Here is a 55723-nt window from a genome sequence, read left to right on the forward strand (position 1 = left end):
ATCGCCGAGATGAACCGCCGCCACCCCGGCCTGGACGTGATCTTCATCGAGAGCGGCGGCGATAACCTCGCCGCCACCTTCAGCCCGGATCTCGCGGACCTCACGCTCTACGTCGTCAGCGTCTGCCAGGGCGAGAAGATACCCCGCAAGGGCGGCCCGGCGATCACGCGCTCGGACCTGCTGATCATCAACAAGACCGACCTCGCCCCGCACGTGGGCGCCGACCTCGCCGTCATGGACCGCGACGCCCGCGCCGCGCGCGGCGAGCGCCCCTACGTCTTCACCGACCTGACGCGGCTGAAGGGGCTGGACGACGTGATCGGCTACCTGGTCGAGGCCGGCGGCCTGCCGGAGAAGCTCGCCGCTTAGCGGGGACGACGTGCGCCGTGGCGGATCGCGACGACCTCCACAAGCTCCGGCGTGACACGGTACCTGAGAAGATAGGGCCACACGATGGTCAACTCCCGAAGCCCCTTGGCGATCGGGCGCCCACGCTCGGGCATCTCGGCCAGGCTATCAGCGACCGACGCCAGCCTTGCCGCCAAGCGCGCGGCTGCGAGAGGGCTGAACTCCGACACATAGTCGCGCACGGCGATGAGATTTGCCTGCGCCTCCGCAGACCAGATCAGTCGCCGCACTTCGGGGGCGGCAGCTCGTCGGGCGTGCCCCACGACAAGAGCCATCGCATCACGGCTTCGTGGCTGATCACCCGCCCGGCTTCGAGGTCCGCGATGCCACGGAGCGTCGACGCCTCGACGGCGGCGTCGTCTTCAATGTCGAAGACGCCGGGCTCTTCCTCAAAGCCATCTTCTTGCTCGCTCATTGCCATTTCCTAGCACGCCCGGAACAGAATGTGAACACCAGACGAAGGCCGAGGCCGCGCGCCAGGCCTACCGCACCACCGTCCCCAGCATCCGCAGCCGGCTGACGCCGCCGTCGGGGAAGATGTTGAGGCGCACGAAGCGGATCGGTCCCAGGTCGGCCAGCTCGTCGCGGAACGTGTGGATGTGGTCGGCCTGCAGCTTCACCTCGGGCAGCAGCAGGGGCCACCCCTCGGCCTGTGCCGCGATCTCCTGCGGCGAGCCGTGGGAGCGGCGCGTGGCCTGGATCGAGCAGCGGTCGGGGTAGTTGCCCTTGAAGTGCGCGGTGTCGACGACGACCTCCTCGATGCGGCCGAAGGCGCCCAGCTCCAGCACCGCCCAGTCGTGCCCCGGCTCGCGGCGGCGCCGCGTCTCCCAGCCGTCCCCCATGTCGACGCCGCGGCCCGGCGCGGTCAGGTTCTCCACGCGCCCGAAGTGCTCGTCGTTGGCGATGATCCCGCGCCCGCCCCAGCCCATGGCGAGCAGATCGATCACCTCGCCGTCGGCCACCTTCGACCAGTCGGGGTCGACGCGGCCCCAGACGCGCAGGCGCGCCACGCCGCCGTCGGGGAAGATGTGCAGCCGCACGTGCGTGGCCGGCCGAGCGTGATCGACCGCGACCCACTGCCGGTCGTTTCCGTTGAGCGCCAGCCGCGGCGTCACCTTGACCCATCCCGCGTCCTCGTCCGGCACGGCCTGGTCCGACACGCACACCTCCAGCTCGGCGCCCGGCGGGTAGTTGCCGGTGAAGTGCCGGGTGTCGATCTCGAAGCCCGCGATGATCCCGGGAACGCCCAGCTTCACCACGCACCAGTCGTGGCCCGGCGTGCGCTTGCGGCGGCTCTCCCAGCCGTCCATCCACTTGCCGTTCTCGTCGTACTTGCCGGGGATGAACACCGGCTCCGTCGGCGAGATCAGGCGGGCCTTGTCGGCGAAGAAGTCGTCGGTGGCGTACACCACCTCCGAGCCCAGCCGCGGCTGGGCCAGGTCGACGAAGCTGCGGCGGATGTCTTCGAACATTCAGGCGCTCTCGAAGAGGTCGGCGAGGCGGAAGCGGGCGATGCGATGGATCTGGGCGATGGCGGTGGCGAACTCCGCTTCCGGATCGTTCGCCAGCCGGGCCTCGAACGCCGCCAGGATCTCCGCCCGGCCCGCGCCCTTCACGGCGTAGATGAAGGGAAAGCCGAAGCGGGCGTCGTAGGCGCCGTTGAGGCGCTGGAAGGCCGCGAACTCCTCCGGGCTGCAGGCGTCCAGTCCCGCGCCCGCCTGCTCGCGCACCGACGCCTCGGCCATCCTCGCGCGGCTGGCCAGCTGCGGATGTGCGCGGATCAGGGCCAGCTTGGCTTCGCGCGGCGCGGCGTCCACCACGGCGGCCATGGCGGCCGCCAGGCCCTCGAGGTCGTCCGGCGGGTTCGGCCACACCCCCTCGGCGACCCAGGGCGAGGCCTCGTAGACCGGCCCGAAGCGCGCGACGAACGCCTCGCGCGACAATGCCGACGGCCGCGTCACGGGGCGACCCTCCCGAACGCCGCGCGGAACACCTCGACCACCCGCGCCCGCGCCGCTTCGGCGGCCGCGCGGTCGAACTCGAACCGCACCTCGCCGCCCTTGCCGTTGTGGGCGTAGGGGTCGTGGACGGTCTTGGACGGCATGTCCCGGTCGAAGGCATGCGTCGCGCCCGGATGGACCACCAGCTCGACATGCGTCCGATCGGCGGGATCGAGGCCCGCCAGGAAGCCTTCGCAGACCTCCGGCGTATCGTAGGCGTCGGCCGCGCCCGCGTGGATCAGCACCGGGGCGCCGGTCAGGCCGCGCAGCTCGTGGCCGGGCGCGCGGTTGTAGCTCCACAGCACCGGATAGAAGGCCGCGTGGGCCGCGAAGCCCAGGCCCGGCTCGGCCAGCGCGTCGGCGTAGCGGCGGGTGGCGGAAAGGACGCTGACCACCCCGCCCCACGAGAAGCCCATGATCGCGATCCGCCGCGGGTCCACCTCGGGCTGGCGCGCCAGGAACGACAGCGCCGCGAAGGCGTCCGGCAGGGTCTCGGGCACGGTCTTCGGCCGCCCCGGCGCGCCGCGCACGGTCCCGCGCGCCGACCACATGTCGAGCTCCAGGGTCGCGAACCCCGCCGCCTGCAGCGCCTGGGCGTGGAAGCGCCCGCGCGCGTCGACGCCGTCCGAGCCGTGGCAGATGACCACCGCCGGAACCCGCGCCGGCGGCGTGGCGCCGTCGCCCAGCGGCGCGTCCAGGCGCCCCGCGACGGTCAGCGGCGGGTCGGCGCGGGTCTCGAAGGCGACGTAGCAGGTCCGGAAATCCATGCGCCTATCCTGCGTACGGATGGACCTCGCGCCAATGGCGCGCGATCTCGATCCGGCGGGCGAACCAGACGTCCGGATGGTCCAGCGCGTACCGGAGGAACCGCTCCAGCCCCGCCATCTTGCCCGGCCGCCCGACGATGCGGGCGTGCAGCCCGACGCTCATCATCTTCGGGCGCTCGGCGCCTTCCGCATAGAGCACGTCGAACGCGTCCTTGAGGTACGAGAAGAACTGCTCGCCGGTGTTCAGCCCCGCGCCGGAAAAGCGCATGTCGTTGGCTTCCAGCGTGTACGGCACGATCAGGTGCGGCCGCGGCCCGACCCTCGTCCAGAACGGAAGATCGTCGGAATAGTCGTCGGCGTCGTAGAGGAACCCGCCGTCCTCGGCGACGAGCCTGCGGGTGTTGGGGCTGGTCCGGCCGGTGTACCAGCCCAGCGGCCGCTCGCCCGTCAGCCGCCGGTGGATCTCGATGGCCCGGGCCATGTGCTCGCGCTCGACGGCCTCGTCGACATCCTGGTAGCTGATCCAGCGCCATCCATGGCTGGCGATCTCGTGGCCGGCTTCCAGCATGGCCTCGACGACGGCGGGGTTGCGCTCCATGGCCATGGCGACCCCGAACACGGTGACCGGGACGCCGTATCGCTCGAACAGGCGCAGCAGCCGCCACACTCCGGCCCGGCTGCCGTATTCGTAGATCTGCTCCATGCTCATGTGGCGCGCGCCCGGGACGGGCGCGGGGTTGATCATGTCGGACAGGAAGGTCTCGGCGCCCGCATCGCCATGCAGCACCGAATTCTCGGCCCCCTCCTCGTAGTTCAGCACGAGCTGGACGGCGATCCGCGCTCCGCCGGGCCACTTCGCGTGCGGCGGGTCCTTCCCGTAGCCGATGAGGTCGCGCGGATAGGACGTCTCGGGCATGGATGACCGCTTAGCAGGCTTCACCGGGCGTGCAGCCTCGCAATCCCGCGGCGCAGTTGCAATTCGCCGCCCGTGCGCGGATTCTGGACGGCCGACCACGGAACCCAAATGAGCGGCCTGACCACCCACGTCCTGGACACTATGCACGGGCGGCCCGCCGCCGGAATGTCCCTTCGCCTCCTGCGCGGCGACAGAGTGCTGGCGGACGCGGTGACCAATCTGGACGGCCGGCTCGACGGTCCGCTGCTTGCCGGACCCGACCTGGAGCCGGGCGGCTATCGTCTCGAGTTCCGCGTGGGCGAGTATTTCCGCGATATGGGCGCGCCGCTGTCCGAGCCCTCGTTCCTCGAGACGGTGGTCATCGACTTCAATGTCACCGAGGCCGGCGGGCACTATCATGTCCCGCTGCTGGTGAGCCCCTTCGCCTACTCCACCTACCGGGGCAGCTAGGATGGCGCGGCCGATCCGCTTCCTGCTCGACGGCGCCGTGCACGAGCTCCCGGCCGACACGGACCCCACGCTCACCGTCCTGAATTTGCTGCGCTATCACCTGCGCCGGACCGGCACGAAGGAGGGCTGCGCCGAGGGGGACTGCGGCGCCTGCACCGTGGTCCTGGGCGAGTTGGAGGACGGCCGGGTCCGCTTCCGCGCCGTGAACGCCTGCATCCTCTTCGCCCCGATGCTGGACGGCCGGGCGCTCTTCACCGTGGAAAGCCTCGGGCGCGAGGGCTCGCTGCATCCGGTGCAACAGGCCATGGTCGACGCGCACGCCAGCCAGTGCGGCTTCTGCACGCCCGGGTTCGTGATGAGCCTGTACGCCCTGCAGCGCGAGGGCGCGCCCGCCGACACCCCGTCCCTGAAGGACGCCCTGGCGGGAAACCTCTGCCGCTGCACCGGCTACGGACCGATCCTGGCGGCCGGTCAGGCCATGGGGCGGACGCCCGAGCCGGACATCTCGGACGCCCTCGCCGCGATCCGGCCGGCCGAGAGCCTCGCGCTGGAGCACGGGGCCCGCCGCTTCTTCGCGCCACGCTCGGCGGACGAACTGGCGGCGGTGCTGGAGGCGAACCCGGACGCCACGGTTCTCGCCGGCGGCACGGACGTGGGCCTGTGGGTCACCAAGCAGCGGCGCGTCCTGCCCACCCTGGTTTCGCTGAACGAGTGCGCCGACCTGAAGCGGATCGAGGACTTGGGCGATGCGATCCGGATCGGCGCGGCGGCGCGCTACGCCGAGGCCCACGCCGCGCTGGCGTCGCTTCACCCGGCGTTCGACGGCCTGTTGCGCCGCCTGGGGGGCCTGCAGGTCCGCAACCTCGGGACCGTCTGCGGCAACATCGCCAACGGCTCGCCGATCGGCGACATGCCGCCCGCCCTGATCGCGGCCGGCGCGACGCTCGCCCTGCGCCGGGGGTCGGCGCGGCGCGAACTGCCGCTGGAGGCCTACTTCCTCGACTACGGCCGGCAGGACCGGCGCCCCGGCGAGTTCGTGGAGGCGGTCACGGTCCCGAAGCCGCCGCCGGGCCGGATCGTCCATATCGCCAAGCTTTCCAAGCGCTTCGACCAGGACATTTCCGCGGTATGCCTGGGTCTCTCGGTGGGCCTGCAGTCCGGTCAGGTCACCGACGCGCGGATCGCCTTCGGCGGCATGGCCGCGACGCCGAAGCGCGCGCCACAGGCCGAGGCCGCTCTCGCCGGCCGGGCCTGGACGGCCGCGACGGTCGAGGCCGCCGCCGAGGCCCTCGCGAACGACTTCACGCCCATCACCGACATGCGCGCCTCGGCCGGCTACCGCCTGGAAGCCGCCCGCAACCTGCTGCGGCGCGCGTTCGTCGAGGCGGCCGGCAGTGATCGCCTCCAGGACCTGGAGGCCGTTTCCGCGTGAGGGGCTCTCGCCACAACGGGCCGCCGACGTCGTTCCCTGGAGGCGGCGATGGCTGACTCCGGCGTCGCCCGCCCCAGCCCGGTGCTGCACGCGCCGATCGGCCACGACAGCGCCCCCCGCCATGTCTCCGGCGAGGCGCTCTACATCGACGACATTCCCGAGCCGCCCGGCCTGCTCCACCTGGCCGTCGGGCAGAGCGCGCGGGCCCATGCGCGCGTGACCCGGCTCGACCTGTCGGCCGTCCGCGCCGCGCCCGGGGTCGTGGCGGTGCTGACCCCGGCGGACGTCCCGGGGAAGAACGACATAAGCCCCTTCGCCGGCGACGATCCCCTCTTCGCCGAGGGCGAAGTGAAGTTCGTCGGCCAGGCCCTGTTCTGCGTCGCCGCCGAAACGCTTCCGAAGGCGCGGGCGGCCGCAGCCCTCGCCGTCGTCGACTACGAGGATCTCCCCGCGTGGCTCACGGCCGACGCCGCGGTGGCGGCCGGATCGCTGATCGAGCCCACCCAGACCATGCGCCTGGGCGACGCCGCGGCCGCCCTCGCGGCTTCACCGCACGTCCTTTCGGGTCGTCTGCAGGTGGGCGGGCAGGAGCACTTCTACCTCGAAGGCCAGGTCGCCCTGGTCAGCCCGGGCGAGGGTGCGGACCTGCACGTGTGGACCTCGACCCAGCATCCGACCGAGACCCAGCACATCCTGGCCCGCGTGCTGGGCTGCCCCGATGCGGCGATCACCGTCGAGGTGCGGCGGATGGGCGGCGCCTTCGGCGGCAAGGAGACCCAGTCGGTCCAGTGGGCGGCCATGGCGGCGCTGGCGGCCCGCGTCACCCGTCGTCCCGCGAAGATCCGCCTCGACCGCGACGACGACATGGTCATGACCGGCAAGCGCCACGACTTCGAGATCGACTGGTCGGTGGGCTTCGACGGGCAAGGCCGCCTGCAGGGCGCCCGGTTCGAGTTCGCCTCGCGCTGCGGGTTCTCGGCCGACCTGTCGCACGCGATCAACGACCGGGCGATGTTCCATGCCGACAACGCCTACGCCCTGCCCGCCGCCGAGATCGTCTCGCATCGCGCCCGCACGCACACGGTGTCGAACACCGCCTTCCGCGGCTTCGGCGGCCCGCAGGGGATGATGGCCATCGAACGCGCCCTGGACGCGGTGGCGCTTTCGCTGGGCCAGGACCCGCTGGATGTGCGCCTCGCCAACCTTTATGGCGTGGCCGGCGACCTGACGCCCTACGGCCAGACCGTCACGGACGCCGTGATCGACCCGATCATGCGCGAACTCGCCGAGTCGTGCGGCTACCGCGCACGCCGCGCGGCGGTCAGGGCCTGGAACGCCGGCCATCCGCACCTGAAGCGGGGCCTCGCGCTGACGCCGGTGAAGTTCGGCATCTCGTTCACCACCACCCACCTGAACCAGGCCGGCGCCCTGGTCCACGTCTACACCGACGGCTCGATCCACCTGAACCACGGCGGGACCGAGATGGGCCAGGGGCTGAACATCAAGGTCGCCCAGGTGGTCGCCGACGCCTTCCAGGTCCCTCTCGCGTCGGTGCGCATCACCTCGACGCGGACCGACAAGGTGCCGAACACCTCGGCCACAGCCGCCTCTTCGGGCAGCGACCTCAACGGCATGGCGGCGCTCGACGCCTGCGAGCAGATCAAGGCGCGCCTGTCCGGCTGGGCGCGCTCGAACTTCGGCCACGACCCGGTCTTCACGCCCGACGGCGTTCAGGTCGGCCGCGAACTGCTCTCGTTCCGCGACTTCGTGAACCAGGCCTACGTGGCCCGCATCTCGCTCTCGGCGGCCGGGTACTACCGGACCCCGGACATCCGCTACGACCGCGTCAACCACAAGGGCCGGCCGTTCTACTACTTCGCCTACGGCGCCGCCTGCTCCGAGGTCGCGATCGACACCCTGACAGGCGAGAACCGGGTGACCCGCGTGGACATCCTCCACGACGTGGGCCGGTCCTTGAACCCGGCCATTGACCTCGGCCAGATCGAGGGCGGCTTCGTGCAGGGCATGGGCTGGCTCACGACCGAGGAGCTGGTGTTCGACGGCGCCGGGCGGCTCCGCACCCATGCGCCGTCCACCTACAAGATCCCGACCGCCAGCGACCGGCCCGACGCGTTCAACATCGCCATCTGGTCCGGCGGGGAGAACCGCGAACCGACGATCCATCGCTCGAAGGCCGTGGGCGAGCCGCCGCTGATGCTGGCGATCTCGGTCTTCTCGGCGCTGACCGACGCCGTCGCCAGCGTGGGCGGCCACCGCGTCATGCCCGACCTCGATGCGCCCGCCACGCCCGAGCGCATCCTGGCCGCCGTCGACGATGTCCGGAGGCGCGCCGGTGGCTGAGTGGATCCGCGGCGCGCTCGCCGCCGTCCGGCGCGGCGAGCCGCTCGCCATGGTCACCATCGTCGGCGCGCAGGGCTCGACGCCGCGGGAGACGTTCGCGCGGATGCTGGTCTGGCCCGACCGGTTCACCGGCACGATCGGCGGCGGCTCGCTGGAGCGGCAGGGGCTGGAGCAGGGACGCCGCCTGCTGGCCCAGGACGCCCGCCGTCACGCGCTCCAGGACTATCCCCTGGGCCCGATGCTGGGCCAGTGCTGCGGTGGCCACGTTCGGCTGCTGATCGAGCGGCTGGATGCCGAATGCCTGGGCTGGCTGGAGCCGGCGGCGGCGCGCGCCACGCCGTTTGCCTTGACCGCACGCTTTGCGGACGGCGCGATGCAGCGCACGGTCGAGCCTGCGGCGGTCCCCTCGGACAGTCCGCGCACGCCGATCCCGGAGGTCCGCACCATTTCCGAAGCCATCCGCCCCAGGCTCCCCCGTCTCGTGATCTTCGGCGCAGGGCACGTCGGCCAGGCTGTGGCGCGGGCGTTCGCGCCCCTGCCCTTTCACCTGGATTGGCTGGCCAGCCGCGAGGACCTTCGGCCCGAAGCCGGCGGCACGCAGGCCGTGATCCTGTCCGAGGACGAGCTGGAGGCGGCCGTCGAGGCCGCGCCGCCGGACACGCTGTTCGCCATCTTCACCCACAGCCACGAGCTGGACTACCGGCTCGTCCGCGCGGCGCTGCGCAACGGGCGGTTCCGCTACCTGGGCCTCATCGGCTCGGCCACCAAGCGGGCGCGGTTCGAGAGCCGGCTGCGGGCCGACGGCTTCGGCGACGGCGACCTCGCCCGCCTCACCTCGCCCATCGGCATCCCGACGCTGAAGAGCAAGGCGCCCGAGGTGATCGCCGTCAGCGTCGCGGCCCAGTTGCTGCAACTGGTGGAGGAGCCGGCGCCGTGATGGCCGAGCTCGAGGCCTGGGCAAATCTCGCGATCCGCTGGCTGCACCTGACGGCCGGCATCGCCTGGATCGGATCGTCGTTCTATTTCATGTGGTTGGACAGCCACCTGAAGAAGCCCGACGACGCGCCGGAAGGCATCGCGGGCGAGCTCTGGAGCGTCCACTCCGGGGGCTTCTACCGCCAGATGAAGTTCATGGTGGCGCCGGCCGGCATGCCCGAGGAGCTGCACTGGTTCAAATGGGAGGCCTACACCACCTGGATCTCGGGCTTCCTGCTGCTCGGCCTGATGTTCTACGTGGGGGCGGACCTCAACCTCATCGACCGCACCAAGGCCGACCTCGCGACCTGGCAGGCCGTGAGTCTCGGACTGGCCAGCCTCGTCGTGGGCTGGCTGGCCTACGATGCCCTCTGCCGCTCTCCGATCGGGCAGGACCTTCGTCTTTTCAGTATCTTGTGGTTCCTTCTTCTGACGGCTGCGGCCTACGGCCTGACCCGCGTGTTCGCCGACCGCGGCGGCTTCATGCACGTGGGCGCGATCATCGGCACCGTCATGGCCGCCAACGTCTTCATGGTCATCATTCCGAACCAGCGGAAGGTTGTGGCCCAGGTCCTCGCCGGCGAGACCCCCGATCCGGCGCTGGGCAAGCAGGCCAAGCAGCGCAGCGTCCACAACAACTACATGACCCTGCCGGTGCTGTTCATCATGATCAGCAACCACTATCCGATGATCTACGCCGCGCCGCTGAACTGGCTCTGGCTCGCGGGGCTCGGGATCGCCGGATGGGCCATCCGCCACTTCTTCAACCGCAAGAACGCCGGGCACGTCGAGCCGCAGTGGCTGGCCTACGGCGCGCTCGCCTTCGTCACCGTCGCCGTCCTCAACGCCAGCGCGCGGCCACAGCCGGCGCAGGCCGTGGCCGTTCCCGCGTACGCCGAGGTGCGCGCCATCGTCGACCGCCACTGCATCGCCTGCCACGCCGCGGCGCCCACCCACCGCGGCGTGCCGGTGGCGCCCAACGGCGCCATGTTCGACACCGCCGAGGGCCTGCAGAAGCACGCCCAGCGCATCTACGAGCGCGCGGTCGCCACCACCTCCATGCCGCAGGGCAACGAGACCGGCATGACGGCCGACGAGCGCGCTCGGCTGGGCGCCTGGATCAAGGCGGGCGCCAAGCTGTGAGGGCCGCGCGTGCGTAGCCTCGCCCCGGAGCCGCTGACCGCCGACGCCTTCGCGCCGTTCGGCGACGTGATCGAGGCGACCGATGCGGCCGAGGCGATGCCCATCAACTACGGCTGGACCACGCGCTTCAACGCCCTCGCCGACGTGGCGGTCGGCGACGGCCGCGCAATCATCAGCATCTTCCGCAGCAAGCCCCTGACGCCGCCGGTGCTGAAGGTGTTCGAACGCCACCCGCTGGGCAGCCAGGCCTTCATGCCGCTCTCGGGGCGCCCGTTCCTGGTGGCCGTGGCCCCGTCGGGCGACTTCGATCCGGCGCGCGTGCGCCTGTTCCGCGCGGCGGCGACGCAGGGCGTGAACTACGCCCGCGGGACCTGGCACCACTTCCTGCTGGCCCTCGAGGCCGAGAGCGACTTCCTGGTCGTCGACCGCGAGGGCCCCGGCGACAACCTCGACGAGGTCGAGCTCGCCCCCGCCGACTGGATCGGCGTCGCCCCATGAGCCGCCGGGCGTTCCGCGCCGCGCTTGCGCACATGCTGGACGACCCCTCGCGGACGCCCATCGCCGAGGCCCTGGCGCACCACCCCGACGGCCTGTTGGTGGTGGAGGACGGCCACGTGGCGGCCTTCGGCGCCTTCGACGACCTCGCCCCGACCCTTCCCGCCGACATCCCGCTCACCCACCTGCCGGGCTGCCTGATCACGCCCGGCTTCGTCGACGCTCACGTCCACTATCCGCAGGTCGACGTCATTGCGGCGTGGGGGACCCAGCTGCTCGACTGGCTGGAGACCCATACCTTCCCGGCCGAGCAGGCCTTCGCCGACCGCGCCCACGCCGACGCGGTGGCGCAGGTCTTCCTCGATCAGCTCCTGGCCAGCGGGACCACCTCGGCGCTGGCCTTCTGCACCGTCCACAAGGTGTCGGCCGAGGCGCTGTTCGAAGCGGCGCTGTCGCGCAACATGCGGCTCATCGCGGGCAAGGTGCTGATGGACCGCCATGCGCCGGCGGGCCTCACCGACACCGTCGAAACGGGCCGCGCCGACACCGAGGCCCTGATCCGCGCCTGGCACGGTCGGGGCCGCCTGGGCTACGCCGTCACCCCGCGGTTCGCGGTGACCTCCAGCGACGCCCAGCTCGCCATGGCCGGCGAAGTGGCCGCGGCGCACCCCGACGTGCTCGTGCACACGCACTTGCTGGAGAACACCCAGGAGATCGCGCGGGTGGCCGAGCTGTTCCCGGCGGCCCGCGACTACCTCGACGTCTACGAGCGGTTCGGCCTGGTCGGGCCCCGCTCGGTGTTCGCCCACTGCGTCCATGCCTCGGACGAGGTGTTCGGCCGGCTCGCCAACGCGGGCGCCGCGGTGGCCTTCTGCCCCTCGTCCAACCTGATGCTGGGCAGCGGCCTCTTCCCGCTGCGCCGCGCCTGCGGCTGCGGCGTGACCACGGCCCTCGGCAGCGACGTCGGCGGCGGAGCCTCGTTCTCGTTGCTGCAGATGATGGGCGAGGCCTACAAGGTGGGCCAGCTGCAGGGCGACAACCTGGACCCGCTTCACGCCTTCTACCTGGCGACACTGGCCGGCGCGCGGGCGCTGCACATCGACGACAGGGTCGGCAATCTCGCCCCGGGGAAGGAGGCCGACTTCGTGGTCATCGACCTCGCCGCCACGCCCCTCCTCGCCCGCCGCGCCGCCCGCGCGCGGTCGCTCGCCGAGACGCTGTTCATGCTGTCGATTCTGGCAGACGACCGCGCCATCGCGCGCACCTACCTGATGGGCGAGCTCGCCCACGCCCGCCCGGCCGCCTGAGGGCTTGCCGCCGTCGCCGCGCGGGGCGACGAATGCGGTCGGTCCGGGGGAGTCCTGATGTTTCGCGTGCTTGCGCTGATCGCCGCCCTGCTGGCCCCTGCGGCGGCGCAGGCGGCGGCGATCCCGATCAAGGTGGTGGTCGTCACGGCCTTCGAGCTCGGCGCCGACACGGGCGATGCGGCGGGCGAGCTCCAGCTCTGGATCGAGCGCTATCCCGCGACCGAGGCGATCCGCATCCCCGGCGTCCCGCGGCCCGCCCGGATCACGAAGGACGGCGTCCTGGTGATCAACACGGGCATGTTCGGCCGCGCCCGGACGTCGCTGGCCGCCGTCATCTCGGATCCCCGCTTCGACCTCACCCGCGCCTACTGGCTCATGGCGGGCATCGCCGGCGTCGATCCGCGGACGGGCTCGATCGGCAGCGCCGCCTGGTCCGACTGGGTGGTCGACGCCGATCCGCTCTACGAGATCGACGACCGCGAGATCATCGCCGGCTGGCCCTGGGGCCTGTACGCGCCCAACGCCAGGGACCCCGGCGAGAAGGGCGACGGCGCCGACGCCAGTGGAATGGCCTGGCGGCTCGATCCTGGGCTGACCCGTTGGGCCTACCAGCTCACGCGCAACGTCGAGCTGCCCGACAATCCGAAGCTCGCCGCCGACCGAGCCGGCTATCGCGAGGAGCCCGCGGCCCAGCGGCCGCCGCACGTCTTCGTGGGCGGCAGCCTGGGCACGGTCCGCTTCTGGCATGGCGAACTGCGGACGCGCTGGGCCCGCGACTGGGTGCGGCTGCAGACCGACGGCCAGGGCGTCTTCGCCATGACCGACGGCGAGGACCAGGCGGTGCTCGACACGCTTGGCCTCTACGCCCGCGACGGGCGGGTCGATCCGCGCCGGGTGCTGATCCTGCGCGCCGCCAGCAACTATTCCCGCCCGCCCGCCGGCAAGCCGAACCGCATCGTCTTCGCCGACGGCGGGCTCGAGGCCGGGGTCGAGGCCGCCTACCGCGTCGGGGCGCCGGTGGTGCGCGCGCTCGTGGCCGGCTGGGACCGCTACGCAGACACCCTGCCCGACGGAGCGCGGCCGTGAGCTTTCTCGAGACGACCTTCCGCCTGCGCGAGAACGGCACGACGGTCCGCACCGAGGCCCTGGCGGGGGCCACGACCTTCCTGACGATGGCCTACATCGTGCTGGTGAACCCGGCGATCCTGTCGACCACCGGGATGCCGGCGGCCGGCGTGGCGGCCGCCACCTGCCTGGCGGCGGGGATCGGCTGCCTGCTGATGGGCTTCCTCGCCAACTATCCGATCGCGCTCGCGCCGGGCATGGGGCTGAACGCCTACTTCGCCTTCACGGTCGTGGGGGCCATGGGCGTGCCGTGGCAGACGGCGCTGGGCCTGGTCTTCGTGTCGGGCGTCCTCTTCTTCCTGCTCACGATCGCCGGGGTGCGACAGCTGATCGTCAGCGCCATCCCGCGGGCGCTGTTCTCGGCCATCGCGGCCGGCATCGGCCTCTTCATCGCCTTCATCGGCCTGCGCGGGGCCGGCCTGGTGGTCGCCAACCCCGCGACGCTCGTGACCCTCGGCGACGTGCATTCGCCGACGGTGCTGCTGGCGCTCCTGGGCCTCGCCATCCTGGCCATCCTGATGGCGCTCAAGGTGCGTGGGGCGATCTTCATCGGTGTCGTCGCCACCGCCGCGCTCGGGTGGGCCCTGGGCCTCGCGGAATGGAAGCCGGCTCCCTACTCGGTCGAGGCCATGACCGGCACGGCGCTCCAGCTCGACATCCCAGGCGCGCTCGGGATCGGCGGCGGCACGCTGGGCCTGGCGCTGCTGGAGATCCTGTTCGTCTTCCTCTTCGTCGACCTGTTCGACAACGTCGGCACCCTGGTCGCCGTCTCGAAGAAGGCCGGGCTGGTGCGGCCGGACGGCACGATCCCGCGCCTCAACCGGATCCTGTTCGCCGACGCCGGCGCGACGGTCGTGGGTTCGCTGGCCGGCACCTCGACGGTGGTCAGCTACATCGAGAGCGCCTCGGGAGTCTCCGCGGGCGGCCGCACCGGCCTCACGGCGGTGATCGTGGGCCTGCTGTTCCTCGCCACCCTGTTCGTCGCGCCCTGGGCCGGCGTGATCCCCGCCGCGGCGACGGCGCCGGCCCTGATCCTGGTCGGGAGCATGATGATGGGGGCCCTCACCGAGATCGATTGGGACGATCCCGTGGTCGCGATCCCCGCGTTCCTGACGCTGATCTCGATACCGCTGACCTTCTCCATCGCCAACGGCCTCGCCTTCGGCGTCATCGCCTATGCCGTCCTGAAGCTCGCCACGCGTCGCATCGCCCGCGCCGACTGGCTGCTCTTCGCCCTGGCCGCCCTGTTCGTCGCCCGCTTCGTCTACATGGCGGCGGAGGCCTGATCGGCGGCTGGGATCCCGGCTTCTCCGGGCGAACCCTGGCCGATCGGCCCCCGCGACCTTAGAACCGGGCCTCGAATTCACGCAGCAGGCGTTCGTGCCGCCACTGCTCGCGGGCCTTCTCGCTGCCGGCGACGAAGGCCGCGCAGGCGCCCTTCGGCTCGGCGGCGCCCAGCTGCCCCGCGCAGGCCGCCACCGGCCGCCGATAGCCGTTGGGATCCAGCCACAGGCCCTCCCCCGGCAGGAAGCTGAAGGCGATGGCGTTGCGGGCCGCCGTCTTCAGGTCCGCGTAGGTCGCGCCATTGCGCACCGCGGCGACGTAGTCGCCCGAGAGCTCGGTGCGGGTGATGCCGGAGTCGTCGGTCGAGAGCGCCACCGGGACGCCCTTCTTCCGCAGCCACGCATAGGGATGGTCCGCAGGGTCGACCTCGAGGATCACCTGGTTCGACAGGATCTGCACTTCCACCAGAACGCCCCGGCGGGCCATCTCCGCGGCGGTGGCGTCGGCGTCCGTCTCCTGCGGCAGCGCCACGCCGTGGCCGATGCGGCGGGCTCCCGCCACGAACACCGCGTCGCGCACCCGATGGCTCTGCGACTTGGGCGTGACCAGCTTCAGGGTGACCTCGCCGGCGTGCAGCGCCACGGGCGTCCGGCGGCCCTGGTCCGTCAGCTCGGCCACGATCCGCATGTGGGTGTCGTAGTAGCGGGTGGCGTCGAAGCTGTCCTCGGGCGCCACCAGTTGCAGGCCGACGAACCGGTTGTCGGCGGCGATCGTGGCGACGCCCAGCTGGAGCTGCGCCATGGTCTGCACGGGCGGACCTTCGCGCATCGCCTGGAACAGGAAGCGGACCGTCACCTGGCAGCCCGGCCTCGCCTGGGGGGTGTCGCACTTCATGACCTCGCGGGCGCGGTTCAGCACCCGGTCGGCGTCGGCGCGGGCGGCGGGAACCAGGCTTTCAAGGCCGGCCGCCGACAGCGCCGCCTTCGTCGCCGCGGGATCGCCCTTCCAGCCCACGCGGGCGCCCACCGCGCGCGAGGCGACGAACTGCGGCGTGAACATCAGCTCGGCGTAGAAGGTGTTCTGGCGCGCCAGCCCCTCCAGGGTCTCGGCCAGGCCGTCGCCCGCGCGCAGCGGACTCATGCCCCGACGGCCAAAGGCGGTGAAGAACTGGTCGTGGCCTGAACGCCCCCGGAACCCCGGGGCGCGCGTGGTGAGGCTGTCGATCAGCGCCGAGCGCAAGGCCTCGTTGCCCTGGTAGTCCGCCGCGGGACGCAGGTTCTCGCCGGCGCAGGTCGGACGGATCGCTAGTTCGACGGCGTCGACGCACAGGCCGTCCTCGACGGCCCACGCCAGCAGGTCCTCGGCCGGGATGCCGCCGCCCAGGTGGTTGTGCAGCTCGCCGCCCTTGGGGAAGGACCGGAGAAAGGCCGAGAGCTCGGCGGCCCCCATGTTCGAGAGGTCGGGCGGCGCGGCGGTCGCGGGAGCGGCGACGGCGAGGGCCAAGGCCAGGCTGGCAAGGAATCGTCCCATGGCGGAAGCCCGCCGCACGCCGGCCGCGCGGTCAAGCTCCCGCTGGCGCGGCGCGGCGGATTGCGGTCCTCTGGGCCCATGACGACCGCCGCCGAGATGATCCAGCGCCTGGACCTCAAGCCGCACCCGGAAGGCGGCTGGTATCGCGAGACCTGGCGCGCCGAGGCCTGCGCCGACGCCGACGGCCGGGTGGCGGCCACGGCGATCCTGTTCCTGCTGGCGCCGGGCGAGCGGTCGCACTGGCACCGCGTGGACGCCGAGGAGCTGTGGATCCACCAGGGCGGCGCGCCGATCCGGCTCTCCACGGCCAGGGACGCCTCGGTCGCCACGGTGGCCCTGGGCACGGGGCCCGGCGAGGTCCCCCAGCATCTCGTCCGCAAGGACGAGTGGCAGTCGGCCGCGGCGACGGACGGCTGGGGCCTCGTCGCCTGCATCGTCTCGCCGGGGTTCCGCTTCGAGGGTTTCGACCTCGCGCCGCCGGGATGGAGTCCGGGCTGAGGTCAGCCGCCGGCCAACCGGCCCTCGAACACGAACTCGGCGAAGTCCTTGCGGCCGCTGGGGACCTCGCGCGCCCGGTAGGCCTCGTCGAGGATCGCGGGGTCGCCCAGGCGGCCGATCGCGATCGCGGCATGCACCTCGTAGTCCTCCGGGCTGACGCCCAGGACCGCGTAGGACCGCGCCACGTCGAACCCGGCCATGCCGTGGGTGACCCAGCCCATCCTGGCGGCCTGCAGCGCGAGGTTGGACCAGGCCGCGCCCGTGTCGAACGCGTGGGTGCGCACGGGCGCCGGCGGCTGCCCCGGCGTCCTGCGGAAGCGGTCGGAGAGCACGTAGACCAGCGCCGACGCCCGCTGGGCCCAGGACTGGTTGAACGGGACCAGGAGCCCGAAGAGGTCGTCCCAGGCCGGCGTGTCCCGGTGGGCGTAGACGAACCGCCAGGGCTGGCCGTTGAACGCCGAGGGCGCCCAGCGCGCCGCCTCGAACAGGCTCATCAGGGCCTCGTGCGGCATGGGTTCGCCGGTGAGCGCCCGGGGCGACCAGCGCTGGAGGAAGATCGGGTCGACGTCGTGTTCGGCCGTGCGGCCGTTGGCGGTGACGGTCACGGACCTAGCGCTTTCCGATGTGGGCGATGGTGGCGATCTCGACCAGGAAGTCGGGTCGGACAAGTCCGCACTGGATGCAGAACCGGGCCGGCTTCTCGCCCGGGAAATACTCCGCATAGACCTTGTTCATGGCGGCGTAGTCGGCCCAGTCCTTGAGGAAGATGTGGTTCATCGTCACGTCGTCCATCGTGCCGCCGGCGGTCTCGATCACCGACTTGATGGTCTCGAGGACCTGCCGCGTCTGGCCGGCCGCGTCGCCGACGTGGGCCACGTTGTTGTCCTTGTCGAAGGCCAGCGTCCCCGAGACGTAGACCACGCCGTCGGCCAGCGTGCCCGGCGAGAACGGCGCGATGGGGGTCTGGGTCCCCGGCGGGGTGATCACGGTCTTGGGCATCAGCGCTCCTGGTTGGCTGGCGGGGCCTGGGCGACGGCGCCGCAGAAATCGGCCGTGCGGGTGACCCACCCGAAAAACTTCTCGACGTTGTAGACCGTCGCTTCCTGCAGGAAGGCGGGGCCGGCCTGGTGGGTGGCGTCCTCGATCAGCACGCCGAAGTATTCGCGGTGGAAGCCGTCGCGCAGGGTGCTCTCGACGCAGACGTTCGTGGCGATGCCGCAGAAGGCGAGGTTGCGGATTCCGCGCGCCCGCAGCGTCGAGTCGAGCGCGGTGTTGTAGAAGGCCGAGTAGCGCGGCTTCTGGATCACGATGTCGCCCCGCTCGGGCTTCAGCCGGTCGACCAGCGCGAAATCCCAGCCGCCCTTGGCCAGCAGCTTGCCCTCGAGATAGGGCCGCTCGCGCATGGTCTTGAGCGCGTTCGACTTCCACCAGTTCGGCGAGCCCTCGCCGCCGGCCTCGACATAGGCGGGATCCCAGCCGTTTTGGAAGAACACCACCTGCACGCCCGCCCGCCTCGCGGTCTCGACCAGCACCGCGATCTTCTCGATCACCGCGGCGGCGCCCTCGATGTCGAAGCCGGCGAGGTCGAGGTAGCCCCTCGGGCTGGCGTAGGCGTTCTGCATGTCGACCACCAGCAGGGCCGTCGCCCGTGGATCGATCGGCAGGTTCTCGGGCCGCGCCGGCAGCGTCACCGCCCCGGCGAGCGGCAGGGTCGGCCTAGGCGGCGACATGGGCGCGGCTCTTCATCAGGGGCTGGATGCGGGTCCCGAAGGCTTCGACGCCCGCCACGAAGTCGTCGAAGGTCAGGAGCACGCCCGCGGTGCCGGGCACGGCGGCCACCTCGTCCAGCATGGCGGCGACGCGCGCGTAGCTGCCCACCAGCGTGCCCATGTTGAGGTTCACCGCCGACTCCGGCGCGGCGAGCTGGGTGGTGTTGGTGTTGCTGGTCCCCCCCTGGGCGTTGGGAGCGGCCTGGTTCGTCAGCCATTGCAGCGCGTCCTGGTCGGCGCCCTCGCGATAGAGCCGCCACTTGGCTAGCGCCGCCTCGTCGGTCTCGTCGGCGATGATCATGAAGAGGATGTAGGCGGCGACGTCGCGGCCGGTTTTCGCCTTGGCTGCGGCGAGGCGGTCGTTCACGCCGGCGAAGGCCGTGGGCGTGTTCGCGCCCTTGCCCAGGGCGAACGAGTAGTCGGCGTACTTCGCCGTGAACGCCAGGCCCTCGTCGGACGAGCCCGCGCAGATGATCTTCACCCCCGGGGTCGGCCTGGGACTCACCCGGCAGTCGTTCATGGTGAAGTAGTCGCCCTTGAAGTCCGAGACGCCGGTCTCCATCAGCCCCTTCAGCACCGTCGCGTACTCGGCCAGGTACTTGTAGCGGTCGGCGTAGTGGCTCTCGCCCGGCCACAGGCCCATCTGGTCGTACTCGGCCTTCTGCCAGCCCGTGACCAGGTTGATCCCGAAGCGCCCCGGCGCGATCGAGTCGATGGTCGAGGCCATGCGGGCGACGATCGCCGGCGGGATCGTCAGGGTGGCGGCGGTGGCGAACAGCTTGATCCGCGAGGTGACGGCGGCCAGGCCGGCCATCAGGGTGAAGCTCTCGAGGTTGTGCTCCCAGAACTCGCTCTTCCCGCCGAACCCGCGCAGCTTGATCATCGACAGCGCGAAGTCGAAGCCATGGCGCTCGGCGCTCTGGACGATGGTCTTGTTCAGCTCGAACGTCGGCATGTACTGCGGCGACGTGGTCGAGATCAGCCAGCCGTTGTTGCCGATCGGAATGAAGACGCCGACTTCCATGACCTCGCTGCCCCCGCGGAACGGCTCGGCAGTTGGCCTCCCGCCCCTGCGAAACGCAAGCGGCGTCAGGGATCGTGCGGGTTCGGATCCCAGTCTGGCTGCCGATAGGGCTTGAGGCCGCGGTCCAGCAGGCACTGCCAGACCTCATCGGCGGTTTCGGCGAAGCTGAACAGCTCCAGGTCCGACGCCGCGACCATGCCCTGGGCGACCAGGGCGTCGAAGTTGATGATCGAGCGCCAGTAGCTCTCGTCGAACAGGACGATGGGGATCGGCGGGCTCTTGTCGGTCTGGCGCAGGGTCAGGATCTCGAAAAGCTCGTCCAGCGTCCCGAACCCGCCCGGGAAGACCACCAGCGCGTTGGCGCGCATGGCCAGGTGGAGCTTGCGGACTGCGAAGTAGTGGAACCGGAAGGTCAGCTCGGGGGTGGAGTAGCTGTTGGGGAACTGTTCGTGCGGCAGGGTGATGTTGAGGCCGATGGACGGCGCGCCGGCGTCGGCCGCGCCCCGGTTGGCCGCCTCCATGATGCCCGGCCCGCCGCCGGTGCAGATCACGTTGTGCCGCTCCTGCGTCTCGGACAGATAGGCCCCGCCCTCCTTCGAGGCGATCTCGCCGAACCGCCGGGCTTCGCCGTACCAGCGACGGTGGGCGTCCGACCCGTTCTCGCCGACGCGCGCCGAGCCGAACACGACGATGGTCGAGCGCACGCCCCAGGCGCGGAGCGCCTCGTCGCACTTGGCGAACTCGAGCATGAGGCGAACGCCGCGCATGGAGTGCTGCAGGATGAAGTCGGAATCCAGCGAGGCCAAGCGGTAGGTCGGCGAGGCCATCTGGGCGCTGGACGGGTGGTCGCTCTCGGTCATGGCGACGTTGTAGGCCGATTGCGGCGACGCCGTCAGCGACCGCGCCCGAATTTCGCTTGAGATCCGCCTCCCCGCCGGGAGGGGCGGCGCCGAGCCGGAGGCCCTACGCGCGGAACGCCGATGCGATGACCTGCGCCATCGCCGTCGCCACCGGCGGGACCAGCGCGGGCGAGACGCAGCGGAGGTCGTCCACCCGCGTGTGGTGATAGCGGTGACTGCCGAAGATGCCCGCCACCTGGCCGTAGCCGCCCTTCAGGATGCTCGCGAGTTCGCCCGCCGCCAGCGCCGGATCGGCGGTATAGACGGACTCCAGGCCGGGAAGCCCGGCGAACGCGGCCCGGGCGGCGGGCACGAGCGGGGCGCTGGCCAGCAGGAACCTCTGGGGGTCGGCGCTGGGCAGGGGCGAGAGCGTGGCCCCGCGTTCATGCCAGTCCCGCGCCGCGACGTTGGCGCCCAGGTGGACCCAGAGCGCCGTCTCGGCCGGCTTCGGGGCCAGCGCATGGATGTAGGCCTCGCCGCCGGTGTACTCGTATTCATGGCCGCTGGTGGCCACCAGCGCCACGTTGACCGGAAGCTTCGCCGACGAAGCCCAGCGCGCCAGCAGCAGCCACGCCGCCAGCCCCGTGCCCCGCTCGCCCGCGCAATGGAACCAGCCCGAGCGCGGGGTCGAGATCACGAGCCACCTGCCGGCGCCCCGGTCCAGGCGCGCGGTCACGTTGTAGGTCGGCCGCCGGAAGGACCGGCCGGCCATGGCGAGCGTCGCAGGCCCCGACAGGGCCGAGAGCTTCGCGGCGTCTCCGGGGCTGATCACGAAGACCGGCCGGTCGAACATCCGCCGGTCGGGGCTGTTGAGCGCGCAGGCTTCCCGCGTGGGGCCGTCGGTGATGATCCCCACGGCGGACGCGCCGTCGGCGATGGCCGCCGCCACGAGCTTCTCGACCGGGCCGAGGATCGTCGACCACCGCGCATAGGGCAGCGAAACCAGCGCGACGCCCGGGCCGCGATCGCGTCCGGCCACGTAGAGCGGGCCGGACAGGCCGGCGGCCGACGTGGGCGTGACGATCGCCTGCGGGATCACCGAGACCGTAGCGCCGCCGCGCGATAGGGTAGCGTCGCCCTCGTAGGCGGGGGCGTCGAACGGCTGCCGCGCCGTGGCGTAGCCATGGGCCTTCAGCTCGCTCTCGAGCCACGCGCCGCTGGCGGTGTCGCCCGGCCCGCCCGACGCCTTCACGCCGAATCCGTCGAACCGCTCCAGGATGCGCCGGGCCTCGCCCTCGTCGCCCATCGGGGTCGCCGCGGCGGCCTTCGAGGCGGCCAGGAGGGTGGCGCTGACGCCCAGCACGGCGCGGCGGGACGCTTTCATCGGCTGCTCCATGGCGGCAGGCTAGCGCAGGCCCTCGACCGGCGCGATGGGGGTCGCAGGCCCGCAGCGCGCGGCCTTCACGTATCCGGTCCCGGCCCCGGCGATCCGCTTCGGCAGGTCGCAGGTCTCCTTCAGCGCCGCGGCGTCGCCGCGCAGGTAGGCCTTCCAGAAGCGCACCGTCTCGGCCTTCACGATCTCCATCTGCGGCGGATCGATGGGCTTGAGCCGTCCGAGCTGCACGCGCCGGCCGCCGAACAGCGCATGGTCCGCCCCGTCCAGGATGACGAGGAACTGGTCCGCGCCCTGGATCGCCTGGAAAGGCGTAGTGCGCTCGAACGGCGTCTTCTCCTGATCGAACGGCGTGGCGTCCTCGGTGCCCGTGAAATGGAGCATCGGCGTCTTGACCCGCGCCAGCGCCGCCCTCGGATCGTCCCCCCGCGGCTTGTTGGGGCTGTAGGCGATGGCCGCCTTGATCCGCGGCTCCATGTAGCTGGTGTCGTTCGGCAGGAGCGGGATCCGCTGTCCGACCGCCGTCAGCGTCGAAAGGGCTCCGAACGAATGCCCCGACATGCCGATGCGGCTCATGTCCGCCTTGCCGCCCAGCCGATCCCTGGCGATCTGGTCGATGGCGAACGGCACGTCGCCGTAGCGCGCCCGCGCCGCTTCGGGGGTCATGCCGGCCCGGCCGGCCGCCACGAGGCCGGCCTCGTCCCCCGGACGCACGCCGCCCATCAGGAGCCCGCTGTCGGACCCCGCGTGCTGCAGGGCGACCACGATGAACCCGGCGTCGGCCACCGCCTGCAGGATGTAGGTGGACGCCTCGCGGCTGCCGCCCAGGCCGTGGCTGTGGATCACCACCGGGAACGGCCCCGCGCCGCGCGGCATGTAGAGCTTGTACGGCACCACGCGTCCGCCGCGCGCGGCGTCGGTCCACTCGCCGAGGCGCACCTCCACCCCCGCGGGGGAAGCGACCGCCCCGGCGGGTTGCGCCAGGGCGGCCGAGGAGATCGCCGCGGGGAGGAGAGCGGCGATGACCGCGAGGAGCAGGGAGGCCTTCATCGGCTCACCACTCGTAGCGAAGCTGCACGCCCCAGGTCCGGGGCAGGTTGTAGCGCCGCACGTCGCCCGTCGCCGACGGGGCGTGGAAGACCAGGTAGTTCTCCTGCCCGGCGTTGTTGACGAAGGCCGCGAGATCGTACTGCCGCCACGTGACGCCGGTCCGCACGTTGAACAGCACGTAGTCGTGCAGCAACGTGGTCTGGTTGGCTTCCTGCACGCCGCCCTGACGGGCGTTGCCGTTGACGTTGATGTAGCCGCTCACGTCGTCGACGATCTCGCGGCGGTAGTTGACGGTGAAGGTCTGCGTCCACTTGGGCTGCTGCGGCTGCTTGAAGCCGTCGTAGATGCCGCCCCGCACGTGGCCGCCCTGGCGCGAACCGCCCACGGTCACCCGCAGCGCGCCGCCGGCGAGCTGGGCGCGCATCGTGGCCTCGACCTCGATGCCCCAGAGCGTCGCGGGCCCCGCGTTGAAGGCGAACGACGTCGCCTGGACCGGGCAGGCCGGGTTGTTCGCGCGGCACCCGTTGTCGCCCTGGATGACGAGGTTCTTGAAGCGGTTCGTGTAGCCGGCGGCCGTGACGTAGATGTTGGGCGCCAGGTTGCCCTTGAAGCCCACCTCGTAGCCGGTGACCGTCTCGTTGTCGAAGGACGGCGGCGGGGCGATCGGCTGGCGCGGATCCCCGAGGTTGCCGTTGAAGCCGCCCGCCCGGTAGGCCGAGCCGATCTTGGCGTAGAACAGCATCAGCGACGTCGGCTTGTACGAGATGGTCGCCGTGTACGAGACGTTGTTGTCGTTGCTGGACGCCGTGGGGTTCAGCGCCGCGGTCGTCACGGGCGTGTTGGTGACGAACAGGAACTGCCGGGACAGGAAGTCCTTGTTGTCGTTGGTGAAGCGCAGGTCGCCCGACAGGTTGATCTGGTCGGTCAGGTCATATCCCAGCGAACCGTAGACGGCGTAGGACGAGAACCTGAGCTTGCCCCGCGTGATCGTGCCGAAGTTGGGGCTGGCCGGGGTGGGCGACTTGCCCAGGATGTTCGAGGTGGTGTCGTTGAGCAGGTACCACTCGCCGCCGACCAGCCAGTCGAACCCGTTCGTCTCGCCCAGGATGTGGGCCCCGTAGTAGCTGATGCGGGCGTGGTCGATCTGGTCGCCGCCCTGGTTGTAGTCGGCGTTGCGGATGGCGGTGAGGCCGGCGGGCGACACCCGCCCAGGAATGGCGGACAGCGCGTCGTAGAATTCCCGCGAGAAGGCGTCCCGGTCGTACTGGTTCTGCCCGTGGCGGTCGCGCAGGTTGACGATCGTCGACAGCGTCGCCCAGCCGAGGTCGGTGGACGTCGTGAATTCCAGGTTGCTCAGGCGCTGCTTGCCCTGGGACGGGTGGTTCCAGGGCGTGTCGTACTTGTCGCTGAAGTTGCCGAGCGGGAAGTTGGCGTTCGGGAAGGTGACGACCTGGTAGACCAGGCCCGGCACCCGCTCGTTGGCCCGTTCCAGCATCAGGTTGGCCGTGAACGGGCCGTTCTTGAAGCTCAACTGGCCGCGGAAGAACTCGCGCTCGGTGGCGTCGGCGTACTCGTCGATGACGTAGAGGTGGTAGAAGCCCTTGGGCTTCTTGCCGTAGGCGACGCTCAGGCGCGTCGAGAAGTACTCGTTGATCGGGATGTTCACGGCGCCTTCGATCTCGCGGCGCTCGTGCATTCCGACGGTGCCCAGAAGGTAGCCGCCGTATTCGTACTCCGGCCGCGCGGTGACGACGTTGATCGAACCGCCCGAGGCGTTCCGGCCGCCCAGGCCGCCCTGCACGCCGCGCAGCACCTCGACCCGCTGGATGTCGAACAGGTCGATGCCGCTGAAGGTGCGGCCCGCGACGTTGCCGCCGCCGATGTAGGCTCCGTTGCGGAACAGGCCGACCCCGGCCTCGGCGTTGGTGGCCCGGGACGTCCCCGACCCCCGGATCGACACGTCCGACGTCAGGGCGTTGGAGGTGTTGGCGAAGTTCACCCCCGGCGAGTTGCTCAGCAGGGCCTGGGCGTTGGCGAGGCCGCCCTGGTCGCGGATGTCCTCGAAGCTCAGGGCGGTGGCCGCGACGGGGACGTCGCGCAGACGCTCCTCGCGCTTGCGGGCCGTGACCACGAGTTCCTCGACGGCGATGCCCTCGCCCCCGCCGGAGGTCGTCTGAGCCATGGCCGGGGCGGCGATCGCGCAGCACAGGGCCACGAGCGACGCGCGGCTGGACAGGACATGTCGGTTCATCATTTCCCCCTGGATCCGGGCCCTCTTGAAAGAAGGGCCCTGGCTAGCCTTCAAATCCTATTCTTTCGATAGGAATAAAGTCTTTCCGCTCGCAGTTTTTCTGGCTGGCGGCGCACGACAAGCGCGCCGTCACCATCGAGTTACACCACAGGACGCTACCGATGCGCCGCGGGCTTTTCCAATGCCTGCAGGGCTTGGGGCCATAGCGCCCTGTCCGACTTGACGGCGCGCGCGCCGGGCGTCGGAATGGCGGTCATGACAGCCATCGACCGCAGGCGCTGGATTTTCGGCGCCGGGGCCGCGCTCCTGGCGTCCTCGGCCGGGGCGGCGGAGGCGCGCGCGATGTACGACTACCTGTTCCTCGACTTCGAGAGCGAGCCCGGCGAGCCGCCGGCCAGGGCCTACGTCGAACAGGTCCGGGCCCGCCTGCCCGCGATACAGGCGGCCGGGGGCGAGGTGCTGGGCCTGTTCACGCCGCAGCTCGGCTGGGTCGCCCGCCAGGCCGCCCTGCTGGTGCGCTGGACGCCGGAAGCCCGGACCCGCGACGCCGAGATCCGGGCCCTGATGCGCGGCAAGGCCCTGCGGCAGGCGCAGCGCGGCAAGCTCGAGGCGACCCTGCGGCCCGCGCCCGAGGATCGCCCGAAAGGCCGCGGGATCTACGTCCACCGCTGGTTCGTGGTGAAGACCGCCGACGTTCCCGAGTTCCTGGAGCTGTCGGGCCAGGGCTGGACCGACTTCGAGAAGCGCTTCGACACCACCATCTTCGGCCTGTTCAGCGCCGAGCGGACGAGCCGCGACATCGCCGGCGGGGTCCAGCGGCTGCTGCTGATCACGCGCTACGGCGACCACGGCGTGTGGGAGGCTTCGCGGGATCCCTCGACTGAGGCCATGGCGGCGTTCCGGCGACGCCAGCTGCTGACCCGCGACACCTGGGCCGCCAGCACGCTACTGTCGCCGATCGCGACCTGAGCCCACGGGGAACCCATGCGCCCGATCCACCTCGCCGCGGCCGCGGCGCTGCTTGCCGCGCCCGCCTGGGCCCAGACCGTGACGACCCTGGTGCCCCCGTCGCACTTCCACGGGGTCCACGGCATCCGCTTCGCCCCGAACGGCGAACTCTATGCGGGCAGCGTCGCGGGCCAGACGCTCTACGCCGTGAACGTCGAGACCGGCGCCGTGCGCACCGTGGAGGGCCCGCCCAAGGGGATGAGCGACGACATCGCCTTCGGCCCGGGCGGCCAGGTGGTGTGGACCGCGATCCAGGACGGCGTGGTCTACACGCGCCGGGGCGACGGCCCGGTCGAGGTGTTGGCGAAGGACATGCCGGGCGCGAACTCGGTCGCCTTCAGCCGCGACGGCAAGCGGCTGTTCCTGGGCCAGGTCTTCGCGGGCGACGGCGTCTGGGAACTGGACCCGGCCGGCAAGCGGCCGCCGCGCCGGATCACCGGGCCCGTGGGCGGCTTCAACAGCTTCTCGCCCGGCCCGGACGGCGGCCTCTACGGCCCGCTGTGGTTCAAGGGCCAGATCGCGCGGATCGATCCCGACACCGGCGCCGTCAAGGTGGTCGCCGAGGGCTTCCAGACGCCGGCCGCGGCCAAGTTCGACTCGAAGGGCAATCTCTGGGTCATCGACACCAAGATCGGGGTCCTCTACCGCGTTGACGTCCGGACCGGGACAAAGAGCAAGGCCGCGCAACTCGGCACGGCCCTGGACAACATCGCGATCTCGCCGGACGACCGCGTGTTCGTGTCCAACATGGCCGACAACGGCATCCAGGAAGTCGACGTGGCCACCGGCGCGACGCGGCAGGTGGTGAAGGGCCGGCTGGCGTTTCCGGCCGACCTGGACGTCAGCTCCGCGGACGGCAAGGACACGCTCTTCGTGGCCGACGTCTTCGCCTACCGGCGCGTGGACGGCGCGACCGGCGCCGTGACCGACCTCGCCCGCGTCCACGCCGATCCGGCCGAGTACCCCACCGGCGTCGCCGTCGCGGGCGACCGCGTGATCCTGGTCAGCGCCGTCGCCGGGACGGTCGAGGTCTACGACCGCACCAGCGGCCGCCGCCTCTCCCACGCCGCCGGCCTGCAGGCGCCCTCGGACGCGGTCGGGCTGGCCGACGGGGGCATCCTCGTGGTCGAGCCGGACGGCGACGCGATCGAGATCAGGGGCGAGGCGCGGCGGACGGTGGCGACCGGCCTCAAGGCGCCGACCAGCCTGGCGCGCGCGGCCGACGGGGCGATCTATGTGGTCGAGGCGGGCGCCGACCGGCTGTCGCGCCTGGACCTGGCGACCGGCGCCGCCACGCCCGTGGCGAGCGGCTTCCGCCGGCCCAAGGCTGTGGCCGTCGGCCCTGGCGGCAAGCCGGTCGTCCTCGACCTCGGCGAGCGGGCTGTGGTGGAGGTGGACCCCCGGACGGGCGGCCGGACCGTGGTGGCGAAGGACCTGCCGCTCGGCCTGCTCGACGGCCCCGTTCCGCTGGGCGCGGGCGTGGCAGTGGGCGCCGGCGGCGACATCTACGTCGCCTCCGACGTCGAGAACGCGATCTACCGCATCCGCCGATGAGCCGGCGCCGCCCCCGGCGTCGTCAGGGGGCGTAGCTGGAGCGTCCCTGGATGCCCCAGCGGCCGTCCTGCTTCGTGACGATGTAGATGGAGTCGAACGCCGACAGCACCGTGCCGTCCTTGCGGTAGCGCGTGAAGCGGGTGTTGATGTGCACCTTGTCGGCGCCGGCGTGGATCACGTCCCGCCGCGCCCAGGCCGAGCGGCCCCACTCCGACAGGGAGCCGCTCGAGAACATCTCGGGCTTGTGGTAGCCGGGGTTGATGATCGTCACCTGGCCCGACGCGAAGCGCACGTGCGGGAAGTTGAAGGTGGCCTCGTAGGCGGGAATGTCGCGGGCGTTGAAGGCCGTCATGAAGGCGTCGAGGCAGGCCTGCGCCGCCGCGATCTCCGCGGCGAACTTGGCGTGCTCAGGCTTCACCGGCGGCGCGGCCACCGACTGACCCGCCGCCGGACCGGCGGCTAGGGCGGCGGCGCCCGCGGCGAGCATGGCGTCTCTACGGTTGACCATCATACGCTTCCTCATGACAAACCCCCTTCGGTGTCGAAGGGCCACTCCTGTTCGGGCGAATCCAGGTTGAGCAGCTCGGCGGCGTTGTGCCGCCACGCGCGGATCATCTGCCCGTGCCAGCGCAGGAACTGCTCGTCCTTGGCCGGGTCCCCGTGCTCGACCCAGTAGGCCAGGCAGTCGTTGCAGAACGAGATCATCGGCTCGAGCGAGAGGTCCAGCAGCTCAGGGCGCTGGCTGCGCGGCGGCGGCCGGCCGGGATACCAGAGCAGGCCGCGCAGGCGTCCCCCGACCCTGTGCCGGAGCGCCTCGTAGAACGTGCGGTACTCGGCGTGCTGGTCGCCGTGCCGCACCAGCAGGATGAAGCCGTCCTCGAACGACCGCGCCGCCGCCAGCGACCGGCGCATGCCGCCGCCGTAGCCGGTCCAGGGCCTGGCGTCCTGGGCGTTCAGCCGCCGCAGGGTCTCGCCGAAGATCGCCGCGATGAGCGCGTCCTTCGACGGGAAGCGGCGGTAGAGCACCACCTTGGTGACCCCGGCGGCGCCGGCCACCTGGTCCATGGTCGCGCGCCCGAGCCCGTGCCGGCGGAAGACCGCGGCGGCCACGCGCATGAACTGCTCACGGCGCTCCGCCTCGCGGGCCTCGCGGCTGGCGGGCGGCAGGGAAAGCTCGTCGTTGGCGGCGGCGTAGGGCTTCGGCATCCAGGACACATCTCGCATAGCCGCGGCGGCGCCGCCACGCCGCCGGGAAGCGCCGGCGGCCATTCGGATCTTCGACGTCAGGGGTAGATCCGGACGAGCTCGCCCTCGATGCGGCGCACGCCCTGGCGCATGCTGGTCCATTGCGCGGGCACGTTGGCCTTGTCCCAGGCCTCCAACTTCGCCTGCAGCTGCGCCACGACGTCGGGCCGCGACGCGGCCAGGTTCTTCCGCTCGCCGGGATCGTCCTTAAGATTGTAGAGCATGACGAACCGGCCCAGCGGCGACAGCTTCGCCTCGACCCCGTCGGGCGTCACCCGCGAGGAGGTCGTGTCCTGCTCGCCGGGATCGGCCCGGTTGACCATCCACATCTTCCAGTCGCCGTCGCGGATCGCGAAGTTGAGGCCGGACCGCCAGTAGAGGGTCTTGTTGGGCGTGTCGGTGCGCTTGCCCGTGACGAACGGCGTCAGGTCGACCCCGTCCGACCCCTTCGGCAGCGTCGCGCCGGCCAGCGCGGCGGCGGTGGGCGCGATGTCGAGGCTGGAGACCACGCGGGGGTCCACCTGCCCGGGCTTGATGCGGCCGGGCCAGGCCATGATGAACGGCACGCGCACGCCGCCCTCGAGGTGGGTGCCCTTGTAGCCGTTCAGCGGCGCGTTGGTGCAGGCGTCGCCGATGTAGCCGGCGCACCCGTTGTCCGAGAGCAGGACGATCAGGGTGTTCTTCTCGATCCCCTCGGCCTTCAGCTTCGCGCGGATGGCGCCGACGCTGTCGTCCAGCGAGGCCACCATGGCGGCGTAGACCCGCTGGCCCTTGTTCTGGATGTGCCGGTAGCGGTCCACGTACTTGGCGGGCGCCTGGAGCGGCGTGTGCGGCGTGGTGTGCGCGAGGTACAGGAAGAACGGGCGGTCCTTGTTGTCGCCGATGAACCGCACGGCCTCGGCGGTGAAGGCGTCGGTGAGATAGTCCTTCACCTCGACCGGCTCGCGGCCGCGATAGATGGGCGACCGGGCGCGGAGCCGCACCATCTGCGCCGCCTCGCCGCCGGCGCCCAGCCCGGCGCCGCCTTCCGCGGTGGCGTAGGTCGCCTCGGCGCCCGGGGGCGTGTGGTACTCGTCGCCCGGCTGCGAGGTGACGATGAAGGCGTTCGCCCCGGCGGTGGTGCCGAAGTACTCGTCGAAGCCCCGGGCCACCGGATGGTAGGCGCCGGACTCGCCCAGGTGCCACTTGCCCACCATGGCGGTGCGGTAGCCGGCCTTCTGCAGGACCTGGCCCACGAAGGTCTCGTCGAGCGAGACGCCGCCCGTGCGGTCGCGGCCCACGGGGTTGAACTCGTAGCCGAAGCGGGTCTGGTAGCGGCCCGTGAGCAGCGCCGCGCGCGACGGGGCGCACACGGGGTGGCTGACGTAGCCCTGGGTGAAGCGCACGCCGTCCGCGGCCATGGCGTCGATGTTCGGGGTCCGGATGAGCCGGCTGCCGTACGCGCTGGTGTCGCCGTACCCCAGGTCGTCGGCGAGGATGACGATGACGTTCGGCCTTCGAGCGGTCGCCTCGGCGCCGGCCGAGCTCTGCGGCGCCGCGCCCGCGGCGATTGCGGCGGCGGCCGCCAGGAACGTGCGCTTCATGACCAGTCTCCTCCGGTGGATTCAGGCTAGCCGCAAGCCCGCCGTCCCGCTGCCAAAGTCGCGGTCGTGATGCTATAGCCGGCAGGCATGGAGTTGCGTCACCTCGAACAGATTCTGGAGATCTGCCGCGCCGGCGGCTTCTCGGGCGCCGCGCGCAAGCTGCAGATCTCGCAGCCGACCTTGTCGAAGAGCATCGCCCGCCTCGAGGCGCAGCTCTCGCTGAAGCTCTTCGAGCGCACGAACGGCGCGGCGCGGCCCACCGCGTACGGCGCGTTCGTGGCCCAGCGGGCCGAGGCGCTGCTGCAGGGCGTGGCCGCGCTGTCCCGCGACCTCGAACAGCTCGCACGAGGCGAGGAGGGCCGTATCCGCATCGCGGTGGGCCCCGCCTCGCGCCTGAAGCCGCTTCCGGAACTGCTGCGCCGCGTCGCCGTGCGGTTCCCCAAGCTGCACGTGGAGACCGTCCAGGAGACCGGCCCCGGCGTCATGACGGCCCTGCAGGACGGCCGGGTCGACATGGCCTTCGGCTATTCCGAACATGCGGCCCGGTACGGCGACCTGATCCGGAAGAAGATGTTCGAGGACCGGATCCTCCTCGTCGCGCGGCCCGGGCACCCGGCGCTGGGCCTGACCCAGGCCGGCCCGCGGGACCTGCTACGCTACCCCGTCGCGCTGGCCAATGTCTTGCCCGGCATCGAGCGCTGGGCCGGAGACGTGAGCCGGGAGGAGGCGGAGAACCTGCGGGCCTTCGTCAGCGACGACTACGGCCTCATCATCCAGCGCGCGCTCGACACCGACACCATCGCGATGGGCGCGGGGTTCCTCTTCGACCGCCAGCTCGCGGACGGCTCGCTGCGGGTCGTGTCGTGCACCCTGGACCTGACCTACGCCTGCTGGATGCTGACCACCGCCGAGCGCTGGCGCTCGCCGCTCATCAAGGCGATGGCCGAACTCTCCCGCGCCGCCGTGGCCGAGAAGGCGACCGACGCCGCCGCCTGAGCGCCGGCTTGCGCTGGCCTTCCGGCGCCCGCGCCTGATATAGTGACACGATGCGTGTCATATTCGGGAGGTTCGCCATGCTTCGTCTCCTCGCGGCGGTCGCACTGCTGCTCGCGCCGGCTGCGGCCCACGCCCAGGCGTTCGACGGACTGAAGGTCATCTTCTGCGGCACGTCGGGCCCCCTCCCCGTCGCCGGCCGCGCGAAGCCCTGCACGGCCATCCAGGCCGGCGGCTCGCTCTACATCGTCGACATCGGCCCCGAGGCGACCGAGAACCTGATGACGTGGCGGCTGCCGCTCGCGAGCGTGAAGGCCGTCTTCATCACGCACCTGCACTCGGACCACATCGGCGACCTGGGCGAGCTCAACATGCAGAGCTGGGTCGGCGGCCGGGCCCAGCCGCTTGAGGTGGTGGGCCCCCGCGGGGTCGAGAAGCTCGCCGCCGGCTTCAATCTCGCCTACGAGCCCGACCACGAGTTCCGCCGCGCGCACCACAAGCGCGAGGGGATCCGCTTCCCCATTTCCGCCGGCCTGCTGAAGGCGCGCCCCGTGGCCATCGCCAAGCCGGACGGAACCGCCGTCGCCTGGAAGGACGGCGACCTCACCGTGACCGCGATCCGCGTCGCGCACGAGCCGGTCGAGCCCGCGTTCGCCTACCGCTTCGACTACAAGGGCCGCTCGGTGGTCATCAGCGGCGACACCCGCAAGTGGCCGCCGCTGGCGGTCGCGGCGAAGGGCGCCGACGTGCTCGTCCACGAGGCGCAGAACAACGCCATGACGCGCCAGATGTCCCAGGCGCTGGCGGGCATGGGCAACGCGCGGATGAGCTCGGTCATGGCCGACACCGTGACCTACCACACCGAGCCCCGGGAGGCCGCCGAGCTGGCCCGCCAGGCGGGCGTGAAGGCCCTGGTCCTGAGCCACCTGACCCAGGCCGGGCTGCCGATGTTCAACCCGGAAACCTTCGGCCGGGGCATCGACGCCGACGGCAAGCTGGACTGGCGGCTGGCGAAGGACGGCATGACGATCGAGCTGCCGGCCGGGAGCGCAGAGGTCCGTTTCGGCGCCTACTGACGCCGATTGCGGCGGCTTCGACATTGCGCAGCCCCGTTCGGCGTGGAAGCTGGCGCAGACAGTCGTCGAGGGTCGAGCATGGGCGTCGCGGGTCGGATCGGGGTTCTCTGCTCGGCGGCGCTGCTGGCCGGCTGTGCGGCGGACGGCCGGGGACCGCCCCGCGGCTTCGACGACGAGGAGGGCGGGCCGCCGCGCGCGCAGCTGTTCGTCAGCCCGTCGGGGCAGCCCTTCCGGAGCGCGCCGGGCCAGCCCTACCCCTCCGCGGCCTGGTTCGCCGCCGCCGACGCGGACCGTGACGGCCGCCTGACGCGCGCGGAGTTCCGGGCCGACGCGGACGCCTGGTTCAAGGCCCTCGACGCCGACGGCGACGGCCAGCTCAGCATGCCGGAGGCGACGCGCTGGGAAGAGGATCTCGTGCCCGAGGTCTCGCGCGTGGGACCTGGCGGCGCCGGCCGCGGCATGGCGGTCGGCCGGAACGAGCTGAACACCCGCATCCAGGGCGCCGCCGCCTACAGCCTCATCAGCGAGCCGCACCCGGTCCGGGGCGCCGACACCGACCTCGACTACCGCGTGACGCGGACGGAGTGGCGCGTGGCCGCCGACCGCCGGTTCGGACTTCTGGACCCGGACGGCGACGGCGCGGTCCTCGCCGCGGACATGCGCGCCACGCCGGCCCAGGCGATGGCGATGCCGCGGCGGCCTTCCCTTCTGCGGCGGGAGGCCGTGGGACCGAGACGCTGAGGCCTCAGGCCGTCGCGTCCAGTTCGCGCAGGACCTCGTCCGTGTGCTCGCCGAGCGTGGGGGCCGGCCACCGCACCGCGGGCCGGACGCCGTCGTAGGCGAAGGGCGCCGCCGGGATGAGGTGGGCCCCGACGTAGCGGCGCTCGGACTCCAGCCAGAAGCCGCCCGCCGTCAGTTGCGGGTCGTAGCAGAGCTGGTCCGCGCGCTGCACCGGCGCGGCCGGGACGCCCGCCGCCTGCAGCGCCGCCGCCGCGTCCTCCGGCGTCCGCGAACAGGCCCAGGCGGCGAGGGCCGCCTCGATCCCGTCCTCGTCCGCCCGCGAGAGGTCGGGCCGACCGAGGCGCGCGCGCAGGCCGTCCAGGGCGGCCGCCGTGTCCGCCGCGACGGCGAGCCAGCTGTCGGACCCGGCCCCCGCGACCACGAACGCGGCCGCCCGCGCCCGGCGGCTCCCCGTTCGCGGAAGAGGTCCGGACACGAAGTGCTGGGCGATGATGGCGTCGGCGGCAAACTGGAAGAGGCTGGCCACCTGGGCGAGGTCGATCTCGGCGCCCCCCGTCCGCTCGCGGCCGAACAGGCAGGCCATGACGGCGTTCGCGGCGGTCAGCCCGGCGAGCGGGTCGCCGAACGCCACGTGCTGCAGCGACGGCGGCCACTCGGGCCGGCCGTTGGCGAACGGCAGGCCCGACGCCTGCTCGACGGTCGATCCGTAGGCCCGAATCCCGGAGAGCGGCCCGCCGTTGCCGAAGGCCGGCATCGAGACGGTGATCAGGCCGGGGTTGAGAGCCCGCCGCACATCGGGGCCCAGGCCGAGGCGGTCCATGATGCCGGCGGCGAAGTTCTCCACGACCACGTCGGCCCCCGCGACGAGGGCCCTGGCCCGCGCCAGCCCTTCGGGGGACGCAAGGTCGAGCGCGACGCCGCGCTTGTTGCGGTTCATGCAGATGAAGTTGAACTTCGTCTCGTGCGGCGGCGGATCGCCCTGCTCCACCTCCCAGCCGCGCCACCAGTCCGGGTGCCCGGCGGACTCGATCTTGACGACGTCGGCGCCCAGGTCGGCCAGGGTGCGGGCGCAGAGCGGGCCGGCCCAGCCCATGGAGAAGTCCACGACCTTGAGGCCGCGCAGCGGCGCACGGGCGTCGCCCGCGGGGACCGGCGCGCAGGGTCCGCCGAAGGTCGCGCGATAGGGCCGGGTCGGCGCGGCGATCCCGCTGGAGTCGAACGGCCCGAAGGCCCCGCGCTCGCGCCAGTGCGGCGTGTCCGGGAGCTCGGCCAGGTCGGGCATGGGCGTGATCGGCACCCGCGCGCGCCCGCCCAGCGCCACCCACTCGTCCGTGGTCCGGTCCAGGAACGGCGGCGCGCAGAGGCCGTCCACCTCGTCGGCCAGCATCAGGCGTCCCACGGCGGTGGCGAAGCGCGGCTCGTGGCCGAGTTCCGGCCGGCCGATGATCTCGCAGAGGCCGCGCCACTGGGCCGGGGTTAGCGCGCTGACGCCCGCCCAGCCGTCGGCGGTCCGGTAGCTGGAGCAGGGGAAGGTCGGCACGAGGCGGTTCACGCCCAGCCGGACCGAGGTCCCGCCCTCCATCAGGGCCGAAACGGCGCCCGTTTCCACCAGGCACGCGTAGGCCTCGAGGATGTTCAGATCGATCCGCCGCGGACGGCGACGGGCCATGAGCGCGCCCAGCGCGGCGTTGAAGCCGGCCAGGCCCGCGGCGATCTGCGGTCCATGGCCCTGGGCCAAGGTCGGCGGCCCCTCGGGAGGCCCCAGCGAATAGGCGAGCCCGCTGAGCGCCTGGACGATCTCGTCGGTCCCGCGCCAGTCGGCATAGGGTCCATCGGCGTGGAACCAGCGGACAGCGAGGAGCACGGGCTGGCCCGGAAGCCGGGCGGCCAGCGCCTCGCCTTCGGCGACGCCCTGGGCGTCCTGGCCCGCGATCACGAGGTCGACAGCGGCGCCGGGCGGTTCCGACCGCTTGCCGGCGTCGAGCCAGCGGCCGTACGCCTCGCCCGCCGCGCCGCCGTAGCCGATGGCCGCGTCGTCGCCCCCGGGCGCCCGGACGACCGCGGCGCCCATCTGCGCAAACAGGCGGCCGCAGAACCTCACGGCCACGCCACGCGAGGCCTCGACCACGTTAAGCGGGCTCAGGAGACGGTCCATCGCCCCAGGATCACCCGGCGCGGCGGGCCACGTCCAGCGGGCTAAGCTGGCTCCCGCGTCGCCGGGCCGGACCTCCGCAGGGAAGGCGGTGGAGGGGGGGCGGCTCGGCCTGGCGGATTCCACAGGCGACCGAGTTTCACGTCCTCCCCCGCAGGGGGAGGGGGACCGCCGAAGGCGGTGGAGGGGGCCGATCCACGGCGCCAAGCGACCCCTCCACCCTGCTTTGCAGGGTTCCCCTCCCCTTGCAGGGGAGGACCAGCACTGCCGTCGCCCCGCAGGACGAGCCATCTTCACGCCCCACCCGCAGGGGCCCCGTCTCAGGTCGCCCAGGCGCGGCCGATCTCGGACAGGGGGACGCAGCCGCGGTAATCGCCCGGCACCGGGTCGTAGCGGAGCGCGCGCGTGGCCCCCGGCTCGGAGGTGAAGTAGCCGGCGGTGACCAGCTCCTTCAGCTCGGCGAAGAAGTGCGGCCGGCGCGTCCGGGACTCGGCGTCGAGCGACGACAGCATCCCGGTCTGCAGCGGCGCCGCGAGTGCGGCGAAGGGCGCGCCGTGGGCGGACCTTGCGTCCGCATCGAGCTGGTCGAGGCCAGCCTTCAGCCGCTGCGCCTGATCGGGCGCGCACCAGGTCGCGATGGCGCGATCGACATACTGCGGCACGCCGGCCTCGACCGCGCCCGGCGTGTCGGTGGCCGGGATGATCCGCTCGGCCGCGGCGGTGAGCACGCGGGCCTGGGCCGCGGTGAGCGCGCGCGGCGTCCAGGCCGGAGGGGCCGACGCCGGGGTCTGCGCCACGGCCAGGGCGTTCCAGCCGCTGGCGGCGGCCAGGCCGAGGAAGGCGTCGCGGCGGGTGAGCCTGAGCATCAGAGGTCCCCCTTCTTGCCGGCGTCGACCGCATAGGCCGCCGCGCGCGCGGTGAGCGCCATGTAGGTCAGCGACGGGTTCACGCAGCTGGACGAGGTCATCGCCGCGCCGTCGGTCACGAACACGTTGCGGCACTCCCAGAGCTGGTTTCGGTCATTGAGGACCGAGGTCTTGGGGTCGCGGCCCATCCGGGCGGTTCCCATCTCGTGGATGCCCAGGCCCGGCCCGTAGTCGCCGTCGTAGGACCGCACGTTGCGGAAGCCGGCGGCCTCGAGCATCTCGGCGCCCGCCGCGGCCATGTCCTTGCGCATCTTCCGCTCGTTGTCGCGGATGGAGACGTCGAAGGTGAGCGTCGGCAGGCCGTGCTTGTCCTTCACCTCGTGGTTCAGCGTCATGCGGTTGTCGGCGTAGGGCAGGATCTCGCCGAACCCGCCGATGCGAACCATCCACGGCCCCGGCTGCGTCAGCGCCGCCTTCCGCTCGGCGCCGACCCCCGGCACGTCGCGATCCCAACCCGGGCGGCCGGCCCCGCCCTGGTATCCGAACCCACGCAGGTAGTCGCGGCGCGAGGCGGCGTCGCCGAGGTTCCGGAAGCGGGGGATGTAGATGCCGTTCGGACGCCGGCCCGAGTAGTACATCTCCTCGTAGCCCGGCGCTTCGGCCATCGCGCCGACGCCCAGGTGGTGGTCCATTATGTTGCGGCCCACCTGGTCCGAGCCGTTGCCCAGGCCGTTCGGGTGCCGGCGGCTCCGGGAGTTCAAAAGGATCCAGGCGGAGTTGAGGGCGGAGGCGTTGAGGAAGACGATCCGCGCGTAGAACTCGGTGGTCTCCCCCGTCTGCGCATCGAGGACACGCACGCCCGAGGCCTTGTTCAGCTTCTCGTCGAAGATGACTTCGGTGACGATCGAGTTCGGCCGGATCTTCAGCCGCCCCGTGCGCTCGGCGGCCACGAGGGTCGCGGCGTTGGAGCTGAAATAGGCGCCGAAGGGGCAGCCCCGGATGCAGAGGTTCCGGAACTGGCACTTCCCGCGGCCGAGCGCGAGCTGCTCCTCGGTGGGCGCGGTCAGGTTGGCGGTGCGGCCGATGGTGATGCGGCGGTCGGGGAAGCGCGCCTCGGACTTCGCCTTGAAGGCCTTCTCGACGCAGTTCATCTCCATCGGGGGCTGGAAGACCCCGTCCGGCAGGTGCGGCAGCCCCTCGGCCTGGCCCGAGACGCCCACGAACCGCTCCACATAGTCGTACCAGGGCGCGAGGTCGGCGTAGCGGAGGGGCCAGTCGACGCCGACGCCCTCCTTGGCGTTGGCCTCGAAGTCGAGGTCGGACCAGCGATAGCTTTGTCGCGCCCACAGTAGGGAGCGGCCGCCCACGTGATAGCCGCGGATCCAGTCGAAGCGCTGGGTCTCGCTGTAGGGGTGCTCGTCGTCGCGGACGAAGAAGTGCTGCGTGTACTCGGTCAGCGCATAGCCCGTCCGCTGCTGGGCCTTGTAGCGCGTCGCCATCTCGGCCGCGGGGAGGCGCCCGCGCGGATACTTCGTTTCCCACGGGTGGGTCTGGGCGGTCGGATACCCCTCGATGTGCGGGACGGGCCCGCCGCGCTCGAGGACCAGGGTGTTCAGGCCGCGCTCCGTCAGCTCCTTGGCCGCCCAGCCGCCCGAGATGCCGCTGCCCACCACGATGGCGTCGTAGGTGTGCTCGGCCCGGGCCTTGGTGTTGAGGTTCGCCATCGCTTACAGCCCCAGGATCTGGCGGTTCCTCGCCGCGTCGACGCCCGAGGCGGCGAAGTCGTCGAAGGCGCGCTCGGTGACGCGGATGATGTGATCGCGGATGAAGGGGGCGCCCTCGCGGGCGCCGTCCTCGGGATGCTTGATCGCGCACTCCCACTCCAGCACGGCCCAGCCGGGATAGTCGTAGGCGGCCAGCTTCGAGAAGATCGCGCCGAAGTCGACCTGCCCGTCGCCCAGCGAGCGGAATCGGCCCGGCCGGTCGACCCAGCCCTGGTAGCCGCCGTAGACGCCCGATCGCCCGGTGGGCCGGAACTCGGCGTCCTTCACGTGGAAGGCCCGGATGCGCTCGTGGTAGCGGTCGATGTAGTCGAGGTAGTCCAGCTGCTGCAGGACGAAGTGGCTGGGGTCGTAGAGCAGGCAGGCGCGCGGATGGCCGCCCACCTCGTCCAGGAACCGCTCGTAGGTCGCCCCGTCGTGCAGGTCCTCGCCGGGGTGGATCTCGTAGCAGACGTCGACGCCGGCCTCGTCGAAGGCGTCCAGGATGGGCCGCCAGCGGCGCCCGAGCTCGGCGAAGGCCTCTTCCACCAGGCCGGCCGGCCGCTGCGGCCAGGGATAGAGGTAGGGCCAGGCCAGGGCGCCCGAGAAGGTGGCGTGCGCGTCCAGGCCCAGCCGCCGGCTGGCCTTCGCCGCCGCCTTGAGCTGGCTCACCGCCCACGCCTGCCGGGCCTGTGGCCTGCCCCGGACCTCCGGAGCGGCCAACCCGTCGAACAGGGCGTCGTAGGCGGGATGCACGGCCACGAGCTGGCCCTGCAGATGGGTCGACAGCTCGGTGATCCGGAGCCCGTGCTCGGCCAGCACGCCCGCGATGTCGTCGCAGTAGGCCTGGCTCTCGGCGCCCTTCTCCACGTCGAAGAACGCGCCCGGCCCCGTGGGCATCTGCAAGCCGACGTAGCCCAGCGACGCGGCCCAGGCCGCGATGGTGTCCAGCCGGTCGAAGGGCGGCTCGGGCCCCACGAACTGGGCGAGGAAGATCCCTGGCCCCTTCAACGTACGCACGCGCCGTCTCCCGAAAGCTCGACCCAGCCCGCCCCGCTGGCGCGGACGGCGGTCTCGACGAAGGCCATGCCCCGCACGCCTTCTTCTATGCCCGGCGTCGGCGCCGCGTCGGCGCGGCCGGCGACAATGGCCTCGGCGAAGTCGCGGTAGAGGTTGGCGAACGCCTCGATGAAACCCTCGGGATGCCCCGCGGGCAGCCGGGCCGCGGCCTGGGCCGCGCCGCCCAGGTATCCGGAGCCGGCGTGCAGCACCTGGCTGGGCCGGTCCAGCCAGTCGAGCGTCAGCTCCGCGGCCCGCTCGTGGCTCCACGAGACGCCGCCCCTCTCGCCGTAGACGCTGATGCGCAGCCCGTTGCGGGCGCCGGCCGAGATCTGGCTCGAGATCAGCACGCCGCGCGCCCCGCCCTGGAAGCGCAGCAGGACGTTGGCGTCGTCGTCCAGCGCCCGGCCCGGCACGACCGTGGCCACGTCCGCGCACAGCCGGTCCACCCGGCGGCCGCTGACGAACTCCGCGAGGTTGAACGCGTGCGTTCCGATGTCGCCCAGGCACCCGCCGACGCCCGCCCGCCCCGGGTCGCCGCGCCAGGCCGCCTGCTTGTTGTCGACCGGAGCCGACAGCCAGCCCTGTGAGTACTCCACCACCACCTTGCGGACCGCTCCGAGGTCGCCGCGGGCCACGATGTCGCGCGCCTCGCGCACCATGGGATAGCCGGTGTAGGTGTGGGTCAGGCCGTAGAGGCGGCCCGAGCGGGCCACGGCGTCGGCGAGGGTCCGCGCCTCGGCCAGGTCGCGCGTGGCGGGCTTGTCGCTCATCACGTGGAAGCCGGCGCCCAGCGCCGCCGCCGAGACCTCCAGGTGCAGGTCGTTGGGCGTGACCACGCAGACCATCTCGGCGCCGTCGGGCCGCGCGCGCTCGGCCGCCAGCATCTCGCGCCAGTCGCCATAGCCGCGCACGCCCCAGGCCGCCGCCGCCGCCGCCGATCGCCCGGCGTCGCGGCTGAAGGCGCCGGCCACCAGCTCGATCCTCGCGTCCAGCTCGGCCGCCATGCGGTGGACGGGGCCGATGAACGACCCCGGCCCGCCGCCCACCATGGCCATGCGGACGCGCCGGCTCACGCGACGAGGCCGGCCAGGAAGTCGTGACCGGCGCGGGCGGAGTCGATGCGGGGTCCGGGGAACGGCGGCTCCTGCTCGAGGAAGAAGTGCCGCACGCCCGCGGCGTGCGCCGCCGGCAGCAGCCGCTTCCACTCGATCCGGCCGGCGCCGATGTCGGAGGGGTCCATGGCGAGCGTGAAGTTGGGCTGCGTGGACGCCTTCAGGTCCTTCACGTGCATCAGCGTGAACCGGCCCTTGTGGCGCGTCAGCAGGTCCGCCGGGTCCTGGCCGCTCGCGGCGATCCAGCCCACGTCGGCCTCGAAGGTGACGAGCTTCGGATCGGTCTCGGCCAGCAGGATTTCCATGCCGCTCACGCCGCCCAGCGGCGCGAACTCCATGTTGTGGTTGTGATAGCCCACGCGGATGCCGGACCGGGCCAGCGCCGCGCCCTTCTCGTTGAGGAACTGGGCGTTGGCCCGCCAGTCGTCGGCGGTCATCTGGCTGAAGACGCGGCGGAGGTAACCGACGAAATCCTCGCCGGCGGCGGGGACCAGCCCGAGCCGCTCGGGGATGCGCGGAATCGGCATCACCGCATGGGTGGCCCCGACGACGTTCAGCGCCTCGGCGACCTTGCCCACGTCGCCGTCGAACGACGCGCCGGGCGCGCCGCGCGGCTGGATGTGGGCGCTGGTGGCCTTCAGGCCCGCCTTGTCGAGCGCCGCGCGCAGGTCCTGCGGCGAGCGGCCATAGAAGCCGGCGAGTTCGACGGTGCGGAAGCCGATGCCCGCCACGGCGGCGAGCGTGCCCTCCAGGTCGCGGGCCGCCTCGGGGCCGAGGGTGTAGAGCTGGATGCCGATCGGCAGTCCATGGCGGCGGAAGAACGGCCGCGCCTGGGCCTGGGCGGCGCCGCTCACGCCCGCGCCCAGCCCGACGGCGGCGGCAAGCAGCGCCCGGCGATGAAGTGGTCGCATGTAGGTCCCCTTGTGGTCATGGCGGCGACGGCACGCCGCCCTCGGGCATCATCGGCGCCTTCTCCTCGGCGTGCTCGACGACGGCGGGCCCGCGGTCAGGCGGCCGGAAGAAGAGGGCGAGCAGGAGCACGGCGACGAGCGCCATGCCGGTGGGCGCGAGGAACAGCGTGCGGTAGTCCACCGCCTGGGTCGCCGGGTCGGTCAGCCGGGCGATCAGCGCCGGGAAGAGGAAGCTGGCCACGACGTTGCCGACCCCCAGGATCAGCAGGTTGAACAGTCCCTGGCCGCTGGACCTGACGTCCTTCGGGAAGGCGTGGTCGACGAAGATGTACACGCTGGCGAAGAAGAACGCGTAGCAGACGCCGTGCAGCAGCTGCACGGCGACGATCACGGGCATGCTGTCGGCGAAGAAGGCGAACACCGCGAAGCGCGCGGCGTGGCCCAGGATCCCGACGATCATGGTGACCTTCCAGCCCAGGCGGACCAGCACCGCGCCGAGCACGACCATGGTGAGGATCTCGGCCAGCTGGCCCAGGCTGAGCACCACCATCGACAGGTTGCCGGCGATGCCCACGCGGTTGGTCAGGAAGGCGTCGGCCATCACGAAGTAGCCGTTGTGGATGACGCTGTCGATGAAGGTGACCAGGAACAGGACCGCGATGAAGGGGACCTTCAGCAGGCCGATCGCCTCGCGCCAGGCCAGCGGATCGGCGGCCTCGCCGCCGCGCTTCGGCGGGGTGTGCGGCAGCGTCAGCGAATAGAGCGCCAGCGCGAACGAAACCGCCGCGGCCACGAAGAAGATCGAGCGCACCTCGGCCGCCGTCGCATGCGCCGACAGGAGGAAGACGAAGGGCCAGGAGACCAGCATCCAGCCGACGGTCCCGCCCATGCGCACCGTGCCGAACTGCCGGGCCGGATCCTTGAGGTTGGCGAAGGCGATGGAGTTCGAGACCGAGAGCGTCGGCACGTAGAGCAGGCTGTAGAGCAGGTAGGCCCCGAAGAACGGCCAGAACGCATCCGAGAAGGCCACGCCCAGCAGGGCGACGCCGGAGAGCGCATGGCTCGCGGCCAGGAACCTCTCAGCGGCGAAGTTGCGGTCGGCGAACTGGTTCGAGAAGAAGATCCCGGCCAGCGAGGCGACGCCCCAGGCGCTGCCCACCAGGGCCTGCTGCCACGGCGCGAACCCCAGCATGCCCATGTAGGGGAACAGCTTCGGCGCCCAGGCCCCCCAGACGGCGAGCTGGAGCACCATCATCACGAACAGGCGCACCTGGATCGACATGCCCGGGCCCTCCCCGCCCCGTGCGCGCCTTGATCTGGTTATTGGACGGCGCGACTCCATCTAGCCACGGTCCACGCGGCCCGTCACGCCTCGCGGGGGCTCAGGCGCCCCGCAATGCCCTGTCTCCAAGAACCGCTGTCATCCCGGTTTCCGCGCAGCGGAAGACCGGGACCCATAGACTCCGTGGGTCCGGATGAGGCGCAGCGGCGCCGCCCGCGGGCCGCCACGGCCATCGGGCGCGTATGGGTCCCGGTCTTCGCCTGAGGCGAAACCGGGATGACAGCGTGGGGGCGTGCGCGTCCCGTCCGGCTTCCCTGCGGGGGGAACCCGTCGCCTCCGTCAGCGCGGGAGGGTGGAGGTTCCCATCAGGTGCAGGTCCACGGCGCGGGCGCACTGGCGGCCCTCGCGGATCGCCCAGACGACCAGGGACTGGCCGCGACGCGCGTCGCCGCAGGCGAAGATCCGGCCGTCCGAGGTGCGGTAGTCGGCGACGCTGGCCTTGAGGTTGCCGCGCGGATCCAGGTCGACGCCGCTCTGTTCCACCACGCCCGCCTTGCGGGGTCCGACGAAGCCCATGGCCAGCAGCACCAGGTCGGCCTTGAGCTCGAAGGTCGAGCCCTCGATCTCGCGCATCCGGCCGTCGACCCACTCGACGCGGGCGCACTCCAGCGCCGTCACCTTGCCGTCCTTGCCGATGGCGCGCTTGGTCACCACCGCGAAGTCCCGCTCGACGCCCTCGGCCTGCGAGGACGAGGTGCGCATCTTCAGCGGCCAGTCGGGCCAGGTCAGGGCCTTGTTCTCGTGCTCGGGCGGGGCCGGCATGATCTCGAGCTGGGTGACCGAGGCCGCGCCCTGACGGTTCGACGTGCCGATGCAGTCCGAGCCGGTGTCGCCGCCGCCGATGACCACGACGTGCTTGCCCTTCGCCGAGAGGGTTCCGGTCGGAGCCGCCACGGCCTCGTCGTCGCCGGCGTTGCGCTTGTTCTGCTGGGTCAGGAACTCCATGGCGTAGTGCACGCCGTCGAGCTCCCGGCCCGGGACCTCCAGGTTGCGGGGATCCTCGGCCCCGCAGGCCATCACCAGGACGTCGTAGTCGTCCAGCAGGCGCTGCACCGACACCATCGAGCCCACCTCGAAGTTGGTGCGGAAGATCACGCCCTCGGCCTCCATCTGCCGGATGCGCCGGTCGATGAGGTGCTTCTCCATCTTGAAGTCGGGGATGCCGTAGCGCAGCAGGCCGCCGACGCGGTCGTTCTTCTCGAACACGGTCGTGGCGTGGCCGGCGCGGGCCAGCTGCTGGGCGCAGGCCAGTCCGGCGGGGCCGGAGCCGACGATCGCCACGCGCTTGCCGGTGCCGCGCGGGCTGGGCCGCGGCGCGATCCAGCCTTCCTCCCAGCCGCGATCGATGATCTGGCATTCGATCGTCTTGATGGTGACCGGGGTGTCCGGGATGTTCAGCGTGCAGCTGGCCTCGCACGGCGCGGGGCAGATGCGGCCCGTGAACTCCGGGAAGTTGTTCGTGGACTGGAGGTTCTCCAGCGCCTCGCGCCACTGGTCCCGGTAGACCAGCTCGTTGAAGTCCGGGATCTGGTTGTTGACCGGGCAGCCCTGGTGACAGAACGGGATGCCGCAGCTCATGCAGCGCGACGCCTGCGCCTGCAGCTCGGGCTGCGGCAGGGGCGCGACGAACTCCCGCCAGTGCTTCAGGCGCTCGGCGACCGGCGCATAGCCGCGGTCGTGACGCTCGATCTCGAGAAAGCCGGTCGGCTTGCCCATGGTTGTCCCCTGAACCCTGAAGCTTACTCGGCCGCGACGGCCGCCGCGGCGGCGCGTTCGCGGGCCAGATCGGTGAGCGCGCGGCGGTAGTCGCGCGGCATCACCTTCACGAACGACGGCAGCACCTGATCCCAGTTCTCCAGGATCTCGGCCGCCCGGCGGCTGCCGGTGTGCAGGTGGTGCCGCTCGATGAGGATGCGCAGGCGCTCGGCGTCGAACGACAGCATGTCGCCCATGCCGCTGTTCTCGGCCGAGACCGAGCGCTGGCTCGGGCGGCCGGCCTCGTCGGCGCCGACCGGAGCCGCCTCGACCGGGCCCAGGTCGACCATCGCCTTGTTGCACAGCGGCTCGAAGCGCTTGCGCGGGTCGTAGACGTACGCGACGCCCCCGCTCATCCCGGCCGCGAAGTTGCGGCCGGTGTCGCCCAGCACCACCACGACGCCGCCGGTCATGTACTCGCAGCCGTGGTCGCCCACGCCTTCGACCACCGCCACGGCGCCCGAGTTGCGCACGGCGAACCGTTCGCCCGCCACGCCCTCGAAGTAGGCCTCGCCGGCGATGGCGCCGTAGAGCACCGTGTTGCCGACGATGATGTTGCGGGTCGGGTCACGCCGCGCTTCCGGCGGCTGACGCACCACCACGCGGCCGCCCGACAGGCCCTTGCCGACATAGTCGTTGGCGTCGCCGATCAGCGTCAGGCTCACGCCGCGCGCCAGGAAGGCCCCGAAGCTCTGCCCGGCGGTGCCGCGCAGGGTGAGCGCGATGGTGTCCTCGGGCAGGCCCGCGTGGCCGTAGCGCTTGGCCACCTCGCCCGACAGCATCGCGCCGGCGGTGCGGTTGACGTTGCGGATGCGGTACTCGGCCCGCACCGGTTCGCCCTTCTCGAGCGCCGGACGCGCGTCGGCGATGAACTGGTGGTCCAGCGCCTTGTCCAGGCCGTGGTCCTGGCGGTCCTGGTTCCACAGGCCCTTCGCGCCCTCGGCCGGGGCGGCGTAGAGGATCCGGGAGAGGTCCACGCCCCGCGCCTTCCAGTGGTCGAGCGCGTCCTTCATGTCGATGCGGTCCACGCGCCCGATCATCTCGTTCAGCGTGCGGAAGCCCATCTGCGCCATGATCTGGCGCAGCTCCTCGGCCACGAAGAAGAAGTAGTTGATCACGTGCTCGGGCTGGCCGGTGAAGCGCGCGCGCAGCACCGGGTCCTGGGTCGCCACCCCGACGGGGCAGGTGTTCAGGTGGCACTTGCGCATCATGATGCAGCCGGCCGCGATCAGCGGCGCCGTGGCGAAGCCGAACTCGTCGGCCCCCAAGAGCGCGCCGACCGCCACGTCGCGGCCCGTACGCAGGCCGCCGTCCACCTGCACCGCGATGCGCGTGCGCAGGCCGTTCAGCAGCAGCGTCTGCTGGGTCTCGGCCAGGCCGATCTCCCACGGCGAGCCGGCGTGCGTCAGCGAGGTCAGCGGCGAGGCGCCGGTTCCCCCCTCGAAGCCCGAGATGGTCACGTGGTCGGCCCGCGCCTTGGCGACGCCGGCGGCCACGGTGCCCACGCCGACCTCGGAGACCAGCTTCACCGAGATGCGGGCGACCGGGTTGACGTTCTTCAGGTCGTGGATGAGCTGGGCCAGATCCTCGATCGAGTAGATGTCGTGGTGCGGCGGCGGGCTGATGAGGCCCACGCCCGGCGTCGAGTGGCGGACGCGGGCGATGTTCTTGTCCACCTTGTGGCCGGGCAGCTGGCCGCCTTCCCCGGGCTTGGCGCCCTGGGCCATCTTGATCTGGATGTCGTCGGCGTTGACCAAGTACTCGGTGGTGACGCCGAACCGGCCCGACGCCACCTGCTTGATGGCCGAGCGCATGGAGTCGCCGTTGGGGAGCGGCTTGAAGCGGTCGGGCTCCTCGCCCCCCTCCCCGGTGTTCGAGCGGCCGCCGATGCGGTTCATCGCGATGGCGAGCGTCGTGTGCGCCTCGCGGCTGATCGAGCCGAAGGACATGGCGCCGGTCGAGAACCGCTTCACGATCTCGGCCGCCGGCTCCACCTCCTCGAGCGGGACCGGCTGGTCCGCGGGCTTCAGCCGCATCAGCCCGCGCAGGGTGAGCAGGCGCTCGGACTGCTCGTTGATCGCGTTGGCGAACTTCTCGTACTCGGCGGGCAGGTTGCCGCGCACCGCATGCTGCAGGCCCGAGATGGATTCGGGCGTCCAGGCGTGCGCCTCGCCCCGCAGGCGCCAGGCGTACTGGCCGCCCACGTCGAGCATGGACCGGTAGATCGGGTTGTCGCCGTACGCGTCGCGGTGGCGGCGGACCGTCTCCTCGGCGATCTCGGCGAGGCCCACGCCCTCGATCGTCGTGGCCGTGCCGGTGAAGTACTTGTCGATCAGCTCGGACGACAGGCCCACGGCGTCGAAGATCTGCGCGCCGCAGTAGGACTGGTAGGTGGAGATGCCCATCTTGGACATCACCTTCATGATGCCCTTGCCCACGGCCTTGATGTAGTTCTTGCGGACCTCGTACGCCGACAGCGACAGGCCGTTCTTGACCCGCAGCTGCTCCAGCGTCTGGAACGCCAGGTAGGGGTTCACCGCCTCGGCGCCGTAGCCGGCCAGCACGCAGAAATGGTGCACCTCGCGAGCCTCGCCCGTCTCGATGACGAGGCCCGTCTGCATGCGCAGGCCCTGGCGGATCAGGTGGTGGTGCACGGCCGCGGTGGCGAGCGCCGCCGGGATCGGGATGCGCTCCACCGAAACCTCCCGATCCGACAGGATCAGGATGTTCATGTCGGCCAGGACGGCGTCCGTCGCCTCGCGGCAGATCCGCTGGATCGCGGCCTCGAGCCCGGCCGCGCCCTCGGCCATGGGCCAGGTGATGTCGATCGTGGCTGTGCGGAAGGCGCCGTCGAGCAGCTCGTTGACCGCGCGGATCTTCGCCAGGTCCTCGTCGGTGAGGATGGGCTGGGCCACCTCCAGGCGCTTGTGCGTGCCGGCCTGGCGGCCCAGCAGGTTCGGGCGCGGACCGATCATCGACACCAGGCTCATGACCAGTTCCTCGCGGATCGGGTCGATGGGCGGGTTCGTGACCTGCGCGAAGTTCTGCTTGAAGTACTCGTAGAGCAGCTTCGAGCGGTCCGAGAGCACGGCGATGGGCGTGTCGTGGCCCATGGAGCCGATCGGATCGTCCCCGTCCTTGCCCATCGGCTCGAGGAAGAACTGAAGGTCTTCCTGGGTGTAGCCGAACGCCTGCTGGCGATCGAGCAGCACCTGCGGGTCGTTCGCGGGCGCCTCGCCCCGGACCTCGTCGAGCTTCAGCTCCTCCAGCTTGAACTGGGTCTCGGCCAGCCATTCCTCGTAGGGCTCGGCCTCGGCGAGGGTCTTCTTGATCTCCTCGTCCTCGATGATGCGCCCCTGCTCCATGTCGATGAGCAGCATCTTGCCGGGCTGGAGCCGCCACTTCCTGACGATGCGCTCCTCAGGAACGTCGAGCACGCCGACTTCCGAGGCCATGATCACATGGTCCTGGTCGGTGATCACGAAGCGGGCCGGGCGCAGGCCGTTGCGGTCGAGGGTCGCGCCGATCTGGCGGCCGTCGGTGAAGGCCACCGCCGCCGGACCGTCCCACGGCTCCATCAGGGCCGCGTGGTACTCGTAGAAGGCGCGCCGCTTGGCGTCCATGAGCGGGTTCCCGGCCCAGGCTTCCGGGATCAGCATCATCATGGCGTGGACCAGCGGGATGCCGCCGGCGACCAGCAGTTCCAGCGCGTTGTCCAGGCAAGCGGTGTCCGACTGCCCGTGCGGGATCAGCGGCCACATCTTGTTGAGGTCGGGCCCCAGCAGGTCGCTTTCCAGCGTGCGCCGGCGCGCGTTCATCCAGTTCACGTTGCCGCGGACGGTGTTGATCTCGCCGTTGTGGGCGATGAACCGGTAGGGGTGGGCCAGCTTCCACGACGGGAAGGTGTTGGTGGAGAACCGCTGGTGCACGAGCGCGAGCGCGCTCTCGCAGCGCTCGTCCTGCAGGTCCTTGTAGAAGCTGCCGACCTGGCCCGCGAGCAGGAGGCCCTTGTAGACCACCGTGCGGGTCGAGAACGACGGCATGTAGACCTGCGTCAGGTCCGGCAGGCCGCGCTTCTCGGCCAGTTCGGCCAGGGGGTTCTGGAACTGCTTGCGGACCGCCAGGATCTTCCGCTCGTGGGCGTCCTGGTCCTTCACGTTGGGGCCGCGGCCGATGAAGGCCTGGCGGATCACCGGCATCGACGCGAGCACGGCCTTGCCGAGGCCCGTGGTGTCCACCGGCACGTCGCGCCAGCCGATCAGGGGCTGCTTCTCGACGCGCAGGAAGTGCTCGAACTGCTCCATGGCGGCCGCGCGGGTCAGCGCGTCCTGCGGCAGGAAGCACATGGCCACGGCGTATTCGCCGGCCGGCGGCAGGTCGACGCCCTCGGCCTTCGCCCAGTCGCGATAGAGGCGGTCCGGGATCTGGATCAGGCAGCCGGCGCCGTCGCCCACGAGCGGGTCCGCGCCCACCGCGCCGCGATGGTCGATGTTCAGCAGAATCTGCAGGCCGGACTGGATGACCTCGTGCGACTTGCGGCCTTTGATATTCGCGACGAAGCCCACGCCGCACGCATCGTGCTCGTTCCGGGGATCGTACAGGCCCTGTCGCTCAGGCAGTCGCATCGTCTCTCTCGTCCAAGCACAAACCAACGCGGCCGACCTGAGGGGCGGCCGTACGTGCTTTCAGCGCGCCTTTAAGCGGCAAAACCCACCCGTGTCGATGCCCCTCGCATCGCGGTGGGGGCATAAGCTTCCAGCCTGAGCGGAATTGGCGCACGTCCTGCGAGACGCGACGCCCCCTCGCGCGCGCGTCAAATCAGCGTGAAGGCCGGCCCGCGGACCGCCCCGGCGTCACTTCGCCACAAGGTCCTGCTTCAGCCAGCGGCAGGTGAGCAGGAAGAACGCGCCGCTCAGCGCGTAGAGGCTCGCCGTCACCAGCAGCGACTGCTGCAGGCTCTGCGGGTGGGCCTGGGCGCATACGGCCTCGAGCCTGGCGGGCAGGCCGGCGCGGGCCGCCCCCTCGCAGGCGCTGCGGGCCAGGTCCGCCGCGCCCAGCGCCGCCGCCTGCGACTTGAAGAGCACGTCGCTGAGCCAGCCGATGAACAGCGGGCCCAGGCCGTAGCCCAGGAGGTTCAGCATGAACATCAGCACGGCGGTCGACAGCGCGCGGGTCTGGGCCGACACCACGCCCTGGCCGATGGTGTACTGGGCGGCGAGGTAGCCGTACTTGGCGCCGCCGCCGATCACGAGCCCGGCGAGGCAGAGCCACAGGTCCTGGGTGGTGAACGCCAGCACGTAGAACGGCACCGAGATCGCCATGCCCGCAGCCGGCAGCCAGGCGATGGCGCTGACGCTTCGCGGCCCGATCTTCTCCGCGAGCCAGCCGGTGCCCAGCGTGCCCAGCGACGAGGCGATGGCCACCGGCACATTGATCATCAGCGCCGCCTCGCCGGCCGTGAGGCCGAAGGTGCGGTTGATGAACAGCGACTGGAACGACGAGATCCCGTAGCCGCAGAAGGCGGCGATGGTGGCCGCCGTGGTCATCGACCAGAACGACTTCTTCGAGGCGATCTCGCGCAGGCCGTCCATGAAGCGCACGACCTCGCGCCGCGGCGTGCCGGGCGGATCGGTGTAGCCGCGCGGCGGTTCGCGCACCGTGAGCTTGAAGACCAGCGCCACCAGCAGGCCCGGCACGCCCAGGATGAAGAAGGCCCAGCGCCAGCCCAGCGCATCCGTGATCGGGCCGCCGATGACGTTGGCCAGCATGGTGCCGAGCGTGACGCCCATGGCGTAGTAGCCCAGGGCGGTGGAGCGCGTGCGCGGCGGGTAGTAGTCGGCGATGAGGGAATTGGCCTGCGGCGTGCAGCCCGCCTCGCCGATGCCCACGCCGACGCGGCAGGTCAGCAGCACCCAGAAGGCGCCGATGGTGATGGAGCCGATGGTGATCTCGGCGGCCAGCCCGCACATCGCGGTCATGAGCGACCAGAGGGCGATGCAGATCGTCATGATCCACACGCGGTGGCGCGTCTCGGCCAGCTGGGCCAGCGGGACGCCGACGATCGTGTAGAGCAGGGCGAAGCCGAAGCCGGTGAGCAGCCCGAAGCCCGTGTCGGAGATCCCCAGCTCGGGCTTCATCTGCGGCGCCACGACCGACAGCAGCGTGCGGTCCATGAAGTTCAGGATGAAGATGAAGAGCAGCGCCGTGAGCACATAGGTGCGGTACGGGCGCGTCCCGTAGCCGTGGATATGCCCCTGGCCGGCGTCGGCGGCGGCGGTCATGGCGTTCAGCCGGCCGACGGCTGGGCGATGCGGTCGCGCAGGCGCACCATGCCGGCGATCCAGCGGTCGTAGTCGCCGGTCTTGCGCTGCATGTAGGTGGCCACCTGCGGGTGCGGCAGGATCAGGAACGTCTCGGCCGCCAGGCCATCGACGACGCAGTCGGCCACGTCCGCCGGGGCCATGACGCCGTCCACCGCCTGCGAGCCCCTGGCGCCGCGGATCATCGGCGTGTCCACCGCCTGCGGGCAGAGGATCGAGACGCGGATGTTCTGGCTGCGGTGGGTGATCGCCAGCGATTCGGCGAAACCGACCGCCGCGTGCTTGGTGGTGGCGTAGACGGGGCTGCCCGGCTGGCTCAGGAGGCCCGCGGCCGACACGGTGTGCAGGAAGTAGCCGCCGCCGCGCGCGATCATCCCCGGCAGGGCCGCGCGCGCCGCATAGACGTGCGCCATGACGTTGACGTTCCAGCCGAGCATCCAGGTGTCGTTCGACGCGGACGTCGCGTTGTTGAAGTCGGGGTCGCGGACGGACACGCCGGCGTTGGAGCACACCAGGTCGATCCGGCCGAAGCGCTCCTCGGCCAGGGCGACCATCCGCTGGACGTCGGCTTCGACCGCCACGTCGACCCGGATCGAGACTCCCCCGACCGACCGCGCGACGGCCTCGGCCGCATCGCCGTCCAGGTCCGCGATCACGAGCCCGGCGGCGCCCGCACGCCGGAAGCGCTCGGCCATCGCCTTGCCGATGCCGCTGCCCCCGCCCGTGATCACCACGACCTTGTCCTGCAGGTCCATCAGCTCTCCCCCATCCGACGCTTTTGATCCGCCTTGGTAACAAAAGTGGGCCGAACGCCCCGCGCCGTCAACGCCGGACGCAGCAATTTGATACCGATCCGGAACATTTGCAGTTGAAGCCGCCAAGGCGCGCGCTTAGCGTCTAGCGGAGACCGCAATGAACGGCCGGACGGGGGGAGGCATGTCGGAAGCGAACGCCGATGCGCGCAAGGACGCCACGGCGGCGACCCGCGCCGCCCACGAGGCCGTGGCCCGGACCCTGCCGGCCGACGACGGCGCCTTCGAACTGGCCCGGCGCGGCTTCATCCGCTCGATCCCCGACGCCGACGTTCCAGGCGCCTGGAGCCAGCGGCCGTTCGCCTTCCTCGACGCCGAGCGCCCCGACACCATCAACCCCAGCCTCTGGCGGCAGGCGCGCCTGAACGCGCTGCACGGCCTCTTCGAGGTCACCCCGGGCGTCTACCAGGTGCGCGGCTTCGACATCTCGAACATCACCTTCGTCGAAGGCCGCGAGGGCTGGATCGTCATCGACCCGCTGACCTCGGCCCAGCCCGCCGCCGCGGCGCTGCAGCTGCTGCGCGACACCAAGGGCGACCGCCCGGTGACGGCGGTGATCTACACGCACAGCCACGTCGACCACTACGGCGGGGTCATGGGCGTGCTCTCGCCCGACGATATCGCCCGCGGCGTGCCGATCGTGGCGCCCGAGGGCTTCCTGCAGGCCGCCGTCGCCGAGAACGTGCTGGCGGGCAACGTCATGAGCCGCCGGGCGACCTACATGTACGGCGGCCTCCTGCCCAAGGACCCCAGGGGGCATGTGGACTCGGGCCTCGGCAAGGGAACCTCCACCGGCAAGGTGGCGCTGGTGGCGCCCAACGTCTCGGTCACCCACACGGGGCAGGTGCTGACGCTGGACGGCGTCGAGATCGTCTTCCAGGTGACGCCCGACACCGAGGCGCCGGCGGAGATGAACTTCCACTTCCCGCAGTTCGGCGCGCTCTGCATGGCCGAGAACTGCACCTGCCACCTGCACAACCTCTACACGCCCCGCGGGGCGCAGGTGCGCGACGCCAAGGCCTGGAGCTTCTACATCGACGAGGCGCTGGAGATGTTCGCCGGCGCGTCGGACGTGATGTTCGCGAGCCACCACTGGCCGCGTTGGGGAGAGGACCCGATCCGCGCGTTCCTGGCCAAGCAGCGCGACCTCTACAAGTATATCCACGACCAGACGCTGCGCATGGCGAACCACGGGATGAACGGCCCCGAGATCGCCGAGGTGCTGAGGCTGCCCCCGACGCTGGAGGCCGAGTGGCACACCCGCAGCTACTACGGAACGCTCAGCCACAACGCCAAGGCCGTGTACCAGAAGTACCTCGGCTGGTTCGACGGCAACCCGGCCAACCTGAACAAGCACCCGCCCGAGGCCGCCGGCCGGCGCTACGTGGACGCGATGGGCGGCCCGGAGCGCGTGCTCGCCGAGGGGCGCCGCGCCTTCGAGGCGGGGGACTACCGCTGGACCGCCGAGATCGTGGGACACCTGGTCTTCGCCGACCCCGCGCATGAGGCCGCGCGCGCCCTGCAGGCCGATGCGCTGGAGCAGATGGGGTACCAGGCCGAGTCCGGGCCGTGGCGGGACTTCTACCTCACCGGCGCCCAGGAGCTTCGGAAGCCGCGACCGAAGTCGGACACGCCGCGCCAGGCCTCGGCCGGCCAGCTGCGGACCCTGCCCGCGGACAACCTGCTGGACGCCCTGTCGGTGCGGCTGAACGGGCTCGCGGCCGGGGCGGAGACGATCGGCCTCACGGTCGCGTTCACGGATACCGGCGAACGGTTCGCCGTGCGCGTCGAGAACGCCGTGCTGCACCACCGTGCGGGCGAAGGCGGCCCGGCAGCCGAGCTTTCGCGAGGCGACCTCGTGGACCTGGTCACCGGCGCGAAGACCGTCGCGGAGGCCGGCGTCGCCGGCGACGGCGCCGCTGAGCTCGCCCGCCTCGTTTCCCTGCTCGACCGGTTCGACCTCTGGTTCGAGATCACCGCGCCCTAGGAGCCTGCCCCGTGTCCCAGCCGACTTTCGAGACCCTGCTCTACGACGTGGAAGACGGGATCGCGACGATCACCCTGAACCGGCCCGACCGGCTGAACGCCTTCACGCCGAAGATGATGCTGGACATGATCGCCGCCTTCGACGCCACCGACGCCGACGACTCGGTGAAGGCGGTGATCGTCACCGGCGCCGGGCGCGGGTTCTGCGCCGGAGCCGACCTGGGGGCCGGCGGCGGCACCTTCGACCAGGGCGCGCGGGAGGCCGAGCGACGCGCGGCCGGCGACACCGGCGACGTGACCCGCGACGGCGGCGGCCGCGTCTCGCTGCGCATCTTCCAGAGCCTGAAGCCGGTCATCGCGGCGGTGAACGGCGCGGCGGTCGGCGTGGGCGTCACCATGCAGCTGCCGATGGACATGCGGCTGGCCTCGACCGACGCGAAGTTCGGCTTCGTCTTCGCCCGGCGCGGCATCGCGATGGAGGCCTGCTCCTCCTGGTTCCTGCCGCGCCTCGTGGGCGCGCCGACCGCGCTGGAGTGGTGCTACTCGGGGCGGGTGTTCACCGCCGAGGAGGCGCACGCCAAGGGACTGGTGCAGGGCCTGCACGCGCCCGAAGACCTCCTCCCGGCCGCCCGCGCCCTCGCTAGAAGCTTCACCGAGAACGCGGCGCCCATGTCCATGGCCGTCACCCGACAGCTCATCTGGCGGGGGCTCGTGGCCGACCATCCGATGGAGGCTCACCGCGCCGACAGCCGGTCGATGCGGATGCGGGGCGCCTCCGACGATGCGCGCGAGGGGATCGCGGCCTTCCTGGAGAAGCGGGCGCCGGCTTTCCCCGACAAGGTCTCGAACGGCCTGCCGGACCTGTGGCCCGAATGGCAGGAGCCCGAGTACCGCTAGCGGCTAAGGCCCGGCCCATGCCTCGGGTCGACAGCGCCATAGCCCTCCAGCTTCTGGCGCCCAGAACCGGAACCGGGATATCGATTTCGTGGGGAGACGATTGCCGATGACGACGCACAAGAGGCGGGAACTCGCCCGATACGTGATCCCGGCCGCCGCGGTCGGGCTGCTCGTGGGCGGCGGCGCCATCGCCGCCCAGGCCCTGCGCGGTGAAGCCGCCCCGTCGGCGACCCGGGCGGCGAAGCCCGCTGCGGCCACCGCGGCGGGGTCTCCGGCCGTGCGCCTGCCCGGCCACAACCCGGACCGCAACGCCTATTTCGGCGACCTGCACGTCCACACCCAGATCTCGAACGACGCCTACATCTTCAACGTCCGCAGGACGCCCGACGACGCCTACCGCTTCGCCCGCGGCGAGACGATCGGCCATGCGTCCGGCTATCTGGTCCGCCTGGCCGGCGGCCCGCTGGACTTCGTCGGCGTCACCGACCACGCCGAGTTCATGTCGGCGATCCGCGAGGCGGGGAATCCCCAGAGCCCGCTCTCCAAGCTGCCGTTCAGCCAGGGCCTGATGAGCCCCGATCCCGCGCAGATCCAGAAGGCCTTCGACAGCTTCAACCAGGCGCGGCGCGACGGCACCCTGCCCAAGGAGTTCGCGGATCCGTCGATCATCTCGCGGGCCTGGCGCGAGACGCAGGATGCGGCCGCGCGGCACTATCAGCCCGGGCGCTTCACCACCTTCATCGGGTACGAGTACACCTCGGCGCCGCAGCGGCGGAACCTGCACCGCAACGTCATCTTCAAGAGCTCGAACGTCCCCGCGGCGCCCTACTCCGCCAGCGACTCGAACGATCCGGAGAACCTCTGGAAGGCCATGGACGGCTGGCGCGCCCGGGGCGTCGAGGCCCTGGCCATCCCGCACAACTCGAACGGCTCGGACGGCCTGATGTTCGACAGCGTGCGGCTGAACGGCCAGCCCGTCGACAAGGCCTACGCCGAGCTGCGCACGCGCAACGAGCCGCTGGTCGAGATCACCCAGATCAAAGGGACCTCCGACACCCATCCCTCGCTGTCGCCCAACGACGAGTGGGCGAACTTCGAGATCATGGAGAAGTACATCGGCTCCAACATCGCCGTGACGAAGTTCGCCGGCGGCTATGTGCGCCGTGCGCTGCAGGACGGGATCATCTTCCGCGAGAAGATCGGCGCGAACCCGTTCAAGTTCGGCTTCATCGGCTCGTCCGACACCCACAACGCCGCCCCCGGCAGCGTCGAGGAGCCCAACTACTTCTCCAAGACGGGACGCCGTGACGGCATGCCGGAACTGCGCGGCTCGGTCCCGCCGGGCGGCGCGAGGGACTGGTCGGCGCTCACGGGCGAGGCGGCGGCCAACCCGCCGGTGTTCCAGACGTGGGGCGCCTCGGGCCTGGCGGGTGTCTGGGCGGAGGAGAACAGCCGCGACGCCATCTATGCGGCGCTGCGGCGCAAGGAGACGTTCGCCACCTCGGGTCCGCGGATCAAGGTGCGGTTCTTC

At 71.6% G+C, this 55723-nt stretch carries 48 protein-coding genes (1 of these 48 only partly in view); 19 read left to right on the forward strand and 29 right to left on the reverse strand.

The features are described 5' to 3' along the window. A protein-coding gene (gene ureG / locus AC2D8W_RS04405; RefSeq protein ID WP_293481485.1) for an urease accessory protein UreG crosses the window boundary here: on the forward strand, positions 1-369 show its 3' portion. It extends 267 nt beyond the left edge of the window; only the last 369 of its 636 coding nucleotides appear in the window; its start codon lies off the left edge, out of view; its stop codon occupies positions 367-369. On the opposite strand, the gene AC2D8W_RS04410 is transcribed toward ureG, so the two are convergent. From AC2D8W_RS04410 to puuE, 6 genes are all read right to left on the reverse strand, one after another. Then, complete coding sequence (locus AC2D8W_RS04410) at positions 366-683, reverse strand: type II toxin-antitoxin system RelE/ParE family toxin (protein ID WP_484670489.1); 318 nt, start codon at positions 681-683, stop codon at positions 366-368. The genes ureG and AC2D8W_RS04410 overlap by 4 nt on opposite strands. Beyond that, positions 626-823, reverse strand: coding sequence for a CopG family transcriptional regulator (locus tag AC2D8W_RS04415; protein WP_484670490.1), 198 nt, complete (start codon positions 821-823; stop codon positions 626-628). Before AC2D8W_RS04415 ends, AC2D8W_RS04410 begins: the two co-directional genes overlap by 58 nt. Positions 824-890: 67 nt before the next feature. Then, positions 891-1880: an allantoicase gene (alc, locus tag AC2D8W_RS04420; protein WP_484670491.1), complete on the reverse strand. Its 990-nt coding sequence runs from the start codon at positions 1878-1880 to the stop codon at positions 891-893. Further along, positions 1881-2369 carry a 2-oxo-4-hydroxy-4-carboxy-5-ureidoimidazoline decarboxylase gene (gene uraD / locus AC2D8W_RS04425; protein ID WP_484670492.1) on the reverse strand — a complete coding sequence of 163 codons (489 nt, stop codon included), beginning with the start codon at positions 2367-2369 and terminating at the stop codon, positions 1881-1883. Beyond that, on the reverse strand, positions 2366-3175 hold the full coding sequence (locus AC2D8W_RS04430) for a dienelactone hydrolase family protein (protein ID WP_484670493.1): 810 nt from the start codon (positions 3173-3175) through the stop codon (positions 2366-2368). Before AC2D8W_RS04430 ends, uraD begins: the two co-directional genes overlap by 4 nt. A gap of 4 nt (positions 3176-3179) precedes the next feature. Beyond that, positions 3180-4091, reverse strand: coding sequence for an allantoinase PuuE (gene puuE, locus AC2D8W_RS04435; protein WP_484670494.1), 912 nt, complete (start codon positions 4089-4091; stop codon positions 3180-3182). 108 nt (positions 4092-4199) lie between these two features. Here puuE and uraH point away from each other — a divergent pair, with 108 nt between their 5' ends. From uraH to AC2D8W_RS04480, 9 genes are read left to right on the forward strand one after another with little or no spacing between them, the layout of a single operon-like run. Continuing rightward, positions 4200-4541 (forward strand): hydroxyisourate hydrolase, encoded by a 342-nt coding sequence (uraH, locus tag AC2D8W_RS04440; protein WP_484670495.1) that lies wholly within the window; start codon positions 4200-4202, stop codon positions 4539-4541. A 1-nt stretch (position 4542) separates the two neighbouring features. Next, complete coding sequence (gene xdhA / locus AC2D8W_RS04445) at positions 4543-5973, forward strand: xanthine dehydrogenase small subunit (RefSeq protein ID WP_484670496.1); 1431 nt, start codon at positions 4543-4545, stop codon at positions 5971-5973. Between the two features lie 48 nt (positions 5974-6021). Continuing rightward, on the forward strand, positions 6022-8334 hold the full coding sequence (gene xdhB, locus AC2D8W_RS04450) for a xanthine dehydrogenase molybdopterin binding subunit (protein ID WP_484670497.1): 2313 nt from the start codon (positions 6022-6024) through the stop codon (positions 8332-8334). Continuing rightward, positions 8327-9271: a xanthine dehydrogenase accessory protein XdhC gene (gene xdhC / locus AC2D8W_RS04455; RefSeq protein WP_484670498.1), complete on the forward strand. Its 945-nt coding sequence runs from the start codon at positions 8327-8329 to the stop codon at positions 9269-9271. Before xdhB ends, xdhC begins: the two co-directional genes overlap by 8 nt. Next, entirely contained in the window at positions 9271-10452 is a 1182-nt protein-coding gene (locus AC2D8W_RS04460) for a urate hydroxylase PuuD (RefSeq protein ID WP_484670499.1), read from the forward strand. Before xdhC ends, AC2D8W_RS04460 begins: the two co-directional genes overlap by 1 nt. A gap of 9 nt (positions 10453-10461) precedes the next feature. Next, entirely contained in the window at positions 10462-10950 is a 489-nt protein-coding gene (locus AC2D8W_RS04465) for an ureidoglycolate lyase (RefSeq protein WP_484670500.1), read from the forward strand. After that, complete coding sequence (guaD, locus tag AC2D8W_RS04470) at positions 10947-12254, forward strand: guanine deaminase (RefSeq protein WP_484670501.1); 1308 nt, start codon at positions 10947-10949, stop codon at positions 12252-12254. The genes AC2D8W_RS04465 and guaD overlap by 4 nt, the downstream gene beginning before the upstream one ends. 57 nt (positions 12255-12311) lie before the next feature. Beyond that, complete coding sequence (locus tag AC2D8W_RS04475; protein WP_484670502.1) at positions 12312-13340, forward strand: purine nucleoside permease; 1029 nt, start codon at positions 12312-12314, stop codon at positions 13338-13340. Continuing rightward, positions 13337-14665 carry an NCS2 family permease gene (locus tag AC2D8W_RS04480; protein ID WP_484670503.1) on the forward strand — a complete coding sequence of 443 codons (1329 nt, stop codon included), beginning with the start codon at positions 13337-13339 and terminating at the stop codon, positions 14663-14665. The genes AC2D8W_RS04475 and AC2D8W_RS04480 overlap by 4 nt, the downstream gene beginning before the upstream one ends. A gap of 58 nt (positions 14666-14723) precedes the next feature. Here the strand turns inward: AC2D8W_RS04480 and AC2D8W_RS04485 are convergent, their stop codons facing one another. After that, positions 14724-16193: an adenosine deaminase family protein gene (locus AC2D8W_RS04485; protein ID WP_484670504.1), complete on the reverse strand. Its 1470-nt coding sequence runs from the start codon at positions 16191-16193 to the stop codon at positions 14724-14726. 78 nt (positions 16194-16271) lie between these two features. On the opposite strand from AC2D8W_RS04485, the gene AC2D8W_RS04490 reads away from it, so the two are divergent. Next, positions 16272-16691, forward strand: a complete 420-nt coding sequence (locus AC2D8W_RS04490; protein ID WP_484670505.1) for a cupin domain-containing protein — start codon at positions 16272-16274, stop codon at positions 16689-16691. A 2-nt stretch (positions 16692-16693) separates the two neighbouring features. Here the strand turns inward: AC2D8W_RS04490 and AC2D8W_RS04495 are convergent, their stop codons facing one another. The 8 genes from AC2D8W_RS04495 to AC2D8W_RS04530 form a co-directional block, all read right to left on the reverse strand. Next, complete coding sequence (locus AC2D8W_RS04495) at positions 16694-17296, reverse strand: nitroreductase family protein (RefSeq protein WP_484670506.1); 603 nt, start codon at positions 17294-17296, stop codon at positions 16694-16696. A gap of 4 nt (positions 17297-17300) precedes the next feature. Continuing rightward, entirely contained in the window at positions 17301-17690 is a 390-nt protein-coding gene (gene rutC / locus AC2D8W_RS04500) for a pyrimidine utilization protein C (protein ID WP_484670507.1), read from the reverse strand. Then, positions 17690-18421: a pyrimidine utilization protein B gene (rutB, locus tag AC2D8W_RS04505; protein WP_484670508.1), complete on the reverse strand. Its 732-nt coding sequence runs from the start codon at positions 18419-18421 to the stop codon at positions 17690-17692. The genes rutC and rutB overlap by 1 nt, the downstream gene beginning before the upstream one ends. Further along, positions 18408-19484 carry a pyrimidine utilization protein A gene (gene rutA, locus AC2D8W_RS04510; RefSeq protein ID WP_484670509.1) on the reverse strand — a complete coding sequence of 359 codons (1077 nt, stop codon included), beginning with the start codon at positions 19482-19484 and terminating at the stop codon, positions 18408-18410. The genes rutB and rutA overlap by 14 nt, the downstream gene beginning before the upstream one ends. A 65-nt stretch (positions 19485-19549) precedes the next feature. After that, a complete protein-coding gene (locus tag AC2D8W_RS04515; RefSeq protein WP_484670510.1) occupies positions 19550-20344 on the reverse strand; it encodes an LOG family protein in 795 nt (264 codons plus the stop codon). A 103-nt stretch (positions 20345-20447) separates the two neighbouring features. Further along, positions 20448-21707, reverse strand: a complete 1260-nt coding sequence (locus tag AC2D8W_RS04520; protein ID WP_484670511.1) for a hypothetical protein — start codon at positions 21705-21707, stop codon at positions 20448-20450. A 21-nt stretch (positions 21708-21728) separates the two neighbouring features. Next, positions 21729-22766 carry an alpha/beta hydrolase family protein gene (locus tag AC2D8W_RS04525; RefSeq protein ID WP_484670512.1) on the reverse strand — a complete coding sequence of 346 codons (1038 nt, stop codon included), beginning with the start codon at positions 22764-22766 and terminating at the stop codon, positions 21729-21731. 4 nt (positions 22767-22770) lie between these two features. Then, positions 22771-25017: a TonB-dependent receptor gene (locus tag AC2D8W_RS04530; RefSeq protein WP_484670513.1), complete on the reverse strand. Its 2247-nt coding sequence runs from the start codon at positions 25015-25017 to the stop codon at positions 22771-22773. 255 nt (positions 25018-25272) lie between these two features. Here AC2D8W_RS04530 and AC2D8W_RS04535 point away from each other — a divergent pair, with 255 nt between their 5' ends. Then, positions 25273-25986 carry a hypothetical protein gene (locus AC2D8W_RS04535; RefSeq protein WP_484670514.1) on the forward strand — a complete coding sequence of 238 codons (714 nt, stop codon included), beginning with the start codon at positions 25273-25275 and terminating at the stop codon, positions 25984-25986. Positions 25987-26001: 15 nt separating this feature from the next. After that, positions 26002-27579, forward strand: coding sequence for a Vgb family protein (locus AC2D8W_RS04540; RefSeq protein WP_484670515.1), 1578 nt, complete (start codon positions 26002-26004; stop codon positions 27577-27579). 22 nt (positions 27580-27601) lie between these two features. Here AC2D8W_RS04540 and AC2D8W_RS04545 read toward each other — a convergent pair whose 3' ends face one another. The 3 genes from AC2D8W_RS04545 to AC2D8W_RS04555 form a co-directional block, all read right to left on the reverse strand. Next, on the reverse strand, positions 27602-28102 hold the full coding sequence (locus tag AC2D8W_RS04545) for a hypothetical protein (protein WP_484670516.1): 501 nt from the start codon (positions 28100-28102) through the stop codon (positions 27602-27604). After that, entirely contained in the window at positions 28099-28785 is a 687-nt protein-coding gene (locus AC2D8W_RS04550; RefSeq protein ID WP_484670517.1) for a TetR/AcrR family transcriptional regulator, read from the reverse strand. Before AC2D8W_RS04550 ends, AC2D8W_RS04545 begins: the two co-directional genes overlap by 4 nt. A 77-nt stretch (positions 28786-28862) precedes the next feature. Continuing rightward, positions 28863-30407, reverse strand: coding sequence for a sulfatase-like hydrolase/transferase (locus AC2D8W_RS04555; protein ID WP_484670518.1), 1545 nt, complete (start codon positions 30405-30407; stop codon positions 28863-28865). 87 nt (positions 30408-30494) lie between these two features. Here AC2D8W_RS04555 and AC2D8W_RS04560 point away from each other — a divergent pair, with 87 nt between their 5' ends. The 3 genes from AC2D8W_RS04560 (at position 30495) to AC2D8W_RS04570 (ending at position 33217) form a co-directional block, all read left to right on the forward strand. Continuing rightward, complete coding sequence (locus AC2D8W_RS04560; RefSeq protein WP_293482443.1) at positions 30495-31403, forward strand: LysR family transcriptional regulator; 909 nt, start codon at positions 30495-30497, stop codon at positions 31401-31403. Between the two features lie 77 nt (positions 31404-31480). Continuing rightward, positions 31481-32476: an MBL fold metallo-hydrolase gene (locus AC2D8W_RS04565; RefSeq protein WP_484670519.1), complete on the forward strand. Its 996-nt coding sequence runs from the start codon at positions 31481-31483 to the stop codon at positions 32474-32476. A gap of 78 nt (positions 32477-32554) precedes the next feature. After that, positions 32555-33217, forward strand: a complete 663-nt coding sequence (locus tag AC2D8W_RS04570) for an EF-hand domain-containing protein (protein WP_293482441.1) — start codon at positions 32555-32557, stop codon at positions 33215-33217. Between the two features lie 4 nt (positions 33218-33221). On the opposite strand, the gene AC2D8W_RS04575 is transcribed toward AC2D8W_RS04570, so the two are convergent. The 11 genes from AC2D8W_RS04575 to AC2D8W_RS04625 form a co-directional block, all read right to left on the reverse strand. After that, a complete protein-coding gene (locus AC2D8W_RS04575) occupies positions 33222-35372 on the reverse strand; it encodes a CaiB/BaiF CoA-transferase family protein (protein ID WP_484670520.1) in 2151 nt (716 codons plus the stop codon). 317 nt (positions 35373-35689) lie between these two features. Continuing rightward, on the reverse strand, positions 35690-36235 hold the full coding sequence (locus tag AC2D8W_RS04580) for a gluconate 2-dehydrogenase subunit 3 family protein (protein WP_484670521.1): 546 nt from the start codon (positions 36233-36235) through the stop codon (positions 35690-35692). Continuing rightward, positions 36235-37959: an FAD-dependent oxidoreductase gene (locus tag AC2D8W_RS04585; protein WP_484670522.1), complete on the reverse strand. Its 1725-nt coding sequence runs from the start codon at positions 37957-37959 to the stop codon at positions 36235-36237. The genes AC2D8W_RS04580 and AC2D8W_RS04585 overlap by 1 nt, the downstream gene beginning before the upstream one ends. Positions 37960-37962: 3 nt before the next feature. Then, positions 37963-39015, reverse strand: a complete 1053-nt coding sequence (locus AC2D8W_RS04590) for a sugar phosphate isomerase/epimerase family protein (protein ID WP_484670523.1) — start codon at positions 39013-39015, stop codon at positions 37963-37965. Beyond that, positions 39003-40112, reverse strand: a complete 1110-nt coding sequence (locus AC2D8W_RS04595) for a Gfo/Idh/MocA family protein (RefSeq protein ID WP_484670549.1) — start codon at positions 40110-40112, stop codon at positions 39003-39005. The genes AC2D8W_RS04590 and AC2D8W_RS04595 overlap by 13 nt, the downstream gene beginning before the upstream one ends. Positions 40113-40126: 14 nt before the next feature. After that, positions 40127-41080: a sugar phosphate isomerase/epimerase family protein gene (locus tag AC2D8W_RS04600; RefSeq protein WP_484670524.1), complete on the reverse strand. Its 954-nt coding sequence runs from the start codon at positions 41078-41080 to the stop codon at positions 40127-40129. A 16-nt stretch (positions 41081-41096) separates the two neighbouring features. Further along, on the reverse strand, positions 41097-42362 hold the full coding sequence (locus tag AC2D8W_RS04605) for an MFS transporter (protein ID WP_484670525.1): 1266 nt from the start codon (positions 42360-42362) through the stop codon (positions 41097-41099). Between the two features lie 339 nt (positions 42363-42701). Beyond that, positions 42702-44138, reverse strand: coding sequence for a glutamate synthase subunit beta (locus tag AC2D8W_RS04610; RefSeq protein ID WP_484670526.1), 1437 nt, complete (start codon positions 44136-44138; stop codon positions 42702-42704). Positions 44139-44161: 23 nt separating this feature from the next. Next, the gene (gltB, locus tag AC2D8W_RS04615; protein WP_484670527.1) at positions 44162-48802 is read right to left on the reverse strand and encodes a glutamate synthase large subunit; all 4641 of its coding nucleotides are present in this window, start codon (positions 48800-48802) and stop codon (positions 44162-44164) included. Positions 48803-49030: 228 nt separating this feature from the next. After that, entirely contained in the window at positions 49031-50458 is a 1428-nt protein-coding gene (locus AC2D8W_RS04620) for a spinster family MFS transporter (RefSeq protein WP_293482432.1), read from the reverse strand. Positions 50459-50463: 5 nt separating this feature from the next. Further along, entirely contained in the window at positions 50464-51252 is a 789-nt protein-coding gene (locus AC2D8W_RS04625) for an SDR family oxidoreductase (RefSeq protein WP_484670528.1), read from the reverse strand. A 181-nt stretch (positions 51253-51433) separates the two neighbouring features. Here AC2D8W_RS04625 and AC2D8W_RS04630 point away from each other — a divergent pair, with 181 nt between their 5' ends. The 3 genes from AC2D8W_RS04630 to AC2D8W_RS04640 all read left to right on the forward strand — a co-directional run. Further along, positions 51434-53296: an alkyl/aryl-sulfatase gene (locus AC2D8W_RS04630; protein WP_484670529.1), complete on the forward strand. Its 1863-nt coding sequence runs from the start codon at positions 51434-51436 to the stop codon at positions 53294-53296. 11 nt (positions 53297-53307) lie between these two features. Then, positions 53308-54192 carry a crotonase/enoyl-CoA hydratase family protein gene (locus tag AC2D8W_RS04635; protein ID WP_484670530.1) on the forward strand — a complete coding sequence of 295 codons (885 nt, stop codon included), beginning with the start codon at positions 53308-53310 and terminating at the stop codon, positions 54190-54192. Between the two features lie 106 nt (positions 54193-54298). Next, positions 54299-55723 (forward strand): DUF3604 domain-containing protein (locus tag AC2D8W_RS04640; protein WP_484670531.1); only part of this gene is annotated, 1425 nt, incomplete at its 3' end.

This window comes from Phenylobacterium sp. T106, assembly GCF_057219735.1.

Excerpts from the sequence above, each read along its gene's own strand:
- AC2D8W_RS04410 (WP_484670489.1), bottom strand. The coding sequence starts at position 683 with ATGGCTCTTGTCGTGGGGCACGCCCGACGAGCTGCCGCCCCCGAAGTG.
- AC2D8W_RS04560 (WP_293482443.1), top strand. The coding sequence starts at position 30,495 with ATGGAGTTGCGTCACCTCGAACAGATTCTGGAGATCTGCCGCGCCGGC.
- AC2D8W_RS04545 (WP_484670516.1), bottom strand. The coding sequence starts at position 28,102 with ATGAGGAAGCGTATGATGGTCAACCGTAGAGACGCCATGCTCGCCGCG.
- AC2D8W_RS04415 (WP_484670490.1), bottom strand. The coding sequence starts at position 823 with ATGAGCGAGCAAGAAGATGGCTTTGAGGAAGAGCCCGGCGTCTTCGAC.
- AC2D8W_RS04630 (WP_484670529.1), top strand. The coding sequence starts at position 51,434 with ATGTCGGAAGCGAACGCCGATGCGCGCAAGGACGCCACGGCGGCGACC.
- AC2D8W_RS04485 (WP_484670504.1), bottom strand. The coding sequence starts at position 16,193 with ATGGGACGATTCCTTGCCAGCCTGGCCTTGGCCCTCGCCGTCGCCGCT.
- AC2D8W_RS04550 (WP_484670517.1), bottom strand. The coding sequence starts at position 28,785 with ATGCCGAAGCCCTACGCCGCCGCCAACGACGAGCTTTCCCTGCCGCCC.
- rutA (WP_484670509.1), bottom strand. The coding sequence starts at position 19,484 with ATGGAAGTCGGCGTCTTCATTCCGATCGGCAACAACGGCTGGCTGATC.
- AC2D8W_RS04515 (WP_484670510.1), bottom strand. The coding sequence starts at position 20,344 with ATGACCGAGAGCGACCACCCGTCCAGCGCCCAGATGGCCTCGCCGACC.
- AC2D8W_RS04595 (WP_484670549.1), bottom strand. The coding sequence starts at position 40,112 with ATGGCCATGGTGGGCGGCGGGCCGGGGTCGTTCATCGGCCCCGTCCAC.
- AC2D8W_RS04475 (WP_484670502.1), top strand. The coding sequence starts at position 12,312 with ATGTTTCGCGTGCTTGCGCTGATCGCCGCCCTGCTGGCCCCTGCGGCG.
- AC2D8W_RS04605 (WP_484670525.1), bottom strand. The coding sequence starts at position 42,362 with ATGTCGATCCAGGTGCGCCTGTTCGTGATGATGGTGCTCCAGCTCGCC.
- xdhA (WP_484670496.1), top strand. The coding sequence starts at position 4,543 with ATGGCGCGGCCGATCCGCTTCCTGCTCGACGGCGCCGTGCACGAGCTC.
- AC2D8W_RS04535 (WP_484670514.1), top strand. The coding sequence starts at position 25,273 with ATGACAGCCATCGACCGCAGGCGCTGGATTTTCGGCGCCGGGGCCGCG.
- AC2D8W_RS04430 (WP_484670493.1), bottom strand. The coding sequence starts at position 3,175 with ATGGATTTCCGGACCTGCTACGTCGCCTTCGAGACCCGCGCCGACCCG.
- AC2D8W_RS04540 (WP_484670515.1), top strand. The coding sequence starts at position 26,002 with ATGCGCCCGATCCACCTCGCCGCGGCCGCGGCGCTGCTTGCCGCGCCC.
- uraH (WP_484670495.1), top strand. The coding sequence starts at position 4,200 with ATGAGCGGCCTGACCACCCACGTCCTGGACACTATGCACGGGCGGCCC.
- AC2D8W_RS04460 (WP_484670499.1), top strand. The coding sequence starts at position 9,271 with ATGGCCGAGCTCGAGGCCTGGGCAAATCTCGCGATCCGCTGGCTGCAC.
- gltB (WP_484670527.1), bottom strand. The coding sequence starts at position 48,802 with ATGCGACTGCCTGAGCGACAGGGCCTGTACGATCCCCGGAACGAGCAC.
- rutB (WP_484670508.1), bottom strand. The coding sequence starts at position 18,421 with ATGTCGCCGCCTAGGCCGACCCTGCCGCTCGCCGGGGCGGTGACGCTG.
- AC2D8W_RS04520 (WP_484670511.1), bottom strand. The coding sequence starts at position 21,707 with ATGAAAGCGTCCCGCCGCGCCGTGCTGGGCGTCAGCGCCACCCTCCTG.
- puuE (WP_484670494.1), bottom strand. The coding sequence starts at position 4,091 with ATGCCCGAGACGTCCTATCCGCGCGACCTCATCGGCTACGGGAAGGAC.
- rutC (WP_484670507.1), bottom strand. The coding sequence starts at position 17,690 with ATGCCCAAGACCGTGATCACCCCGCCGGGGACCCAGACCCCCATCGCG.
- AC2D8W_RS04620 (WP_293482432.1), bottom strand. The coding sequence starts at position 50,458 with ATGACCGCCGCCGCCGACGCCGGCCAGGGGCATATCCACGGCTACGGG.
- AC2D8W_RS04565 (WP_484670519.1), top strand. The coding sequence starts at position 31,481 with ATGCTTCGTCTCCTCGCGGCGGTCGCACTGCTGCTCGCGCCGGCTGCG.
- AC2D8W_RS04585 (WP_484670522.1), bottom strand. The coding sequence starts at position 37,959 with ATGGCGAACCTCAACACCAAGGCCCGGGCCGAGCACACCTACGACGCC.
- AC2D8W_RS04575 (WP_484670520.1), bottom strand. The coding sequence starts at position 35,372 with ATGGACCGTCTCCTGAGCCCGCTTAACGTGGTCGAGGCCTCGCGTGGC.
- AC2D8W_RS04600 (WP_484670524.1), bottom strand. The coding sequence starts at position 41,080 with ATGCGACCACTTCATCGCCGGGCGCTGCTTGCCGCCGCCGTCGGGCTG.
- AC2D8W_RS04490 (WP_484670505.1), top strand. The coding sequence starts at position 16,272 with ATGACGACCGCCGCCGAGATGATCCAGCGCCTGGACCTCAAGCCGCAC.
- AC2D8W_RS04610 (WP_484670526.1), bottom strand. The coding sequence starts at position 44,138 with ATGGGCAAGCCGACCGGCTTTCTCGAGATCGAGCGTCACGACCGCGGC.
- xdhB (WP_484670497.1), top strand. The coding sequence starts at position 6,022 with ATGGCTGACTCCGGCGTCGCCCGCCCCAGCCCGGTGCTGCACGCGCCG.
- AC2D8W_RS04525 (WP_484670512.1), bottom strand. The coding sequence starts at position 22,766 with ATGAAGGCCTCCCTGCTCCTCGCGGTCATCGCCGCTCTCCTCCCCGCG.
- alc (WP_484670491.1), bottom strand. The coding sequence starts at position 1,880 with ATGTTCGAAGACATCCGCCGCAGCTTCGTCGACCTGGCCCAGCCGCGG.
- AC2D8W_RS04625 (WP_484670528.1), bottom strand. The coding sequence starts at position 51,252 with ATGGACCTGCAGGACAAGGTCGTGGTGATCACGGGCGGGGGCAGCGGC.
- AC2D8W_RS04580 (WP_484670521.1), bottom strand. The coding sequence starts at position 36,235 with ATGCTCAGGCTCACCCGCCGCGACGCCTTCCTCGGCCTGGCCGCCGCC.
- AC2D8W_RS04555 (WP_484670518.1), bottom strand. The coding sequence starts at position 30,407 with ATGAAGCGCACGTTCCTGGCGGCCGCCGCCGCAATCGCCGCGGGCGCG.
- AC2D8W_RS04530 (WP_484670513.1), bottom strand. The coding sequence starts at position 25,017 with ATGAACCGACATGTCCTGTCCAGCCGCGCGTCGCTCGTGGCCCTGTGC.
- guaD (WP_484670501.1), top strand. The coding sequence starts at position 10,947 with ATGAGCCGCCGGGCGTTCCGCGCCGCGCTTGCGCACATGCTGGACGAC.
- AC2D8W_RS04570 (WP_293482441.1), top strand. The coding sequence starts at position 32,555 with ATGGGCGTCGCGGGTCGGATCGGGGTTCTCTGCTCGGCGGCGCTGCTG.